Origin of the sequence: Chloroflexus sp. (genome assembly GCF_034431535.1) — a bacterium.
In the GTDB taxonomy this organism is placed as follows: Bacteria; Chloroflexota; Chloroflexia; order Chloroflexales; family Chloroflexaceae; genus Chloroflexus.
The window spans coordinates 1-57,671 of sequence record NZ_DAOUDC010000031.1; the positions used below are offsets into that span (position 1 = coordinate 1).

The 57,671-nt window shown below is 58.0% G+C and carries 46 protein-coding genes and 1 tRNA gene (1 of these 47 running past the window's edge); 29 read left to right on the top strand and 18 right to left on the bottom strand.

The window, feature by feature from the left end; translation table 11 throughout:
• Nucleotides 1–103 precede the first annotated feature (103 nt).
• The 7 genes from U9R61_RS08365 (at nt 104) to U9R61_RS08395 (ending at nt 13,892) form a co-directional block, all read left to right on the top strand.
• Nucleotides 104–3,838: a DUF6079 family protein gene (locus tag U9R61_RS08365; RefSeq protein ID WP_416208833.1), complete on the top strand. Its 3,735-nt coding sequence runs from the start codon at nt 104–106 to the stop codon at nt 3,836–3,838.
• A gap of 277 nt (nt 3,839–4,115) precedes the next feature.
• Nucleotides 4,116–4,934, top strand: coding sequence for a hypothetical protein (locus U9R61_RS08370; protein WP_322488362.1), 819 nt, complete (start codon nt 4,116–4,118; stop codon nt 4,932–4,934).
• Nucleotides 4,927–6,177: an SAM-dependent methyltransferase gene (locus U9R61_RS08375; RefSeq protein ID WP_322488363.1), complete on the top strand. Its 1,251-nt coding sequence runs from the start codon at nt 4,927–4,929 to the stop codon at nt 6,175–6,177. Before U9R61_RS08370 ends, U9R61_RS08375 begins: the two co-directional genes overlap by 8 nt.
• A 294-nt stretch (nt 6,178–6,471) precedes the next feature.
• Entirely contained in the window at nt 6,472–9,372 is a 2,901-nt protein-coding gene (locus U9R61_RS08380) for a DEAD/DEAH box helicase (RefSeq protein ID WP_322488364.1), read from the top strand.
• A 132-nt stretch (nt 9,373–9,504) separates the two neighbouring features.
• Complete coding sequence (gene pglZ, locus U9R61_RS08385) at nt 9,505–11,538, top strand: BREX-3 system phosphatase PglZ (protein ID WP_322488365.1); 2,034 nt, start codon at nt 9,505–9,507, stop codon at nt 11,536–11,538.
• A complete protein-coding gene (locus U9R61_RS08390; RefSeq protein WP_322488366.1) occupies nt 11,535–12,317 on the top strand; it encodes a hypothetical protein in 783 nt (260 codons plus the stop codon). The genes pglZ and U9R61_RS08390 overlap by 4 nt, the downstream gene beginning before the upstream one ends.
• Nucleotides 12,318–12,476: 159 nt before the next feature.
• Complete coding sequence (locus U9R61_RS08395; RefSeq protein WP_416208834.1) at nt 12,477–13,892, top strand: pyridoxal phosphate-dependent decarboxylase family protein; 1,416 nt, start codon at nt 12,477–12,479, stop codon at nt 13,890–13,892.
• Nucleotides 13,893–13,922: 30 nt separating this feature from the next.
• Here the strand turns inward: U9R61_RS08395 and U9R61_RS08400 are convergent, their stop codons facing one another.
• From U9R61_RS08400 to lipB, 4 genes are all read right to left on the bottom strand, one after another.
• Nucleotides 13,923–14,414: a hypothetical protein gene (locus tag U9R61_RS08400; RefSeq protein WP_322488368.1), complete on the bottom strand. Its 492-nt coding sequence runs from the start codon at nt 14,412–14,414 to the stop codon at nt 13,923–13,925.
• A 444-nt stretch (nt 14,415–14,858) separates the two neighbouring features.
• On the bottom strand, nt 14,859–16,271 hold the full coding sequence (gene lpdA, locus U9R61_RS08405) for a dihydrolipoyl dehydrogenase (protein ID WP_322488369.1): 1,413 nt from the start codon (nt 16,269–16,271) through the stop codon (nt 14,859–14,861).
• Between the two features lie 239 nt (nt 16,272–16,510).
• A complete protein-coding gene (lipA, locus tag U9R61_RS08410) occupies nt 16,511–17,431 on the bottom strand; it encodes a lipoyl synthase (RefSeq protein WP_322488370.1) in 921 nt (306 codons plus the stop codon).
• Between the two features lie 87 nt (nt 17,432–17,518).
• Entirely contained in the window at nt 17,519–18,184 is a 666-nt protein-coding gene (lipB, locus tag U9R61_RS08415; protein WP_322488371.1) for a lipoyl(octanoyl) transferase LipB, read from the bottom strand.
• A gap of 319 nt (nt 18,185–18,503) precedes the next feature.
• Here lipB and U9R61_RS08420 point away from each other — a divergent pair, with 319 nt between their 5' ends.
• The 7 genes from U9R61_RS08420 (at nt 18,504) to U9R61_RS08450 (ending at nt 26,661) form a co-directional block, all read left to right on the top strand.
• Nucleotides 18,504–19,226 carry a class F sortase gene (locus U9R61_RS08420; protein ID WP_322488372.1) on the top strand — a complete coding sequence of 241 codons (723 nt, stop codon included), beginning with the start codon at nt 18,504–18,506 and terminating at the stop codon, nt 19,224–19,226.
• Between the two features lie 75 nt (nt 19,227–19,301).
• Nucleotides 19,302–20,300: a TIGR03557 family F420-dependent LLM class oxidoreductase gene (locus tag U9R61_RS08425; RefSeq protein ID WP_322488373.1), complete on the top strand. Its 999-nt coding sequence runs from the start codon at nt 19,302–19,304 to the stop codon at nt 20,298–20,300.
• Entirely contained in the window at nt 20,282–22,255 is a 1,974-nt protein-coding gene (locus U9R61_RS08430) for an acetyl-CoA carboxylase biotin carboxylase subunit (RefSeq protein ID WP_322488374.1), read from the top strand. Before U9R61_RS08425 ends, U9R61_RS08430 begins: the two co-directional genes overlap by 19 nt.
• 19 nt (nt 22,256–22,274) lie before the next feature.
• Complete coding sequence (locus U9R61_RS08435; protein ID WP_322488375.1) at nt 22,275–22,637, top strand: hypothetical protein; 363 nt, start codon at nt 22,275–22,277, stop codon at nt 22,635–22,637.
• 12 nt (nt 22,638–22,649) lie between these two features.
• Nucleotides 22,650–23,984: a vWA domain-containing protein gene (locus U9R61_RS08440; protein WP_322488376.1), complete on the top strand. Its 1,335-nt coding sequence runs from the start codon at nt 22,650–22,652 to the stop codon at nt 23,982–23,984.
• 262 nt (nt 23,985–24,246) lie between these two features.
• A complete protein-coding gene (locus U9R61_RS08445; protein WP_322488377.1) occupies nt 24,247–25,839 on the top strand; it encodes a sialidase family protein in 1,593 nt (530 codons plus the stop codon).
• A 339-nt stretch (nt 25,840–26,178) separates the two neighbouring features.
• The gene (locus tag U9R61_RS08450; protein ID WP_322488378.1) at nt 26,179–26,661 is read left to right on the top strand and encodes a peptidylprolyl isomerase; all 483 of its coding nucleotides are present in this window, start codon (nt 26,179–26,181) and stop codon (nt 26,659–26,661) included.
• A gap of 68 nt (nt 26,662–26,729) precedes the next feature.
• Here U9R61_RS08450 and U9R61_RS08455 read toward each other — a convergent pair whose 3' ends face one another.
• Nucleotides 26,730–27,809, bottom strand: coding sequence for an aminopeptidase P family protein (locus U9R61_RS08455; RefSeq protein WP_322488379.1), 1,080 nt, complete (start codon nt 27,807–27,809; stop codon nt 26,730–26,732).
• 152 nt (nt 27,810–27,961) lie between these two features.
• On the opposite strand from U9R61_RS08455, the gene U9R61_RS08460 reads away from it, so the two are divergent.
• A complete protein-coding gene (locus U9R61_RS08460; RefSeq protein WP_322488380.1) occupies nt 27,962–29,410 on the top strand; it encodes an ATPase domain-containing protein in 1,449 nt (482 codons plus the stop codon).
• 10 nt (nt 29,411–29,420) lie between these two features.
• Nucleotides 29,421–31,349 (top strand): ATP-binding protein, encoded by a 1,929-nt coding sequence (locus U9R61_RS08465; protein ID WP_322488381.1) that lies wholly within the window; start codon nt 29,421–29,423, stop codon nt 31,347–31,349.
• Between the two features lie 339 nt (nt 31,350–31,688).
• Here the strand turns inward: U9R61_RS08465 and U9R61_RS08470 are convergent, their stop codons facing one another.
• A complete protein-coding gene (locus U9R61_RS08470; protein ID WP_322488382.1) occupies nt 31,689–32,381 on the bottom strand; it encodes a hypothetical protein in 693 nt (230 codons plus the stop codon).
• Nucleotides 32,382–32,554: 173 nt separating this feature from the next.
• Here U9R61_RS08470 and U9R61_RS08475 point away from each other — a divergent pair, with 173 nt between their 5' ends.
• From U9R61_RS08475 to U9R61_RS08495, 5 genes are all read left to right on the top strand, one after another.
• Nucleotides 32,555–33,877 carry a hydroxymethylglutaryl-CoA reductase, degradative gene (locus U9R61_RS08475; protein ID WP_322488383.1) on the top strand — a complete coding sequence of 441 codons (1,323 nt, stop codon included), beginning with the start codon at nt 32,555–32,557 and terminating at the stop codon, nt 33,875–33,877.
• Nucleotides 33,878–34,088: 211 nt separating this feature from the next.
• On the top strand, nt 34,089–35,138 hold the full coding sequence (locus U9R61_RS08480) for a hydroxymethylglutaryl-CoA synthase (RefSeq protein ID WP_322488384.1): 1,050 nt from the start codon (nt 34,089–34,091) through the stop codon (nt 35,136–35,138).
• Between the two features lie 151 nt (nt 35,139–35,289).
• Nucleotides 35,290–36,456 carry a thiolase C-terminal domain-containing protein gene (locus U9R61_RS08485; RefSeq protein WP_322488385.1) on the top strand — a complete coding sequence of 389 codons (1,167 nt, stop codon included), beginning with the start codon at nt 35,290–35,292 and terminating at the stop codon, nt 36,454–36,456.
• A gap of 79 nt (nt 36,457–36,535) precedes the next feature.
• Nucleotides 36,536–37,165 (top strand): Yip1 family protein, encoded by a 630-nt coding sequence (locus U9R61_RS08490; RefSeq protein WP_322488386.1) that lies wholly within the window; start codon nt 36,536–36,538, stop codon nt 37,163–37,165.
• Nucleotides 37,162–37,563 (top strand): Zn-ribbon domain-containing OB-fold protein, encoded by a 402-nt coding sequence (locus tag U9R61_RS08495; protein WP_322488387.1) that lies wholly within the window; start codon nt 37,162–37,164, stop codon nt 37,561–37,563. Before U9R61_RS08490 ends, U9R61_RS08495 begins: the two co-directional genes overlap by 4 nt.
• A gap of 58 nt (nt 37,564–37,621) precedes the next feature.
• Here the strand turns inward: U9R61_RS08495 and U9R61_RS08500 are convergent, their stop codons facing one another.
• From U9R61_RS08500 to U9R61_RS08530, 7 genes are all read right to left on the bottom strand, one after another.
• A complete protein-coding gene (locus tag U9R61_RS08500) occupies nt 37,622–38,044 on the bottom strand; it encodes a rhodanese-like domain-containing protein (protein ID WP_322488388.1) in 423 nt (140 codons plus the stop codon).
• 168 nt (nt 38,045–38,212) lie between these two features.
• On the bottom strand, nt 38,213–39,979 hold the full coding sequence (locus tag U9R61_RS08505; protein WP_322488389.1) for a SulP family inorganic anion transporter: 1,767 nt from the start codon (nt 39,977–39,979) through the stop codon (nt 38,213–38,215).
• A gap of 10 nt (nt 39,980–39,989) precedes the next feature.
• Nucleotides 39,990–40,487, bottom strand: coding sequence for a protein tyrosine phosphatase family protein (locus U9R61_RS08510; protein ID WP_322488390.1), 498 nt, complete (start codon nt 40,485–40,487; stop codon nt 39,990–39,992).
• 55 nt (nt 40,488–40,542) lie between these two features.
• Nucleotides 40,543–40,911: a rhodanese-like domain-containing protein gene (locus U9R61_RS08515; RefSeq protein ID WP_322488391.1), complete on the bottom strand. Its 369-nt coding sequence runs from the start codon at nt 40,909–40,911 to the stop codon at nt 40,543–40,545.
• A 101-nt stretch (nt 40,912–41,012) separates the two neighbouring features.
• Complete coding sequence (locus tag U9R61_RS08520) at nt 41,013–41,588, bottom strand: DsrE/DsrF/DrsH-like family protein (RefSeq protein ID WP_322488392.1); 576 nt, start codon at nt 41,586–41,588, stop codon at nt 41,013–41,015.
• A gap of 52 nt (nt 41,589–41,640) precedes the next feature.
• Nucleotides 41,641–41,889 carry a sulfurtransferase TusA family protein gene (locus U9R61_RS08525; protein ID WP_322488393.1) on the bottom strand — a complete coding sequence of 83 codons (249 nt, stop codon included), beginning with the start codon at nt 41,887–41,889 and terminating at the stop codon, nt 41,641–41,643.
• 73 nt (nt 41,890–41,962) lie between these two features.
• On the bottom strand, nt 41,963–43,144 hold the full coding sequence (locus U9R61_RS08530) for an MBL fold metallo-hydrolase (protein ID WP_322488394.1): 1,182 nt from the start codon (nt 43,142–43,144) through the stop codon (nt 41,963–41,965).
• 258 nt (nt 43,145–43,402) lie between these two features.
• Here U9R61_RS08530 and U9R61_RS08535 point away from each other — a divergent pair, with 258 nt between their 5' ends.
• The 3 genes from U9R61_RS08535 (at nt 43,403) to U9R61_RS08545 (ending at nt 45,272) form a co-directional block, all read left to right on the top strand.
• Nucleotides 43,403–43,978 (top strand): peroxiredoxin family protein, encoded by a 576-nt coding sequence (locus tag U9R61_RS08535; protein WP_322488395.1) that lies wholly within the window; start codon nt 43,403–43,405, stop codon nt 43,976–43,978.
• A 481-nt stretch (nt 43,979–44,459) separates the two neighbouring features.
• Complete coding sequence (locus U9R61_RS08540) at nt 44,460–44,702, top strand: hypothetical protein (RefSeq protein WP_322488396.1); 243 nt, start codon at nt 44,460–44,462, stop codon at nt 44,700–44,702.
• A gap of 192 nt (nt 44,703–44,894) precedes the next feature.
• Nucleotides 44,895–45,272 carry a hypothetical protein gene (locus U9R61_RS08545; protein ID WP_322488397.1) on the top strand — a complete coding sequence of 126 codons (378 nt, stop codon included), beginning with the start codon at nt 44,895–44,897 and terminating at the stop codon, nt 45,270–45,272.
• A 561-nt stretch (nt 45,273–45,833) separates the two neighbouring features.
• Here U9R61_RS08545 and U9R61_RS08550 read toward each other — a convergent pair.
• On the bottom strand, nt 45,834–50,363 hold the full coding sequence (locus U9R61_RS08550; RefSeq protein WP_322488398.1) for a right-handed parallel beta-helix repeat-containing protein: 4,530 nt from the start codon (nt 50,361–50,363) through the stop codon (nt 45,834–45,836).
• 424 nt (nt 50,364–50,787) lie between these two features.
• Between U9R61_RS08550 and U9R61_RS08555 the strand changes: the two genes are divergently transcribed.
• Nucleotides 50,788–51,267, top strand: coding sequence for a hypothetical protein (locus U9R61_RS08555; protein WP_322488399.1), 480 nt, complete (start codon nt 50,788–50,790; stop codon nt 51,265–51,267).
• 40 nt (nt 51,268–51,307) lie between these two features.
• Here U9R61_RS08555 and U9R61_RS08560 read toward each other — a convergent pair whose 3' ends face one another.
• The 4 genes from U9R61_RS08560 to U9R61_RS08575 form a co-directional block, all read right to left on the bottom strand.
• Nucleotides 51,308–52,579 carry an Nramp family divalent metal transporter gene (locus tag U9R61_RS08560; RefSeq protein WP_322488400.1) on the bottom strand — a complete coding sequence of 424 codons (1,272 nt, stop codon included), beginning with the start codon at nt 52,577–52,579 and terminating at the stop codon, nt 51,308–51,310.
• A 680-nt stretch (nt 52,580–53,259) separates the two neighbouring features.
• Nucleotides 53,260–53,335 (bottom strand) — tRNA-Arg (locus U9R61_RS08565).
• A gap of 59 nt (nt 53,336–53,394) precedes the next feature.
• The gene (locus U9R61_RS08570; protein ID WP_322488401.1) at nt 53,395–54,609 is read right to left on the bottom strand and encodes an anion transporter; all 1,215 of its coding nucleotides are present in this window, start codon (nt 54,607–54,609) and stop codon (nt 53,395–53,397) included.
• Nucleotides 54,610–54,672: 63 nt separating this feature from the next.
• The gene (locus tag U9R61_RS08575; RefSeq protein WP_322488402.1) at nt 54,673–55,437 is read right to left on the bottom strand and encodes an IclR family transcriptional regulator; all 765 of its coding nucleotides are present in this window, start codon (nt 55,435–55,437) and stop codon (nt 54,673–54,675) included.
• A 197-nt stretch (nt 55,438–55,634) separates the two neighbouring features.
• On the opposite strand from U9R61_RS08575, the gene U9R61_RS08580 reads away from it, so the two are divergent.
• The 4 genes from U9R61_RS08580 to U9R61_RS08595 all read left to right on the top strand — a co-directional run.
• On the top strand, nt 55,635–56,168 hold the full coding sequence (locus tag U9R61_RS08580) for an acyltransferase (protein WP_322488403.1): 534 nt from the start codon (nt 55,635–55,637) through the stop codon (nt 56,166–56,168).
• Between the two features lie 288 nt (nt 56,169–56,456).
• On the top strand, nt 56,457–56,654 hold the full coding sequence (locus tag U9R61_RS08585) for a hypothetical protein (RefSeq protein ID WP_322488404.1): 198 nt from the start codon (nt 56,457–56,459) through the stop codon (nt 56,652–56,654).
• 69 nt (nt 56,655–56,723) lie between these two features.
• Nucleotides 56,724–57,200, top strand: coding sequence for a three-Cys-motif partner protein TcmP (gene tcmP, locus U9R61_RS08590; RefSeq protein ID WP_322488470.1), 477 nt, complete (start codon nt 56,724–56,726; stop codon nt 57,198–57,200).
• A gap of 69 nt (nt 57,201–57,269) precedes the next feature.
• Nucleotides 57,270–57,671 carry the 5' portion of a phage Gp37/Gp68 family protein gene (locus U9R61_RS08595; RefSeq protein ID WP_322488405.1) on the top strand. The gene runs 348 nt beyond the window's last position, so 402 of the gene's 750 nt are visible here — the first part of the coding sequence; the start codon lies at nt 57,270–57,272; the stop codon falls past the right edge of the window.

A 57,671-nucleotide genomic window follows, 5' to 3' on the forward strand; every position in this document is an offset into this window, starting at 1 on the left:
ATCGCCGTGGCGCGGAAAATCCCGGAGAGTGTGCTACAAGAAGATCCAAAGCTCTTGATGTGGTACGATCAAGCATGCACCCGTTCTGGAGCATAGTATGAGATTGAGATATGGTGATGTGATTCAGTTTGAACCAATTGAGAGTGTGGTTCAGCTCCGCGATGCCGATCACACCGATGCGGCGCGGCGATTGGTGCAAAGGTATGTCATCTCTGAGGAGATGGCCGAGCGACTGATAGGGGTGGTGTTGCCCAACCTTCAGTTCGACCAACCACTCGACAACAAAGGGCTGCTGGTCGTAGGGAACTACGGCACCGGCAAATCACACCTGATGTCGGTCATCTCGAGCATCGCCGAGCATGCAGACCTCTGTTCGGCGTTGACCAACGCGGAGGTACGGCAAGCGTCAGAACGGATCGCCGGACGGTTCAAGGTGGTTCGCACCGAGATCGGGGCCACCACCATGGCCCTGCGCGACATCCTCGTCGGCGAGCTAGAGGAGCATCTGGCTGCCATGGGCGTCGCGTACACCTTCCCGGCTGCCGATCAGGTCGCGAACAACAAGCGGGCCTTCGAGGCGATGATGGCCGCGTTCCACCAGACGTATCCGAACCATGGCCTGCTCGTGGTCGTTGATGAACTGCTCGACTACCTGCGCAGCCGCAAAGACCAAGAACTCATCCTCGACCTCAACTTCCTCCGCGAGATAGGTGAAGTCTGTAAAGACCTCCGCTTCCGCTTCATCGCGGGGGTTCAGGAGGCGATCTTCGACAGCCCCCGGTTCGCCTTTGTCGCCGACAGCCTTCGCCGGGTGAAGGATCGCTTTGAACAGGTGCTCATTGCCCGCAAGGATGTGAAGTTCGTGGTTGCCGAACGTCTGCTGAAAAAGACCGGCGAGCAGCAGGCCAAGATCCGTGCGTACCTGACCCGGTTTGCCAAGTTCTACGGCTCCATGAATGAACGGATGGACGAGTTCGTCCGCCTGTTTCCGGTGCATCCCGACTACATCGACACCTTCGAGCGAGTGACCGTGGTGGAGAAGCGCGAGGTCCTCAAGACGCTATCGCTGGCGATGAAGAAATTGCTCGATGAAGAGATACCTGCGGATTGGCCCGGTCTCATTGCCTACGACAGCTACTGGAACAACCTGCGCCAGAACCCTTCGTTCCGTGCCATCCCGGAAATCAAAGCGGTGATCGATTGCAGTCAGGTGTTGGAAGCGCGGATCGAGCAGGCCTTCACCCGCCCGGCGTACAAACCCATGGCACTGCGCATCATCCACGCGCTGTCGGTCCACCGCCTGACGACCGGGGACATCTACGCGCCGCTCGGTGCAACCGCCAAAGAGCTGCGCGATACCCTCTGTCTGTACCAGCCCGGCATCGAGGATTTGGGGGGAGACCCGACCGACGACCTTCTTTCCCAAGTAGAAACCGTGTTGCGCGAGATCCACAAAACGGTAAGCGGTCAGTTCATCTCCGCCAACCCGGACAACGGGCAGTTCTACCTTGATCTCAAGAAGACCGACGACTTCGATGCGCTCATCGAGCGGCGCGCCGAGAGCCTCGATGCCGCTCAGCTCGACCGTTACTACTACGAAGCCTTGAAACGGGTCATGGAGTGTACCGATCAGACGTATGTCACCGGGTATAAGATTTGGCAGCACGAGCTCGAATGGCCGAAACGCCGAGCGGCCAGACAGGGATACCTCTTCTTTGGCGCACCCAACGAGCGCTCGACCGCGGTACCGCCCCGTGATTTTTACCTCTACTTCATTCAGCCGTTCGAGCCACCGCCCTTTAAGGATGAGAAGAAGGCCGACGAGGTCTTCTTCCGGCTCAAGCATCGAGATACCGAATTCGATCAGAAACTGCGTTTCTATGCCGCAGCGCTGGATCTCGCGTCCACCGCGAGCGGTCATGCGAAGGCCACCTACACCTCCAAGGCCGACGGATTCCTGCGGGACCTCGTAGGCTGGCTCCAAAAGCGCATCACCGATGCCGTTGAGGTAACCTATCAGGGGCGCAGCCGGGTCCTGACCGAATGGCTCAAGGAGAAGACCGTCCGCGAGCAGGATGGGAGCATGTCCTCCGAGCAGAAAAACGTGCGCGATCTGGTGAACAAACTCGCCGGCAGCCTGCTGGCCGGTCACTTTGCCGAGCAAGCGCCCGAGTATCCTTCCTTCTCGATCCTCATCACGAGCCAAAACCGGGCGCAGGCAGCGCAAGACGCCCTCCGCGCCATTGCCGGGCAGAATCGCACCAAGCAGGCGACCGCGGTCCTCGACGCGCTCGAACTGCTTGATGGCGAGCGGATCGATCCAATCCGTTCACGGTATGCCAAGCACATCCTGAGTATCCTCAAAAAGAAGGGGCACGGCCAGGTCGTCAACCGGTCGGAGTTGATCGAAGAAACCTACGGTGTCGAGTACTTCGCGGCGAAGAAAGGCTACCGTCTCGAACCGGAATGGCTGGTCGTGGTCGTCGCCGGACTGGTCTATTCCGGTGACATCGTGCTCTCGATTCCCGGCAAGAAGTTCGACGCCACCGGCTTAGCGTACCTCGCCGCGACGAGCATCAACGAATTGGTCGACTTCAAGCACATCGAAGCGCCGAAGGACTGGAATCTTCCCGCGCTGAAAGCCCTCTTCGAGCTGCTCGGACTCACGCCGGGCTTGGCGCAGCTCGTTACCCAAGGGAAAGAAGAGCCGGTGCAAGAGCTTCAGACGGCCATCGCGCAAACGGTAGAGCAGTTGGTCATCGCCAAGAAAAGCCTACACAGCGGCCTGCCGTTTTGGGGGAAGGAGCTGCTCACCGAGAGTGAAGCAGCGCGACTGCGCGACCAGATGGACAAAACAAAAACCTTCCTCGAGAGTCTGCAAGTCTATACGTCGCCCGGTAAGCTCAAGAACGTTCGGTACACCGCCGAAGAGGTGAAACATCACGAAAACGGACTCCAGGCTCTTGCAGCGTTTCAGTCCTTGCAAGCGATCGTGAACGAACTCGGCCCGTTGGCATCCTATCTCACCACCGCCGCGGCAGTCCTGCCCACCGACCACCCGTGGGTGCAGCGCATGCGTCATACGCAATCCGAGGTGCGCGAGTGGCTGGAAACCAGACGCATGGCGCCCCGGGAACTGCGTACCCACACCCACATCCGCCAGAAACTAACGGAGTTGCAAACGGCATACATCAGCGACTATCTCGCGATGCACACCCGCGCTCGACTGGGCGTGAACGAAGACAAGCGCAAGCAGGCGCTGATCAACGACAAACGGCTCAAAACCCTTGCGCGTCTGACCACCATTGACCTGATGCCGCGCCAGCACCTGGCCGATATCCAGAACCGTTTGGCCAACCTCAAGAGCTGCTTTGCCCTGACCGAGCACGACCTCGTCGCTCAGGCAATCTGCCCACATTGCGACTTCCGACCGAACACCGAGATGATGGTTGCGCCGGCGGCGACGCTCCTCGACCAATTGGACACCGCACTCGACACCCTCCTCGAGGACTGGACGAGCACGCTACTCGCCAACTTGGAGGACCCAACCACCCGCAGCAACTTCGACCTACTCACACCTGAGGTGCGGCAACAAGTAGAGACCTTTCTCAGGGAACGAATGCTTCCCGACGAGCTCAGCCAAGATTTCATCCAGGCGTTGAAAGAGGTCCTCTCTGGGCTGACCAAAGTTGTGGTGAAGACCGACGACCTGCGCGCAGCGCTGCTCAAAGGTGGCTCACCGACAACCCCCGCAGAGCTGAAAAAACGCTTTGAGGAATACCTCGCCGAACGCATCAAAGGATACGAGCAAGGGAAGGTGCGGATTGTGTTGGAGTAAGTGCGGGCCATAGGGTCATACCAATGACCCGTGGCCATCCGGTCTGGTCACCCCGCGCGAAGCGAGGGATCTTACCCAACCCGTTCAGATTCCTCGCTGCGCTCGGAATGACAAAAAGGTGGTATTGCGCGCGGAATGACACGAAGGTGGTACTTCAATCGTAAATTGGTATAACACCGGATACAAAGCGCACACGCACGGGAACGGGTAACACAAAGATGCAGAGTTCGCCAAGGCGCGAAGGACGCATTCATTCAAGAATTTGGGAATAGTATCGATGAATGACAAGTATCTCGCAATCTTGCTTCAACCGATTCAAACCTGTTTGCAGTATCAACCCAAATTTGGACTGGGTGAGAAAAACGGATTAACGTTGCCCGAGTTTCGCCACCTGTATGGTTCTGATTCATTCTATGCTTGGTTTGGCCTCGACCATCCGCTCCTATACGCAGCCCATAGAGCTGCTGGCGGTATTACGAGCATCTATCGGCAAATTGGCATCGGAGTCGAACGACTCTTTCGCGAGATTCTTAAAGACACATTATCACTCTCTGATACTGACGTACAATGGTCTTATGCGATAGATGTTCTGGGTGGAAAACAACGAATTCTTTCGCTCGATGCCCGCATTCCACTAGCGAGCATCAAAGATGATACTGTTAAGTCTCGTATTACCAAATGGATGTCCGACGTTACAGATGACCTTAGTATAGCACCATCGATACGTTCTATGTTACAAGGCATAGTCTTCGAGGTTCGACAGGGATACAAAAGCAAAGATTCCAAGCGCCAAAACGCCGATATCACCAACGCTGCTATCGCATACACCAAGGGCTATCTTCCTTGCCTCGTTGTACTATCCTCACAAATCGACGAAGATGTTCGATTACGATATCGAAACGAAAAGTGGAGCTTGCTAACAGGTCATTTTGGAGCGAATGACAATCCTCTGCGATCTATCTATGCATTTATGAAAGATGTCATCGGTTACGATTTAGCCGAATTTTTTGAACAACATAGTGAGACCATTCGTCTAGAAGTAGTAAAAGTATTAGAACACCTCCTAACCCCTGACAATGGAGACACCCGTGCGTGACAACACCATTCAGCAGCGGCCAGAGTTCACATTTCGAGAAAACCTCAAAAACGGTCGACATGGATGGATTCGTTTAACACCTGCCTACTCTGTGACACTCGTGACCGATATCCTTAACCGAGAAAGAGGAACATTCCGCATTCTCGATCCATTCGCAGGGACCGGAACCACAACACTTTGTGCAGCAGAACAGGGAAAGTACGGTGTTGGTATCGACATCAACCCCTTTCTCGTTTGGCTTGGAAATGCCAAGATCCGTCGATACACTCCTTCCGATATTGCCACATTCGAACAAACGGTTCACCGTATCATACCGGCAGTACGAGCAGAGGGGCCAAAGGTAACACCGCCACCAATCCACAACGTTGAGCGATGGTGGCATCCTCCAGCACTCGACTTTCTCTGTCGACTGAAGTATGAACTTGACACCAAGATCCATGAAGCGCAAGAACTACGCGATCTCTTGTACATCACATTCTGTCGGGTTCTTATCATGATCTCTCGTGTCGCATTTAATCATCAATCTCTGTCGTTCAACGACGAGTCGTTCAGTCAAGGTCACCTTTTTGCAAGAGAAGATCAGTACATCACTATCTTGTCAGAAGTAGCGCATCTTGTAAGCCGATCCGCGATGAGCAATCCAAGAGGAACGGGAAAGGTCATTGTAGGTGATTCACGCATGTTGGCATGTCTCGCCGACGAAGAACGTTTCGATCTCGTCATTACTTCTCCACCATACGTTAATCGGATGTCGTATATCCGTGAACTACGCCCATATATGTATTGGCTTGGCTACATCACCGAAGCAAGAGAAGCGGGGGAACTCGATTGGCAGACGATTGGCGGAACGTGGGGTGTCGCTACGAGTCGGCTTGCCGAATGGCGATTAGCGAGCGATACCTTTCTCACGAGAGACCTTCATGAAATCATCAAACGGATTCGTTCCGCAGAAAACAAGCACAGCTTCTTAATGGCCCAGTACGTTGCAAAATACTTCGAGGATATGTGGATGCACGTAAAGGCGGTGAAGCGTTGGGTTCAACCCGGCGGGCATCTGTACTACATCATCGGTAATGCGAAGTTCTACGACGTAGTTGTTCCGGTCGAACGAGTATTGGCCGATATGATGCGTGAGTCAGGGTACGAACAGGTCTCCATCGAAACCGTGCGAAAGCGTAACTCGAAGAAGGAGCTTTTTGAATACATTGTATCAGCCCGTAAACCAAAAAAAGATGATCAGTAACAAAACCATGCCCCGGCCCTCACGGAGCAGGGTAGGGTTCCGTACCGGCAATGGCAATAGGAACACCACGTACCCGTGACCATCCGGTCGTGTCACCCCGAGCGAAGCGAGGGGTCTTACCCAACCCGTTCAGATTCCTCGCTCCGCTCGGAATGACAAAAAGGTGGTATTGCGCGGAATGACACAATTGCGGTATCGCACGCAGAATGATAAGATTGCAGCATCTTCAATCGTAAATTGGTATAACATCAACCGATGGATCATGCAGGATTAGCCCACAGCCACAACGAGCCAATGTTCGCGGAAGGAGACTGGGTTATCGTTGTCCTGCACAACACGTTCGGCAAAGTCGTTGAGCGGGCGTGTTTGTGGGGGACAGTCCTCTACCGAGTTTGGCTCCCGCTCAGCAACCAGGTGGTGCAGGTTGAGCCAACTGCATTGTCATCAATTCAGACCTTGGCGCTCAATTCCCACCACCTTACCTATCGCGTCGCCGCAGCACGGATCGCCGATGCGCTGGCTCAAGATGTCTTACTTGCGCCTGTTGAATCGTCTGTCATCCCGTTGCCGCACCAACTGCGCGCACTTTCGCGAGCCATTTCCACCGACCGCGTGCGCTATCTGCTGGCCGACGAAGTGGGTCTCGGCAAGACTATCGAGGCCGGTCTCATTATGAAAGAACTCAAGCTCCGCGGCTTGGTGAGGCGAACGCTGATCATCGCCCCAAAGGGTCTCGTGAGCCAATGGGTTGCCGAGATGGCAATGCACTTCAATGAACAGTTCCATGCGATCCTGTCTGAGGATTATAAGAGCTTAAAACGAATTGCGGCAGTCGCCAAGACAGAGGATTGCGGAATGAGGACGACATCCTTGGAACCATCTTCCCTCATCGCGCCTCCCTCGCCCATGCTCACCGCCCATGCAAACCCCTTTACAGTATTTGATCAGGTCGTCGTATCCATGGACTCCGTTAAGCCTCCATCGAATGACGACGGCACAGCGTGGGAACGTTTCGAGGACCTCGTTTCTGCCGGTTGGGACTTGATTATCGTAGACGAGGCACATCGCTTAGGAGGAAGCACCGATCAGGTGGCCCGCTACAGGCTCGGTCAAGGGCTGGCCGATGCTGCACCCTACCTGCTTCTGCTCTCCGCCACGCCGCACCAAGGCAAGACTGACGCCTTCTACCGACTGATCGCCTTGCTCGATAGCCAAGCCTTCCCCGATGTGAACAGCGTGACGAAGGAGCGGGTACAGCCCTATGTCATCCGCACCGAGAAGCGCCATGCAATTGACGCCAAGGGTAGACCACTATTTAAACCTCGACGCACGGAATTAGCGCCGGTCGCTTGGGCGGATCGTCATCGAGATCAACGGCTACTCTACGAAGCGGTCACCGAATATGTGCGCAAAGGCTATAACCAAGCTATCCGCGAGAAACGCAGCTACATCGGCTTTCTGATGATCCTGATGCAACGCTTGGTGGTCTCAAGCACGCGCGCGATCAAGACAACGCTCGAGCGCCGTTTTGAAGTGCTGAGTACTGCCGGCTCAAGGCTGAGTCAAGGGGAGTTGCTCGATACACATCTTGACGCCGACGACTTTTACGATCTCGACGACGAAGAACAGCTCCAACTCCTGTTGCAGATACGCATACGGGGAATACGTGACGAACAGACCGAGGTGAAGCTGCTGTTGGAACTGGCAAGACGATGTGAAGCCCAAGGTCCAGACGCCAAAGCCGAAGCACTACTAGACTGGATTTACCGTCTTCAAGCCGAGGAAGGCGACCCAAATCTGAAGGTGCTGGTATTCACCGAGTTCGTGCCTACCCAAGAGATGCTCTATGAATTTCTAACCGAACGTGGCTTCAACGTGGTATGCCTCAACGGCGCTATGAACATAGCGGAGCGTAAGCGGATCCAAGATGCATTTGCCAACAATGCGCGAATTCTCATTTCGACAGACGCCGGCGGTGAGGGGCTGAACCTCCAGTTCTGCCATGTGGTCATCAACTACGACATCCCTTGGAACCCAATGCGCCTCGAGCAACGTATTGGCCGCGTCGACCGCATCGGTCAAACGCATCCGGTGCGCGCCATCAACTTTGTGTTCGAGGACTCGGTCGAACACCGTGTCCGCGAGGTCCTCGAGCAGAAGCTGGCGGTCATCTTGGCAGAGTTCGGTATCGACAAAACCGGTGACGTGCTCGACTCCGCCCAGGCGGGCCAAATCTTCGATGATGTGTATGTGGAAGCCATTCTCAATCCTGCCGTGGTGGAACAGAAAGTGGACGAAGTCCTGAAACATTTTCGAATGCAGGCTCAGGCGCTCCGACAGAGCACTGCCTTGCTGGGCGCGACCGAGGACCTAGACCCACGTGAGGCCGAACGACTGCTTGCGCATCCGATCCAATACTGGGTTGAAACGATGACAACCGCATACCTGCGGAGTGTACGTGACGAAGGGCGAAGTGCCAACGGCAAGAAACCGGGCGCGGAACCGATTGGCAAAGAGGGCTCCCATACGATCTGGCATCTCATTTGGCCGGATGGCCATGAGGAGACTGTTTGCTTTACACACACCGCCCTCCGCGTTCCGCACTTGGGGCTTGAAGATCCCCGCGTGTTCGGACTGGCAATGCGTCTCCCTCCCTTTGTGCCGGGGCAACCGATTCCGGTCATCACGCTTCCCAACCTTGCCGCCGAGATCATAGGATTCTGGTCACTCTGGCGTATCTCAATCTCGACCGCCGATTGGAACCGTAGCCGGATTATGCCCTTGTTTCTAGCCGACAACGGTCGGACGTTCACGCCAACTGCCCGACACATTTGGGATCAACTTGTGGTAACAAACCCCACCGTTCTGCGGCATCTCGACATCACGACCTCGCAGCACGCCTACGAGCGCCTCTGGGAGGCGGCAGAACGACAGGGGAAAACGATGTACCATGAGCTGGTGCAGGCTCAGCGGGAGTATCTTGCACGCGAGCGCGCGAAGGGCGAGGAAGCTTTTGCTGCGCGACGCCGAGTTATTGAACGGATCGGATTGCCCCAAGTTCGTCGCCACCGCCTGAGTCGCTTACAACAGGAGGAAGAACAATTTAGGGAACAGCTCGAACGGAGATCGCACAGCTTGCCGGACATGGCACCTGTACTGATAGTCCGGGTGGAACCAGAAAAGGGGAGGGAGTAACAGACGCAATGTGTGGTGCGATAAGCGATGAACAAGGTTTGCGATATACACCCGTATGGACGCACGGCTGCGCCTCTCTGCGGGTATTTTTATGCTCACGCATCCCTCCACTGTAACCGATGGAGTTAGTCTATGACGCACCATGCACCGTACCCTTCACACGCCGCATCATCCTGGCGCAGTCTGATCCTGCGCGAATTCATGCCAAAGGTCGCCCGACTGACTCTCGTCGCAGATCCAGACGGATTGCTGCTTGAAGAAGGTATCCTCGACGGCATCCGATCCCAGGGCTTTGAGCTGATCCCGTTTGAGGATCACATCGACTTTCGTTATCGCTACGAATCCACGTTCCGCTCACGCTGGGATCGGGGTGAAGAGACCGATCTCGTCGTCGTACTGAGATCGCCATCAAACGATCTCAACGCCTTGCCCTACGATCTGCTTCAGGCGGGCCGCAAGCTTTCGTTCAACCTCGGCGATCTCTTCCCGAAGCTCAGCTATCCTGTGGTTGCCGCACTCGATCGGAGTTCCTTCGACACCTTATTCGAGGCACAAGCGAAGTACGCACCGGAACAGCTCGGCGACAAGGCGACAAAGCAGTTCGTCCTTCGTCATGTGTTCGAGATCGTGCCAGAACTCATCAAGCAGCCATCAGACTTACTCCACGTCTTGCTCCGTCGCCATTACCGCCGACATCGCATTCCGGCCATCCTCGATGAGCACCTGCTTCAGGAGCTTCGTCAAAACAGCCTGTTTGCTGATTGGCCGCTCGAAACGATCATTCCAGACGCGCAAGCGTTCTTTGCCTTCTTGCAAGAGCGCTGGCCGGTGTTCCTCGACCATTTCGCAGCCGAGCAGTGTGGTGAGCAGGTTCACGTGCGCGAGCGAGCACCATCCTACGAACTCCCTGCGCTCCACCTCCCGTTCGATCATCCGGATGTACGGATTTATATCGACAACCTTTTTCTTGAAGGCATGCTTCAGCCGGTTGCGCACCGTCAAGCGCGCGTCCTCGCGAACACGTGGGTGATATACGGGATCAAAAACTCCCCGGCGGAAGACCGTCTCCGCCGGATCAAGGGCTTGCTGGATTCCTGCCAAACATCGCTTCCCGGCGAGCAATCAAGTTATCGAGAGTGGATCCATTTTGCTCAACAGTGGGCCCAACTGAACGTATTGATTGCTGAACATGGGCTACCAAACAACATTGATACTCAGATCCAACAATGTACCCATGAGGTAGATACCCGATTCCGCGCATGGGTGACACTGCATTACGCAAGTCTCTCCAGTCTACCGGCTACCGATCCGGTGATACTCCACCATTTGCCACGATACTTCGCCCACTCACTACAGCCAAAAACAAAACTTGCGTTTCTTCTCGTCGACGGTCTCGCCCTCGACCAATGGATCGTCTTGCGAGAGGTGCTCCGCGAACAAGAGCCAACATTCCTCTTCCGTGAGCGTGCGGTGTTCGCGTGGATTCCGACCATCACCTCGGTGTCACGGCAGGCAGCTTTTGCCGGCAAATTGCCGTTCTTCTTCTCGGAGAGCATCCATACCACTCGTAAGGAACCGGAGCTTTGGACAACATTTTGGGAAGATCAAAAGCTTTCTCAAGCGGAAGTGGCGTATCTCAAGGGGTTGGGCAACGGGCACGGTGATGTGCAGAAGATTGACGAAATCATCGCTCAGCCCAAGCTGCGCGTCGTTGGATTGGTCATCGACACGGTTGACAAAATCTTGCACGGTATGCAGCTCGGATCGGCGGGCATGCACAACCAGATCCGGGAATGGGCCAGACAGGGATTCATGCGCGATCTCATTGCCCGACTGCATGACGCAGGGTTCCACATCTACCTTGCCTCAGACCATGGTAACATTGAGGCAAGCGGTGTGGGGCGGCCTAGTGAAGGGGTATTGGCAGAAGTGCGTGGCGAGCGTGTCCGGGTCTATGCCAATGCACAGATCAGGCAACATATCGCAGCAACATTCCCTGGATCGTTAGCGTGGGACACGGCGGGCCTGCCAACCGACTACTTCGCACTGATTGCGCCGAATCGAGCTGCGTTTGTACCGAAAGACGACATCATCGTCTGTCATGGCGGCATAAGTATCGAGGAACTGATTGTTCCGTTTGTCCAGATTGAGAGGAGGAATGAATGAACCGTCGTCTGAACCAGATCGGTTTCAGTCAGCGGGTTCGTCTGGAATGGCTAGAGCGCACGGCAAACCTCGTGCTTGCCGGAAATGATGATGCCGCCATTTACCATGACCTCCAAGAGCTGCTCAAAGACAAACTATCTATCGGCGGGAACGCTAAACGCAGTAATCGCGAGAAGGTCATCACCATCCTGATGAAGATTTGGGTGCGACCACCTCACGAGCTGCTTCCCCTTCAGCGAGAAGGTCTCAACCTTCTCGCCCAGCTTCCGCGCGAGGAACATATCGCAATCCACTGGGGAATGGCAATGGCAGCGTACCCGTTCTGGGGCAACGTCGCAGCACAGGTCGGGCGACTACTCAGGCTCCAGGGATCGGTCACTGCCGGCCAAGTGCAGCGCCGTGTGCGCGAACACTACGGGGAACGCGATACCGTATCCAGAGCAGTCCAACGAGTCCTCCGCAGCTTTGTCGATTGGGAAGTTCTGAAGGAACTATCGGCGGCAAAAGGTATCTATACCGCCGGGCTGACGCGCACCATCGATCAGGTGGAGGTCATCGCATGGTTAGCGGAGGCCTTCTTGCACGCGCATCCTCATGGTTCGGTGGCGCTGAGAAGCCTCCTCGATGCCACGAGTCTGTTTCCGTTCCATCTGAGCTATGTTCCTGCAGCTCATCTGGTCGCGGTCTGTGACCGCATCGACGTGCTCCGCCACGGTCTCGATCAAGACTTGGTTATGCTCCGCCCAGAACGTCTGCTGGTGACGCAAAAAGGTGAATGATGCTTTGCGTCACTGCGCCTTTGCGTTCTACACCTGACACCTGTGATCACACCTGTGATCACGCATCGGGTACAAGGCAAAGCACTCCGGCAACCGGCCGGTCATTATTGGGAATGGAATCGTATTCGCTTTTGTGTACGTTCTTGTGAGCAGACGATGATGCATCCTGACGAATTTCGCCGTATTGGCTACCAGATTATCGACCTGATCGCCGATTACCGCGCTACCATCGCCAGCCGTCCGGTCTGGTCACAGGCCCGTCCCGGCGAGGTGCGCAGCCAGTTGCCGGCCACTCCTCCCGAACACCCTGAACCGCCGGAGGCGATTCTGGCCGATGTTGAGCAGATTATGATGCCGCGCCTCTCGAATTGGCAGCATCCGCGCTTTTTCGGCTACTTCCCGGCCAATGCAAGCTTGGCCTCACTGTTGGGAGATATGCTGAGCGGCGGGTTGGGCCAGTTGGGTTTGAATTGGCAGGCCAGCCCGCCTCTCACTGAGTTGGAAGAGCTGACGACCGATTGGATGCGGCAGTTGTTGGGGTTGAGCGAAGTGTGGCGCGGGGTGATCCAGGATACGGCGAGTACCAGTACGCTGGTGGCGTTGCTCTGTGCCCGCGAGCGTTCCTCTGACCATGCCCAAGTGCGTGGTGGATTGCAATCCCTCTCCTCTCCGCTCGTTGTCTATACCTCAACCCAAAGCCATAGCTCGGTTGAGAAAGCAGCGCTCTTGGCCGGTTTTGGCCGCGATAACCTCCGCCTGCTGCCGGTTGACGATACCTTCGCTCTGCGCGTGGACGCCCTCGCCGATGCTATCGCCGCCGACCGCGCCGCCGGTCGGGTGCCGTGCGCGGTCGTAGCCAGTATCGGGGCCACTGCTACCACCGCCTGCGATCCGCTCGAACCGATTGGCGAAGTGTGCCGGCGTGAGGGGATTTGGCTCCACGTTGATGCAGCAATGGCCGGCTCGGCGATGATCTTACCCGAATGTCGCTATCTCTGGCAGGGGATCGAGCAGGCCGATAGCCTCGTCCTCAATCCGCACAAATGGCTGGGAGCCGCTTTCGATTGCTCACTCTACTACGTGCGCGATCCGCAGCATCTTATCAGAGTGATGTCAACCAACCCCAGTTATCTGCAAACCAGCGCCGACGGCGCTGTCACCAACTATCGCGACTGGGGCATCCCGTTGGGCCGGCGCTTCCGCGCGCTCAAGCTCTACTTCCTGCTACGCTGCGAAGGGGCCGAGGGGTTGCGCGCTCGGCTTCGTCGCGACATTGCGAATGCTCACTGGCTAGCCGCGCAGGTTGATGCAGCGCCCGAATGGCGCCGATTAGCGCCGGTACCGTTACAGACGGTCTGCGTCCGCCATGAACCGCCGGGCCTGAGTGGCGAAGATCTCGACCGCCATACCCTGCGCTGGGTCGGTGCGATTAATGCCAGCGGCGCGGCATACCTGACCCCTGCGATCCTCGATGGACGCTGGATGGTGCGCATCAGCATTGGTGCCGAGCCAACCGAGCACACCGATGTGGCTGCACTATGGGAACTGATGCAAGCCGCAGCAGAGAAGGAGTAGGGAGTGGCACGTTTGCCACTCCCTGTCTTGCTACTTCCCGACCCGGCTCCACCATGCGTTCAGATCATAGACGGCCAGTGCATTGGTGAAGACCTCGACCGTCTTGTCGTCTATGGTTGTCACCGAGACGAAATAGGGCACCCCATCGGCCACCCACGCCATGGTCACCAGGCCGGGGTCGATCACCTTCACCCCACGCACACCGCGGAGCACATACGGTTTCACCCGATCGCTCCCTTCAACCGGTTGGTTCTGTTCCCACACCGAGCGGGCCGGCGCGCCACCGCCGATGGTGATAGTCGCTGTGCCGCCGCGCGGACGGATAGCGACCAGAAAACCACGGTCGTCGGCAAACGGTGTTGGTTCCGGCAACACTTCATAATCGTCGGCAAAGGTGGGTGGTAATAGGTACTGCACCTGTACCGGAGTGTCGGGAGGGGCCAGGTTAGGTTCGGGAATAAATGAACGGCCACAACCGGTAAGCAGGAGCAAGACGGCAAACAACATAATACGTTGGCGCATACGATGTCACTCTAGGTCGGTATAAACGAACGAAGCCGGTGACAGTGAGACTGCCACCGACTATGATACTGCAATCCGATGTTAGGCACCGACATCGTTAGCGGTGAGAGAGCTTAACGCTTGCTTGCAATCCATCGACGAAACTGCGCACCCTCGTGCTGCCATCATCAGCAGTGGCACAATTCGGATAGCGGGTGAGCACTCGGCCTCTTGCTCGGCTGCCATCACCATTGCGCATCGAACACGGCAGTGGCAGCGCACCGGCACCTTCGTTCCACGACTGCCGGTAACACCACTGCCTTGCTGTGAGCAATCTGCGTGCTGACGCAGAGCACGTGTGAGGATGCAGCACAGCCGCACAACACCTATCACCAATCAATTCCGATAAACGAGTTTGGTCTGTTGCGTTCTCCACAACTGCGGTAACCCCTGTGCTGCCACATTCTACAAATGGATCGGCGCGCCATGCACTAAGGCATGCGCTGCCTCACCGATCGCTTCGTAGAGCGTCGGGTGGGCGTGAATGGTTTGCATCATGCTCTCGCCAGTGGCTTCGTGGCTGAGAGCGATGCCGCCTTCGGCGATCATTTCGGTGACGCGCGGGCCGATCATGTGAACACCCAAAATTTCACCGTATTGGGCTTCCGCGACCAGCTTCACGAAGCCGAAACGGGTCTGGCCGAGCACGCGGGCCTTGCCGTTTGCCGAGAAGGGGAACTTGCCGACTTTGACCTGATAGCCGCGTTCGCGGGCTTTTGCTTCAGTCAGGCCGACGCTGGCGATTTCGGGATTGCAGTAGGTGCAAGCGGCAATCTTACCGTAATCGAGCGGAGTGACGTGATGGCCGGCCATGTGCTCAACGGCCAGAATGCCTTCGGCGCTGGCCTTGTGCGCCAGCCATGGCGTGTTGGCAGTGCAGTCGCCGATTGCGTAGACCCCTTCGGCGCCGGTGCGCAGAAAGCCGTCGGTCTCGATGAAGCCGCGGCTATTGACCTTAACGCCAACCTCTTCTAGCCCGATATTCTCGGTATTGGGAGCAATCCCAATCGAGACAAGGAGCTTCTCGACGGCGATCTGCTGCGGTTTCCCGGCACTATCGATCATCGTCACGACTACCTTTTCACCTCCAACATCGACTCCTTCCACCTTCGCCCCGGCTAACGTCTTAATCCCACGGCGCTGGAAGGCCTTGGCTAACTCGGCGCTGACCTCTTCGTCTTCGTTGGGCACGATACGCGGCAAGGCCTCGACAATCGTCACTTCACTGCCAAACGAGCGGAACATTGAGGCAAACTCAACTCCAATCGCACCGGCGCCAATTGCGAGGAAACTCGCCGGTACCGACTTCAGGTTGAGCATATCGGTCGAAGAGAGCACACGCTCGCCGTCAAACGGCACACCGGGGAAGGGCCGCGGGCGACCACCGGTAGCGACGATGATGTACTTGGCGGCAAGTACCCGCTCACCACCTTCATTCAACTGCACATGCACTTGACCACGACCGATCAAGCGGCCACGTCCGGCAACTACCTCGATCTTGTTCTTCTTCATCAAAAACGCGACACCGTCGGTGCTTTGCTTGACGACAGTATCTTTGTGTTTCATCGCACCGGCTAGCTCGAAGGCCACGTTTTCCACGGTAATCCCGAAGCGTTTTGCCTCTTTCACTTCTTCAAGCAGATCGGCGCTGTGGAGCAACGCTTTGGTTGGGATGCAGCCGATATTCAGACACACGCCACCGAGCGCATTGACCTCGACAATCGCCGTCTTCATGTCGAGTTGGGCAGCACGAATCGCGGCTACATAGCCACCCGGGCCCGAACCGAGCACGACCAAATCGTAGACTTGCTCACTCACGGAACAATCCTTTCGTTACTGATAGTGGCGACGCGAACCCGTCCCGCGCCGCTGACATCTTAACGCAAAGGCGCAAATTGTGACGATAGGTTTGAGCTATGACCGACCGGTACATATGGTTCATAGTGCACCATAGCGTACAACTATGGGCTATGTAGGGATGCAATAATGTCACATCCCTACAATCACTATGCGAGATGCAAGACCTCTCGTCAAGCACCCACCGGCCATTTCTCGCCTTAATGTTGGGCCGCGCCGACATGCAGATGGGCATTGTAGCTTGAGCGCACCAGCGGGCCGCTTTCGACGTGACGAAAACCGCGCGATAGGGCATAGGCGCGGAACTCGGCAAACTCGGCAGGGGTGACGTAGCGATGCACCGGCCAATAGCTCGCATCGGGCGCCAGATACTGACCAATCGTCAATACATTGACATCCACCTCACGCAGTCGGTCAATCACCTCGTACACCTCTTCGTTGGTCTCACCGGCCCCGACCATCATACCACTCTTCGTGACCAGATGCGGGCGAGCAGCACGGGCACGCGCCAACAGTTCAACACTCTGCTCGAACTTGGCTCGTGGGCGAAAACGACGGAACAGCCGCGGCACCGTCTCGATATTGTGATTGAGCACGTCCGGCTCAGCATCTAATACGATAGCCAGTGCATCCCAGTTGCCGTCGAAATCGGGAATGAGCACCTCAACCTTGCAGTCGGGCACCTTCTGCCGGATCAACTCAATCGTGCGGGCGAAGATATGCGCGCCACCATCAGGCACATCATCACGGTTGACCGACGTGAGCACGGCAAACTTCAGCTTCAGATGGGCCACCGATTCGGCAACCCGCTCTGGTTCTTCCTCATCAATCGGCTTGGGTTTACCTTTTCCAATCGCACAGTAACGGCAACCGCGCGTGCAGATGTCGCCAAGCAGCAAAAAGGTGGCAGTGCGATGGTTCCAGCATTCACCGATATTAGGACAACGCGCCTCTTCGCATACCGTATGCAAGTTCTTCTCACGCATGAGGCGCAGCACATCGTGGTAGTTTACGCCACCAGGCGCACGCGCCTTCAGCCATTCGGGCCGGCGGGGCCGGTTGGTGGCGGCAGGTGCGGTATTTGTCACCCCCACCTCGCTGAGCGGTATCAGTTCTGCCATTGACGCTCTCGCCTTCCAGTGATCGCTGTATGTAGGCAATCAATGTCACGCTATGTTCACTGCTCTATTGTACCGCATTATCGATTGCTAGGATAAAGCGTTCACCGGTCGCAGATCAAAAATCTCGCAGAGCGAGGCGATTAACCGCTCGGCCACCTCGGCCAATGACGGCGCTACACCGAGTTCTACCGCCAACGATGTTACACCACGATCTCTGATTCCACATGGTACAATCAGTTCAAACCCACTCAAGTCAGGATCAACATTTAAGGCTAAGCCGTGGGTTGTAACGCCACTCGCGCTGAGCTTAACGCCGATCGCGCAGATCTTGGCCACACCGCCACGCACCCATACGCCGGTCAAACCGGCGACCCGCTCGCCGGTGATGCCGTAGCTGGTCAATACGCGGATCACGCTCTCCTCCAACCCGCGCACGTAACGCCCGACATCGCTACCGTGCTGCGAGAGTTTGAAAATCGGATAGGCAACGAGTTGGCCTGGCGCGTGGTACGTCACTTCACCACCACGATCGCTCTGGACAACAGCGACTCCACGCGCAGCTAGCTCTGCCGGCGTCGCTAAGATGTGTTCGGGGTGGGCTTTGTTACCCAGTGTGATTGTCGGTGGATGTTCGAGCAGCAGGAGAGTATCGCCGATCTGGCCGTGTGACCGTTCCCGGGCTAGACGACGCTGAATTTCCCACGCGGTGGTGTAATCAATGTGACCGAGGTAATGGATGGTGAGGGTGCGCATAGGTGTCAAGCAACATACAAGAAAATTTTATAGAGGTATAGTACACCATGATCAACAGACACGACCAACAGTGACAGACGATGGACACAACGCCCGACCCGCCCGATGCCCTGTTGCCGACACCGCCTGCCGTTCCGTTCTTGAGGGGCATAGCAACGCGCTGCCCCGACACACCCGCCACGATGCCCTTTGCCGACACCGCCCGCCGTTCCGTTCTTGAGGGGCATAGCAACGGGCTGACCCGACAACCTACGTCGGCGGTGGCAAAAGTGTGGTAGCTTATCAAAGGGAGAAAGCAGATTTTAGATGAAGGTGACATGTGATACGAAGGTTATTGCAACTCTTCCTCACCTGTTGTGTACTCAGCGCATGCAGCACCGCTACCGATGCTGCGGCACTAGCTGTTTCATCGCCTACCGCAACCGCTACTGCCACCGGTATACCGACCACGACGCCAACCGCAACTCTAACTCCGTTACCAACCGCAACCGCAACCGTTGCGCCAACATCCACACCAACTGCCACCCCTACCACCACCTCCACACCAACCCTATCGCCAACCGCAACGTTTGCACCAACACCACCCCCTACCGGCGACCGCACGCCGGTACGGCTCGTTATTCCGGACATCAATCTCGACCGCCAGCTTTTCCCCGTCGGGCTTGATGCTAACAACGTACCGGTTGTGCTCGATCACGAAGTCGGTTGGTACATCTACAGCGCTAAACCGGGGCAAGGTGAAAACATCGTCCTCTGGGGACACGTCTTGCGCTTCCGCAAAGCGCCGCACATTCCAGCCCCCTTCGCCGACGTTGAACGGTTGGCAATTGGCAGCGAAATCTTCCTCTACAGCGCCGATGGCAGCATCTTCCGCTATGTGGTCGCACGCAAAGAGCGAGTTACTCCCGATCAAGTGACGTATATCCTACCCACCGGCGACGAACGGCTGACATTGGTATCGTGCATTGGCGACCGTGTCATCGTTGATGGTAATGTCGAACTGACCCATCGCCTCATTACCATCGCGACACCTGCTCCGTAAACCGACTGCCGAAGGGCAAACACGACCGTGGTATACTATGCGATAGACCTCACTTGAAATGCAAAGGTTGAACCTGTGGCAACAATTGGCATATCAGCAGCCTTAGAACAGTTTCACCCAAACGAACTGCTCGAACATTGCCGGCTCGCCGAACAATACGGTTTCCGCGGTGTGATGGCTGCCGACCATTTCCAACCGTGGGTACCGGCCCAGGGACATAATGCCTTCGTCTACAGTTGGATGGGAGCTTTGGGCGTTGTCACCAACCACCGCTTTGGTCCGGGTGTTACCTGCCCGTCATTCCGTACCCACCCTGCTGTCATTGCCCAAGCCGCCGCGACCCTTGGTGCAATGTTCCCCGGTCGGTTTTGGCTGGGGTTAGGGAGTGGGGAATTATTGAATGAGAATGTGGTCGGTGGTGTGTGGCCCGAACCGCTGGTACGGTTTGAAATGCTGCAAGAAGCGACCGAGATTATTCAGAAGCTGCTCAGCGGCAAAGAGACCCGCTACCGCGGACGCTATTTTCAGATGAATAAGGTCCGGTTGTGGACACTCCCCGAACAACCAGTACCAATTTATATTGCTGCAACCGGCCCACAAACCTTACGCTGGGCTGGTAAGACGTGTGACGGGCTGATCACACCGGGCGCCGCTCCTGAAAAGTTACGCCGCATTCTGACCGACTTCGCCGCCGGCGCACGTGAAGCCGGCAAAGACCCCGACAAAATGCCAAAATTGTTGCAGTTGCACATCTCGTGGGCACCGACTGACGAAGAGGCATTGCAGAATGCACTGACCCAATGGCCAAACGGTGGGATGAACTTCCCTAAGCAGGACATTCGCTCACCGGAAGACTTCGCCGCAATGGCCAAACTGGTGCGGCCTGAAGATTTTCGTGGACGAGTGTTGATTTCGTCCGATCTCGATCAGCACCGCGCGCATGTCCAGCAATTTATCGATCTCGGTTTTGACGAGATTTATATTCATAATGTTGGTCGTAATCAGGTTGAATGGATTAAAGCTTTCGGCGAAGCTGTCTTGCCCAAACTACGCCCATGTTCAACCGCATCTTGATCGCAAATCGTGGCGAGATTGCCGTGCGGATCATTCGCGCTTGCCGCGAATTAGGGATTAGCCCGGTTGTTGTGTATTCCGAAGCCGATGCACAGGCACTCCACGTGCGCATGGCCGATGCTGCGGTTTTGATCGGGCCACCACCCGCCGCCCAGAGCTATCTGCGCGCCGAAGCAATCGTTGAGGCCGCAGTGAAACTTAAGGCCGAAGCCATCCACCCCGGTTATGGCTTTTTGAGTGAAAGTGTGAAGTTGGCCGAACAGTGTGCAACAGCGGGGATCACCTTTATCGGGCCACCTCCGCAAGCGATTGCCGCGATGGGGGGAAAGGCCGAAGCACGCGCGTTGGCTCAAGCTGCCGGTGTGCCGGTTGTGCCTGGGTATGACGGTGAAGATCAGAGTGACGAACGTCTGATTGCCGAGGCACGGCGGATCGGGCCGCCGTTGTTGATCAAGGCTAGCGCCGGTGGCGGCGGCAAAGGGATGCGTTCGGTCGGCGATTTGGCCGAGGTGCCGGTAGCTATCGAAGGCGCCCGCCGTGAGGCACGGGCGGCTTTCGGCGATGACCGCCTGATCATCGAGCGGCTCGTCCTACGACCACGCCACGTTGAGATTCAAGTCTTGGCCGACCGCTACGGCAATGTCGTGCATCTCGGTGAACGTGATTGTTCAATTCAGCGCCGTCATCAGAAGGTCGTTGAAGAGGCACCCTCGCCTGCCCTGACCCCGGCGCTCCGGGCAGCGATGGGGAATGCTGCCGTCGCTATCGCTCGCGCTGCCGGTTATGTCAATGCCGGTACGGTTGAATTTATTCTGGCACCGAACGGTGAGTTTTACTTTTTGGAGATGAATACACGACTGCAAGTGGAGCATCCCGTGACCGAGCTGGTCTGCGGCTACGATCTGGTTCATTTGCAGATTGCGATTGCCGCCGGCGAGCACCTCCCCTTCCGCCAAGAAGATATTAGCGTGCGTGGTCACGCCATCGAAGTACGCTTGTACGCCGAAGACCCGCGCACCTTTTTGCCGGCAGTCGGTAAAGTGGCGCTGTTTGTCCCTCCTCAAGGGCCGGGCGTGCGCGTTGATGCCGGTCTGACCAGCGGTGATGAGGTGATGGTGCATTACGATCCGTTGCTGGCGAAGATTATTGTGGCCGGCGCCGACCGGCCCCAAGCTGTCGCACGCTTACGCCGTGCGTTACGCGAGATGGCAGTACTCGGTCCGACCACCAATCTACCACTCTTGCAAGCAATTGCCGAGCATCCCGCGTTCGCCGATGGCGCGACTCATACCGGATTCCTCACCGAACACGAGGGGATTGTTCCACCGGCAGGCCCTCCACCACGCGAAGTACTCATCGCCGCTGCTATCCTCAGTGTCACGACCGAGCCACCGGCGCGCGATCCGCCGGCAGCAGTCTGGCGACTTGGCGGTGACACCATTCCACTGACATTCACCGCGCACGGCGAACACCGGCTGCGGGTGACGCCGCAGACTGTTGGGTGGCATGTAGCCGGCGATCATTGGCATGTCCATGCGACGTTGGTGCGGCGTGGCGATTACGAATTGGCGCTTGATATGGATGGTCAGCGGAGCCAATTCTTCTTTGCACGAGCCAACGATGGTTGGCTGATCGGTTGGCGTGGTGAAGCGTATCACGTGCAACGACCAGCCCCGCTCACCGCCGATACGGTTATTCGCACCGCCGATCAGAATGCCGCGAGTTTCAATGCTCCGATGCCGGGTACCATCGTGCGGCTACACGTTGCCGTTGGCGAACAGGTGCGCGAGGGACAACCCCTCCTCGTTCTTGAAGCGATGAAAATGGAACATACCATTGTCGCACCCTATGCCGGTATTGTCCGCCGCTTGCCGTATCAGGCCGGCGCAAGTGTTGCCGCCGGTGCTCACCTCGTCGATCTCGAACCGATGCCGGCCAATGAGCAGCCGGATTGATCTGTCACAGGTAAGCCGTATGTCAGCCGCACCGAATAAACCACCAGCGCAATCAACTCAGCCCGAAAAACCACCGGCCAAACGTCGGGCGATCGGTTGCAATCTCTGGCTCTTTATTTTGGCAATGATCTCTATGAGCCTGCTTGGTCTTAGCTTCCTCCAACCGACCAAATTGACTATCGTACAAGAGTTTATCATCGGTATTCCACGCGGTGGTATTCGTGAAACCGTCGAAACCACGAGTGTCGACTCGTGTATTCGTGTTGCCGGTTCAAATGAATTGCTTTCTATTACTCGGACACGCCGAGTGACGACATATAACAACGGTTCAGTGCTCGAATTAATCTTCAGCGACCCACCACTGCCGGCACAATGTAACTAAGGATGACCCCTTATGCTGTTGCGTGTGCAGTGTGATCCGCAACCGTTGCAATTACCACCTCTGACCCAGCCCCAGGTGACGTATGTTCACCTGGTGATTACCGCTGAAGGTGACCACACGTTGCCACTACACCTTGTGTTGGTCGCCGATGCTAGTCGCTCGATGCGCATCCCCATTGTCGACGAGCACCGGTTTCGCGAGTTGGTGCGTAACGGCGGCGCTCACGAGGTCTTGGTCGATGGAGTACCGGTTTGGCAATTGGCAAATCCCCTAAGCAGTGAAGCACGCAGTCAATTTCCTAGTCCGATTGACTATACCGTGCGTGCATTACACAGTGTTGTTGAACGACTCACTCCTGACGACCAGATGGCAATCATCGCCTGCGCTAGCGATGCGCTCGTCCTCGCACCAAGTACATCCGGCTACCGACGCACCGAATTGATCGGAGCGATTGCTCGCCTGCCTATGCTGCGGCTTGGCGAGAGCACCAATCTGGCCCAAGGGTTGCAACTAGCACTAGCCCAGTTTGTGGTCACCGATCAACCGGCAGTACGACGGGTGGTGTTACTTACCGATGGCTTCACGGCGGATACCACTATGTGTACCACACTAGCCCGCGAAGCAGCAACTCGCGGTATTACGATCAGCACGATCGGGCTTGGCAGTACATTTGAAGAAACGCTCCTCACGCAGATTGCCGATCTTAGTGGTGGTCGTGCCAGTTTTGGCCAAGAGGCCGGTCATATTCCGATGATTATCTCCGCCGAGTTGGAGCACGCGCGCCAGACCACTATCCACGCGCTGAGTCTGCACATGACGTTCCCGCAGACAGTGACACTACGCCGGATCACCCGCCTCTCCCCAACCTTAAGTGTGCTTACGCCGGTAAGCACCGAACATGGACGGCGCCTGACCCTACCCCTCGGCGATCTGTGCCGTGGCGACTCGGTGCGTTTGCTCTGCGAATTCCTCGTCGCCCCCGGCCCGCCCGGCAGCCAGCGCCGGCTGGCCCGCCTCCACTTCAGCAGCGGCCAATACGAACAACATTACGACCTCATCGCCCACTACGAGCTACAGGCGACCAACCCGCCGCCCGCCTTACTGCCGATCATCACCCGCGCCACCATCGCCCACCTGCACCAGCGCGCCAACCTTGCTCGTCAGCAAGGCGACTACGCAACGGCAGCCAAACTGTTGCGCCAACTGGCGGCGCGCCTGCACGAAGCCGGTGAAACGGAACTGGCCGCACTGGCCAGCGCCGAAGCCGCCACCCTCGACCAAACTCACCGCCCCGGCGCGACTGCCAAAGAGCTCACCTATGCCACCCGCCGGTTGGGGGAAGGGTGAGGGGAAAACCGCCACCTGAAGAGCAACACGCTGCGCTGACCACTGCGGCGAAGCCATCGCCCCTCTTGTCATTGCGAGTCGTCTCCGGCGGCGAAGCAATCCCCCGCGCGAGCGGATGGAGACCACTCAGCCATGATTCTCACTGAAGCGGGAGATTGCTTCGGGCGCTACGCGCCCTTGCAATGACCACATAATGTACTGACTATATTTAAAATGGTCTGTATTCAGATTAAATTTCTTGTACGACAGTGAAAGCACCGCTATGCGCAACGTTTGCTTGCCAACCGCCCTTATTCTCCTCATCTTTGCGCTAATCAGCTCTGCACCGGCATCACTCCACGCTCGCCCGGCGCCAATGATGGGATCACCTAGCGATTACCTCTACCCGCATTTGCATAACCTTGTTTGGGATCCGCTGGATGCGAATCATGTCTACGCGACCTCGCCCATCGGCGGCTGGCATAGTGTTGATGCGGGCCGCACATGGCAGCCGCTGAGCGCCGAAACGCCGAATTTGCATTACGGACGCATCGTTGTTGACACCGAACGGCGCATCTTGTACCTCTATCGCTGGGGTGATCCGTACCTCTACCGCAGCGCTGATTTTGGCGACCATTGGCAGATTGTCAGCCGGGCAATGTATTATCAGCTCGCGCTTGTCTCCCAGCATAACGGCGCGCTCTTGGCGATTCACGGCGACTGGCGGCTGCGCCGTTCGGATGATGGCGGCTTCACGTGGCGCGATCTGGCCCAACCGTTGCCCGACCCGGCTGAAACGACGCTAGCCGTTGCACCTGATGGCACAGTGTATGCGATCGCTAACCGGCAACTTTTCCGTTCCACGGATAGCGGTCTGACGTGGCATCGCTGGGGCGAATGGCCGGCTGCCGCCCGCCCGCGCGAATTGCTGGTTGGCCCCGACGACGCCTTGATCGCGCTGATTGCCAGCCCCGATCAGCCATCGGTGTCGGGAAGCGCACTCTGGCGCAGTACTGACGGCGTCAACTGGGTGGCAGCGCCGCTGCCGGCAACACGGATCGCGGTGAGCATCGTCAGCGGCGGCACACTCTGGGCCGGCAGCGACGACGGGCATGTGTGGCGGAACCTTGACCCGCAACGCTGGGATGATCTGGCCGGCTGGCGCGAACTCCGCTTGCAACTGGCGCGTCCGATCGCGTTGCGCGACGATATTCCCTACACCCCCGACATTACCGACATCAATGTCAGCCCGACCGGCGTCGTCTTAGTAGGCACCATTCACGGCATTTACCGGGCGGCAACCCCGGATGGGCCGGCCTTGCTGCGCGCACGGGGTCTCTTGCCCACAGCCGCATTGCCTACGACACCCCAATCACCTGAGAGCGGTGAGCGTTATTTTCCGGCCACCGGCCAAACACTGAGCGAGCCGTTTCTCAGTCGCTGGCAGCAGGTGGGTGGGATGATCACGCTCGGCATGCCGCGCACGGTGCCGTTGATCGAGCGCAATGTTGATAGCGGGCGCGATGAGTTGGTGCAATATTTTGAACGGGGCCGGATTGAGGCGCCGCTGACAGACAACGCGACGCCAACGCTTGGCCGGGTGGCGGCAGCGCTCATCACAGAGCAGGGGCCGGCTCCCACTGAACACCTGCGCGCCGGTTGCCGTTACTTCCCGCAAACTGGCTATAACCTGTGCGGCAAGATGTTGCAGGCATGGGTGAAATATGGCGGTGTAGCAACCCTTGGTTATCCGCTGAGCCCATCCAATCCTGACCAGCAATGGTTTGAGCGCGGGCGGATTGAGCAGCGTGATGACCGGTTGTTCCTCTGTCTTGTCGGCAATGAAGAGTTGCAGGCAAGAGGTTGGTTGCCGTAGGGGAGATGGTTGTCATTGCGAGCCGCCTCCGGCGGCGCAGCAATCCCCCCGCTAGCGGACGGAACCCGCGCCGACGCGAGTGGTACAGCACATTTGCTGCACAATCCCCCCCCCCCGCAAGCGGACGGAACCCGCTCAGCGTTCGTTCTCGCCTCAGCAGGAGATTGCTTCGGGCGCTGCGCGCCCTCGCAATGGCATGCGTAACCTGCTGTCATTGCGAGCCGCGCTCCGCGCGGCGAAGCAATCCCCTCCACTAGCGGACGAAGACCTCTCAGATCACCCCATTCAATGGTACAATGACGAACAATCGCTGTACTTGGAAGAACGAGGAGCACACCCGTGGCAAAACAGTGGAGCAGCCCGCCGGCAATGCAGATTGATGTCACCAAGACCTATCGGGTGACGATGGAGACCACCCGCGGTACGATTGAGCTTGATCTCTATCCGCAACATGCCCCAATGACAGTCAACAATTTTGTCTTCCTCACCCGTGAAGGCTTTTACGATGGCCTCACCTTCCATCGGGTGATCAAGGATTTCGTCATTCAGGGCGGCGACCCGACCGGGCGCGGCAGCGGCGGCCCCGGCTACCGCTTCCCCGATGAGGTGATGGGCAACCCGCTCAAGCACGAAGCCGGCGTCATCTCGATGGCGAATGCCGGCCCCAACACGAACGGTAGCCAGTTTTTCATCACCCATACCCCCCAACCCCACCTCAATGGCCGCCATACCGTGTTTGGCAGGGTCGTGTCTGGCATGGACGTCGTCTACGCCATCCAGCAAGGCGATAAGATGAGCAAGGTCACGGTGCGCGAGGTATAGGAACCGGCGCTGCGCACCTGTCCTGATGAGGGCACAGCACTGCTGTGCCCTTGTTGCACCTCTCTGCCCTAACGCGGCGCCTGTGACAACACCTCACACCCGTCATCAGTAATGAGCGCCAAATCTTCAATCCGCACCCCGCCCCACTCCGGCAGATAAATCCCCGGTTCGACCGACGTCACCATACCGGCTTGTAACGGCGGGCTAGGCGGCGCGTCAGGGGCCATGATCCGCAGCCACGGCGCTTCGTGAATGACCAAACCCACGCCGTGGCCTAAGCTATGGGCAATGCCATGGGCATAGCCGGCCTCTTCGATCACCCGGCGCGCAATCGCATCGGCCTCGGCCCATGGCAAGCCGGGGCGCAACGCGCGGATCGCCGTCTGCTGCGCGGCGAGCGTTGCCGCATACACCGCGCGGAAGGTGTCATCTGGTTGGCCCAGCACGATCGTGCGGGTGAGATCGGCGTGATAACCATTGAGCCGCGCCCCCATATCAATGATAATCGGCTGGCCTTCCCCCAACACATCATGGCCCGGCTCGTGATGAGGACGGGAGCTGTTGCGGCCAGCGGCAACAATAATCGAGAAGGAAGGCCCATCGGCCCCTAGATCGTGCAGCGCCACTTCGAGACGCCACGCCGCTTCGCGCTCGGTCATGTCAGGCGCCAACACCGGCAACACTGCCGCCAGCGCCGCATCGGTGATCGCTGCCGCGCGCCGCAATACCTCGATCTCGCCGGCATCTTTCACCACGCGCAGCTCTTCCACGATGTTCTCGGTTGCCACCAGCTCAACCGTTTCAGCCAACGCCTTCGCAAACTGCTGATACTCGGCCACTGTCATCGCCGCCGCTTCAAAACCCAGCCGGCTCAGATCCAATTCCGCCGCCAGCTCAGCAACCAGTTTCGGCAGCGGTGAAACCGCTGCGCGCACTTCGCGCAAGGTAAACGCCGGCGCCTCAGCCGCCGCGCGCACCGTATACCGGCCATCGGTCAGCAAAAAGGCAGCCTCGGCGCTGATCAATAACGCGCCGGCGCTGCCGGTAAAGCCGCTGAGATAGCGCCGGCTGGTTGGCGCCGTCAGCAGAATCGCAGGCAATTCCTGCTCTGCCAACTTGGCGCATAACCGCTGCACTCGCTCGTTCATGAACCTTTCCTTTCCACCCACATAACGATCACAATGCCAGCATGCTACAACATTCTGAAGAGGATTGGCGCTCGTATCATAATTCTTGACGTGGATCGACCAAATCGTTAGGATAAGCGTAGCGACTACGCGCCTAGCCAAAGGGACAACTCATGAACGACGCAGTAGCGAACCGCCTAACTACCGGCATCCCCGGTCTCGATGAAATCATCGGCGGCGGGTTGGTTCCGCGCTATGCCTACCTCGTACGCGGCGGTCCCGGCGCCGGCAAGACGACGCTCGGCCTGCACTTTCTCGCTGCCGGCGCCGCCAATGGTGAAACGGCACTCTTTATCAGCCTCGAAGAGGCTGAAAGCAAAATTCGTCGCAACGCAGCGCGGATCGGCATCGACCTCAGCAACGTGCATATTCTTGACCTCAGCCCGTCATCGGATTTCTTCGCCAAAACCGAAATCTACGATATCTTCTCGCCGGCGGAAGTAGAACGCGAGCCGATCAACCGCCAAATTGTCGAGACGGTGCAAAGCTTGCGACCGAGCCGGGTCTTTTTTGATCCGATTACGCAGTTCCGCTATCTGACCCCTGATATCTTCCAGTTCCGCAAGCAAGTCATCTCATTTCTGCGCTTTCTGGCCGAACAACAGACAACCGTGATCTTTTCCGCCGAGAACAGTTCAGCCTTTCCCGATGATGATCTTCAGTACATCGCCGATGGTATCATTACCCTCGAATTAATCCAAAGCGGGCGCTACCTCAGCGTGAGCAAAATGCGCGGCTCATCGTTCATTAGCGGTCGTCACGCGATGCGGCTGACCGACAGCGGCCTGCACGTCTTCCCGCGCATTGTGCCCAGCCCGTTGATCACCGGCCATGCCTTTACACTCATGCCTTCCGGCGTGCCAGAGTTGGATGAGTTGATGAACGGCGGTATTGAACGCGGCACCATCACCCTCATCACGGGCCCGTCAGGCGTTGGTAAAACGACGCTCGGCTTCCAGTTTATGAAAGAGGCGGCCAGTCGCGGTGAACGCTCGATTGTCTTCTCGTTTGAGGAAGAGGTCGAGATTATGCTGCAACGCTGCGAAGCGGTGAACATTCCGGTGCGCGCGATGCAAACGCATCGTCTGCTGCGGGTTGAGAAGATCGAGCCGTTACAGTATAACTCGGATGAATTCACCCAGCACTTGCGTTATTATGTCGAGCAAGCACAGGTGAGGATGGTGATGATCGATAGCGTCACCGGCTACCGGCTCTGTATGCAAGGGGAAGATCTGATCAGCCAATTGCACGCGCTGAGCAAGTATCTGCAAAGCAGAGGTGTGACTGTCATTCTTATTATGGATACGAATAGTATCGTCGGCGATTTTCAAGTCACTGACATTGGCGCAAGTTACTTGGGCGATAATATCATTTTCTTGCGCTTTTTAGAGATTGATGGCGAACTGCGCAAGGCGATCGGCGTGCTAAAGAAGCGGTTGGGTGATTTTGAGAAGACACTGCGCGAGTTTACTATTTCACGGTACGGGATCAAGGTGGGCAAGCCGCTGACCAACCTGCGGGGCATCCTGAGTGGAATGCCAACGTGGGCCGATAAGCTATAAAGGATCGCCAATGCCCGGCGATACGATTTTGCTACTATTAGCCAATACCACCAATCGAAACCAACTGCGCGATTGGCTGCAAGCGCGCTATCAGATTATCGAAGGGCACAGCGCCACCGATCTGCAGCAGCCGTTCCAGCTCTGCATCGTCGATGGCCTCGCTCTTGACCGATACGAAACGGCCATTCAGCAACGCCGGGCCGCCGCCCACCCCATCGTTTTACCCTTTCTCCTCGTCACGACCCGGCGCGACCTCCAACTACACACCCGCCATCTTTGGCGCACGGTTGACGAACTGGTCATCAGCCCGATCCAGAAAGCCGAATTACAAGCCCGGATCGAGATTCTGCTCCGCGCGCGCCGACTGGCGCTCGAAGTCAACCGGCTGCAACAGTCGATGCTCACCAGCGCCCAAATGTGGCTGCAACTCGCGGTGCAGTCAGCTCACATCGGCTTATGGGAATGGGATCTGACCACCAATCGGGTCTTTTTTTCGCCCGAATGGAAAGCGCAGCTTGGGTATGCGGCTGATGAGCTGGTTGATTCCTTCGCCGTATGGGAAGAGCGGCTGCATCCCGATGATCGAGAGCGCTGCCTGAACACGATTAACCGCTATCTGCGCCAACCATGGCCCAATTTCGCGCTCGAGTTCCGCCTCCGCCATAAAGATGGTAGCTACCGCTGGATCCGCTCGCAAGCGGCGCTGATCTACGATCAGCACGGCCAACCGACCCACATGCTCGGCGCGCATCTCGATTTGACCGATCGTAAACAGATGGAAGAAGAACAGCAACGGCTCACCGAACAGCTCTTCCAGTCGCAGAAGCTAGAGGCGATTGGCGCATTGGCCAGCGGTATTGCCCACGACCTCAACAACTTGCTGGTACCGATTATCGGCTTTGCCGAGATGGGATTGCTTGAAGCGCCGCCCGACAGTGAACTCTACGCCGATTTTGACCAGATCCGGGCCGCCGGCATTCGCGCTACTGCGCTGACCCGCCAAATTCTGGCCTTCAGCCGCCGCCAGCGGCTCGAGATGAAGCCGGTCAATCTCAATCAGATTATCAGTGATTTTGCCGGGATTCTGCGGCGCTTGATCGGCGAACGGATCGCCATCCATCTGCAGCTCAATCCTTATCTGTGGCCAATCATTGCCGATACAGGTCAAATTGAACAAGTGTTGCTCAATTTAGTGATCAACGCCCGTGACTCAATCGAAGGCAGCGGTGCGATCACCATCTCAACCGCACCAGTGCGGTTCGATGGCAATGCTCCGTATCATCCGGTCAGTCTGGACACCGGTGACTACGTGACGATGCAGGTACAAGATACCGGTTGCGGGATTGAGCCTGATATTCTGCCCCGCATCTTTGAACCGTTCTTCACCACCAAACCCCAAGGGCAAGGCACCGGCCTTGGTCTTGCCACCGTGTTCGGTATCGTCAAGCAACACCGTGGTCACATTGACGTACAGAGCGCCCCCGGCCACGGCACAACCTTTACCATCTATTTGCCGGCGTTCGCTGATACAGCGCCCGTGCCAAGCAACGACATCGCCGCGAACGACCAGTTGACAGGACACGAGACGGTGCTGGTGGTTGAAGATGAACCGGCGGTATTACTCCTGATTGCCAGCGCGTTGCGCCTGCATGGGTATCACGTGCTTGAGGCGATGGATCCCGAACATGGCATGAGCCTCGCCACGAGCCACGAAGGGCCGATTGATCTGCTGATTAGCGATGTCATGCTGCCGACAATGAACGGCGATGAGCTGTACCGCCAACTTATCATCAAACGTCCGGCGTTGCGGGTGTTGTATGTGTCAGCGTATGCCGGTAGCGAGTCGGTGAGCATCCCAAGCGATTGCGTGCTGGCCAAGCCGTTTACGCTACAACAGTTGCTGCAACGGGTGCGCGCTGCGCTAGCCGGATTGGGGTAGGTTCGTCAGCTCGCCCGCCGTGAGGAAGGGCGCAAGCCGCACAGCGAGCCAAGGCATAGAGGTTGTAACGCAAAGGCGCGAAGAGCGCAAAGGGCGCAGAGGGATGTGTAGGGAAGAGCTGCTCCTCGCTTGTCATTGCGAGCCGAGCGAAGGGGCAGAGCAGCGCTCGGCCCACCGCGAGGCGCAGCAACGCGAGGGCGGGCGGAGATTGCTGCGGGCGCTGCGCGTCCTTGCAATAACAGCACGCTGCCCCCTCCCACTCCGCCTCCTCAGCGCCCTCTGCGGTAAAAAACGCATCCCCTCGCCTATGGGAAGGCAAGGGGATACGATTGCTCGGTGTTACGGCGCCAGCGTCAGCAAGAGCGGTTCAAACCGCCCCTGTTGCCACCGGCCAATGGCGTCAACGTAGCCAAAGCGGGCGGCACCGCTGGCCTGCAAGCGTTCGAGCAGCGCTTGATCACGCTCGCCGTAGAGGAGCTTGATTTGGTGCGCAGTCGCAGCCGGCACCCCGCCGGGGCCGATCTCTTCGACGAGCAGGCTCGCGCCGGTAGAAACGATCAGCGCTGCCTGCAGCCGCACCACTTGCCCTTCATAGCGAGTATTGCTCAGCAAGTCCGCCAGAGCAACCGTTTCCGGCGTAAACGGTTGCAGGCGCGGTGAAGCCAGCGCGTGCGGCCATACCCCACCCGGCCCATATTGGCCGGCAGGCTGCCAATCTCCCTGCACGATGACCATCCCGTATTGCACATTACCGGCTGCAATCAGCGCCACATCGGCAGGTACGTCAACCTCGCCGAGCCACACCTGCTGCTCAGGAGGTTCCAACGGGACAGGAGGATCGGTGCTGGCGCTGAGACTGCTGACTAATCGCGCCCCTTGTTGGTCACGGTATAAGAAGGCGACCATTTGTTGCGGGCCGCGAATCGCCTTGGTCTCAATATCAACGGGCAGCGGCAATGGTTGCGCCGCCCCGCATGCACTCAACCACAACAACCACCAGTAGATGAAGAATGCGAACAAATGTTTGCCCATCACGCCTCTCATTGTACCACAACTGGCGTTCACCGTGCTCAAATCCTCTCATGACAGCCCTCAGACAGGCTCATGATAGGTTTTGACAGTTGTTTTCAACCATCTTTGGCGGCGATCATGGTATCGTAGAAAGCGGAGATTAAAAATATTCTGACATAAGGAGGAGTCCTCGCATGGGGACCAAGAATTCTCGCCTACAAGGTTTCTATCAACTCAATCCGTTCGAGCGACTACAGATGGTCAAATCTTTCGACGGACTGGTTGATGAAGATTTGCGTGCGCTGCACGGCGGCAGCGGCGGCGCCTTGACGATTGAGCGCGCCGATAAAATGATTGAGAATGTGGTTGGCACGTACAACCTGCCGCTTGGCATTGCCACCAATTTCCGCATCAATGGGCGCGATTACTTGATCCCGATGGTGGTGGAAGAGCCATCAATCGTGGCTGGCGCGAGCTACGCCGCCCGCATGGTGCGTGATGGCGGCGGGTTTGAGACCAGCAGCACCGAACCATTGATGATTGGACAGGTGCAGTTGGTGCATGTCGCCGACCCGGATCAGGCGCGCCAGGCAATCCTTGCCCGCAAGGAAGAGATTTTGGCGCTCGCCAATGCCCAGAGCCGTTCGCTGGTGGCACTCGGCGGCGGCGCACGCGATGTTGAGGTGCGCTTCTTCCCCACTAGCCCGATGGGGCCGATGCTGGTGGTGCATCTGATCGTCGATTGCCGTGACGCGATGGGAGCCAATGCGGTCAACACCATGGCCGAAGCGGTGGCGCCGCTCTTGGCCGAGATGACTAGCGGCAAGGTCTATCTGCGCATCCTCTCGAATCTGACCGACCGCCGGCTGGCCCGCGCCCGCTGCGTGGTGCCGGCAGCCTCGCTGGCCCGCGATGGCCTCAGCGGCGAAGAGGTGGTGGAAGGCATTCTCTGGGCCTACGCCTTTGCCGCGGTTGACCCTTACCGGGCGGCGACACACAACAAAGGCATCATGAACGGTATCGACCCGGTGCTGGTCGCGACCGGCAATGACTGGCGCGCCGTCGAGGCAGGTGCGCATGCCTACGCCAGCCGCAACGGTCGCTACACCTCGCTCTCGCACTGGGAGCGCGATGAGCATGGCAATCTGGTTGGCACCCTTGAGATGCCGCTCTCGGTCGGGATTGTCGGCGGCGCAACCAAAGTGCATCCGACTGCACAGGCGGCGCTGAAGCTGCTCGGCGTACGCAGCGCCAACGAACTGGCCGAGGTCTGCGTGGTTGCCGGCTTGGCCAACAACCTCGCTGCGATGCGCGCACTGGCTTGTGAAGGCATCCAGCAGGGCCACATGGGTCTGCATGCCCGCCAGATTGCGATGGCTGCCGGCGCTTCCGGCACGCTGGTCGATGAAGTCGCCCGCCGGATGGTAGCCGAGCGCAATATCAAGCTGGCGCGCGCCGAAGAGATTATCGCCGAACTCGAAGGCCGGCCTGTCGCTGGCGATCCCGCCAACAACTAATGCCTAACCTTCCGGCGGCCTGTCTCAACGACGAACAGGCCGCCGCTAGCGCTGCCTAACCGCGAACGATACTTCGCGTTGGGGTGAGGTTTTTTGTCTTCCAAACAAGAAGTGGACCTGTTTGGCAGCCGTCTGCTGCCGATCTGTGGTTCGTCGCTGCGCGACGAGCATCGTTTGGTGCGCTTTGCGCCAAGAGAGCGGAGCATCATCTATGATGAAACCTCAGCAACCCGTTGGTATCATCGGCTATGGCGTGTACATCCCGCGCTACCGGATCGCGGCCCGCGAGATTGCCCGCATCTGGACCGATGGCCAAAACGGGGTGCCGGTGGAGGCCAAGAGCGTCCCCGGCCCCGATGAAGACACGATCACGATGTCGATTGAAGCGGCGCGCAATGCGCTGGCCCGCGCCGCCATCCCCGCCGCCGATCTCGGCGCGGTCTGGGTCGGCAGCGAAAGCCACCCCTACAGCGTCAAACCATCGGGCACGGTCGTGGCCGAAGTGCTCGGCGCTGGCCCGTGGGTCAGCGCCGCCGACTGGGAGTTCGCCTGCAAGGCTGGCTCGGAAGCGTTAACGGCAGCGATGGCGTTGGTCGGCAGCGGGATGCAGCGCTATGCGCTGGCGATCGGCGCCGATACGGCGCAAGGCCGGCCCGGCGACGCGCTGGAATACACCGCTTCCGCCGGCGCGGCAGCGTTGATCGTTGGCCACGCCGAGCAGGCGTTAGCTACGATTGACGCGACCCTCTCGTATGTCACTGATACGCCTGACTTTTACCGCCGCGCCGACCGGCCCTATCCGGTGCATGGCAACCGCTTCACCGGCGAGCCGGCCTATTTCCACCAGATTCAATCGGCGGCGAGCGAATTGTTGCGCCAATTGAATCGCACTGCCGCCGACTTTACCTACGCTGTCTTCCACCAACCCAATGCCAAATTCCCGCAAGCGGTCGCCAAGCGGCTCGGCTTTACCGACGCCCAAATCGCGCCGGGCCTGCTCAGCCCGCAGATCGGCAACACCTATTCGGGGGCGGCGCTGGTTGGGCTATGCGCCATTCTCGACGTGGCGAAGCCGGGTGACACCATCTTCGTGACCAGCTACGGCAGCGGGGCCGGTTCTGACGCCTACGCCCTCACCGTCACCGACGCGATCCTTGAGCGGCGCGAGCGCGCGCCCTTGACCGCGGCCTACCTTAAGCGCACCGTGATGATTGATTACGCGATCTATGCCAAGTGGCGCGGGAAGTTGGTGATGGGGTGAGGGGAGAGCATTCAGTTCTAACCCTATCCCCTCTCGCCAAACGTTCTCTTGTCACGTAGAGCAAGGACACGCACCAAGAGGATCGAACCCTTACAATTCCTCAAACTCACCCAAGAGGAATGAAGGTCATCGCTACGATGAAGGAGTCGTTATGACCAACGTCTATATTGCCGGCATTGGCGCGACCGCCGTCGGCGAGCATTACGGGCGTGATCTGGCCGATCTGGCCAGTGAAGCGGGGCGGCTGGCGCTGACCAGCGCGCCGGGGATTGCGCCGCATCAGATCGGCGCGCTCTATGTGGGCAGCGCCTACAGCGAAGAATTGTACGGGCAAGGCCAGCTCGGCGCGTATCTGGCCAGCGTGCTCGGTCTCTCGCCATCGATTCCGGCCCTCCGCATTGAAGCTGCCGGCGCCAGCAGCGCGTTGGCGCTCTATCAAGCGGTGCAAGCGGTGCAAAACGGTTTGCCGCTGGCCTTGGTAATTGGGGTCGAAAAGGTCACCGATCACCTCGAAGACGCGATCGAAGCAGCGCAGGCCATGGCCGCCGATAGCAACGAAGAAGCGTTGCACGGCGTCACCCTCACAGCGCAGTGGGCGATGCTGATGCGGCGCTATATGCACGAGTACGGCTACACTGCCGACGCTTTCGCGCCGTTCCCGATCAATGCCCATGCCAACGGGGCGAAAAATCCGCTGGCGCTCTACCGGTTTGCGATTGACGCCAGCAAGTATCGCAAAGCGGCGATGGTGGCCTCGCCGCTCAACCTGCTCGATTGCAGCACGCTGGCCGATGGCGCCGCCGCCCTCCTCATCGTCGGCGAGCAGTTGGCGCGCGAACTTGACGGCCCGCGCATCCGCATCGCTGGATCGGCGGTTGCCACCGATACCCCAGCCTTGCACCGCCGACGCAACCCGCTCGAACTCAACGCCGCCCGCGCCAGCGCCCACATCGCGCTAGGCCGCGCCCACCTCGGCGTCGGCGATGTTCACGTCTGGGAGCTGACCGACCCGCACGGCATTGCCGCAACTTTGGCGCTAGAAGCGATTGGCTGTTACGAACCCGGCACAGCCCCGCGCCACGCTGCTGAAGGCGCGATCACACCCACGGGCAAAACACCGATTGCCACCGCTGGCGGTTATAAAGCGCGCGGCGATGTGGGTGGGGCTAGCGGCGTCTACCAAGTGATTGAGATCGCCCGCCAGCTCAGCGGCACGGCAGGGGCCACCCAAGTCGCTCAGGCCCGCATCGGCTTGGCCCAATCACTTGGCGGGATCGGCGCCACCGCAGTGAGCCATGTCCTGATTCGCGAATCGTAAGCGTACCCCTTTACGGCGGTAGTTGCGTGCGGTACAATAAGGCTGCTCCCGCCTGTGTCCATATCTAAGGAGTACACTTATGTTTCAGGAAATGGTCAATGGCAGTATCGCCGTCCTTACCAAACCGTCGGCCCAAACGTTCGAACAGCATGAGCGCGATAATCTGGTCTGGGCGTTGATCTACGCGGTTATTGCCAGCGCAATCAACGGTATCCTGGCGGCAATCACATGGCCCCTCCGTGTAGGAGCCATTCGTGCGCAACTCGAGGCACAAGGACTACCAAGCGACGTTGTCGACGCAACGCTCGCCCAACAAGGTAATGTTATCAGTCTTGTTTTGGGTGGTATCTTTAGTACTATCATCGGCTCATTAGTGGTTTGGGGTCTCATCTACTTGCTCGGACGAGCCTTTGGTGGTACCGGTAGCTTCGGCGAGCTGGCGTGGGGCATTTCGCTCTTCTCATCACCACTAGCCGTAGGGCAGACGATCGCGAATGCGATCCCTTTCATTGGTTTCATCATTTCGTTCGGTCTTACGGTGTACGGCATCTATTTGACGTACATAGCTATTCAGTCGGGCATGAATCTGCCCGCGCGGAAAGCTCTCTACGTTGCCATAATTTTGTTCGTTATCGGCACCATCTTTATTTGTGTGACGACAGGACTGCTAGCCGCTGTTACGCTCTTGAGTGGAGGTTTTGCGCCATGAATATTGCCCGACACTGGCGGGAACGCACCACCCGCTATCGGCTGGAAGGACAACGCCATCGCCACACCGGCGAAGTGCGCTTCCCGGCTCAGCCGCCAACCCTCGATGAAGACCCGAACGATTGGGAACCGTACCAGCTCAGCGGGCGCGGCGAGATCTATAGCTTCAGCGTGATCCGCCAAGCACCTTCGGGATACGAAAGTCTCGGTCTCTACCCGGTGGCGCTGGTGCGCTTGGCAGAAGGGCCGCTTGTGACAGCGCAATTGACCGATTGCGACGAAGCTGATCTCGCGATCGGCATGCCGGTCGAGATGGTTACCCGCCGGTTGATGGATACTGGCGAAGATGGGGTGTTGGTGTACAGTTATAAATTCCGCCCCTGCTTACGCTCATCGTAACACCGCGTGATCGTATGGATCGTATGGCACCGCACAGTTGTGCGGCGCTTCGACGATTTTACGGCCCGACCACCGCCGGATAGCCGGCGGCTTTCCATGCTCGCATGCCACCGGCAACATTGACCACTTCAAATCCGCGCGAGCGAAGTAGATCACAGGCAGTTGCGCTGCGGTTCCCCGACCGGCAGATGCAGACAATCGGCGTATCGGTGGGCAACTCATTCAAACGCTGCTCAAGTTCTTGCAGCGGGATGAGGGTTGCCTGCGCGATACGCCCGTCTTGGACAAATTCCTGCGGCGTGCGCACATCCAGCAAGAAGAAATTCTCATTCTGATCGAGCATCATCTTCAGCCGGGCCACATTGATTTCTGCCGGCAGCTTGGTTGTTGTCGCCGGCGCGGTGGTCGTCGTGGTGGCCGGCCCGCAAGCAGCCAGCGTTACTAACACCAATAAGAATGCACTGATGAAGAAACGTCGCATGGGTTTGCCTTTCAAATCACAGAGCGGCGTAGCGCAATGATGCCACTATAGAGTGCGGCAGTAAAACTACCGCATAGCACTATCCACCTTACTCACACGCCTATTACAGTAAAAGCGCGTTCCCCTGCAGGGGCAGGGGACGCAGCCCAACCTATTTGCTATTCCATATCAATCCCGGCACCCCAATGCCAGCATTGCGGTGTGGGTCGTCATGTGAATGTGATCTTGGCCGATCTTATCGAGCAACTCCGACTGCTTGAGCCGATCCATGACCGGCCCCTTCATATCGGCCAGATGGAACTCGACCCCGGCGTCGCGCAGCTCGTCGATCAGGTGATCGAGGGTATGCAAGGCGCTCGAGTCGATGAAGTTGATGGCTGAACCGATCAGCACGAGATGCTTCACTTCGGGCCGTTCAGCCACAATCCGCAGCAGCGCCTGCTCGAGGTAGCGGGTATTCGCGAAGTAGAGGCTCTCGTCAACCCGCACCGCGACCACGTGCGGCCACGTCTTGACCTGATGACGATCGACGTTGCGGTAGACTTCGCGATCGCCCAACCGGCCCACAATCGCAATATGCGGACGGCTCGTGCGCCAGAGGTACAGCACCAGTGCCGAGGCCACGCCCGCGAAGATGCCGGTCTCGATGCCAAGCACTAGCACGGCGACGAAGGTGATGAGCCATGTGAAGGCATCGCCGCGATTGGTGCGCCAGATCCGCTGCGGCTCGCGCAGATCGACCAAGCCGATCACCGCAACGATCACGGTCGCGGCCAATACCGCCTGCGGCAAGTAGTAGAAGATCGGGGTGAAGAAGAGCAAGATCAGAGCAATACCGGCAGCGGTAATCAACGAAGCCAGACCAGTAATCGCGCCAGCCTGCGCATTGACCACCGAGCGGGCGAAACCGCCGGTCACCGGATAGCCGCTGAAGAAGCTGGCCGCGATATTGGCCCCTCCCAGCGCAACCAATTCCTGATCGGGATCGATCGCTTGCCGGCGCTTGCTAGCCAGCGCCTTCGCCACCGCAATCGATTCAACCACGCTTACCAGCACGATGGTCAGCGCCGTCGGCAAGAGCGCCTGCGCATCAGCCATTGTCATGGCGGGCGTGCTCAGCGGCGACAAGCCGGGCGGAATCGCGCCTACCACGGCCACCTTCGCCGTCTGATCAAGCTGGAAACCCTGCGCAATCGCAATCCCCAGAATCACCGCCAGCAGCGGCGCACCACTCACAATCAGGGTAATGGCGAGCGGCGGCAATTCGGCCCGCCGCAGCAGCGGACGCAAGCTATGCCGAAAGAAGAGCAGCAGGGCAATGCTACCCAGACCGATCGCCAGCGTCACAAGGTTGGTCTGGTTCAAACCGGCAATTGCCTGCGCAATCGTATCGTACAGGTGTTCGCCGCCGATCCGGTAGCCAAGAATATATTTCAACTGGCCTACGGCAATAATCAACGCCGAGGCGCTGGTAAAGGCCGCCAATACCGGGTGCGAGATGAAATTGAGAATCACACCCAGCCGCAGCACGCCAAGCAGCAGCTTGATCACGCCAACCATAAAGGCCAGCAAGAGCACCAATTGAATATAGCGTTCACTGCCCGGCGTCGCCAGCGAACTGACCCCGCTAAAGACCAGCAGCGAGGTAATGGCCACTGGCCCTACCGACAATTGCCCAGAGGTGCCAAGGAGCGCATAGACGATCAGCGGCGCTACCGAGGCGTAAAGGCCGATCTGCGGGGGCAGACCGGCCAACTGCGCATAGGCCATGCTCTGAGGAATGAGCATGATAGCGGTGACAATGCCTGCCACTACGTCACTGGGCAAATGCTCGCGCTGGTAGCGACGCAGCCAGTTCAGAAACGGCAGATAACGGTAGAGCGCCGCCAGCAAAGTGGATTGAATGCCGGGCTGGCGAGCAGAAACGGGCGCCATAGTATCCCCCCTACACCTGCATACCAACGCGCTCGAAGAAATCACCCGCGCAAAACTCGAAGGTCTCCATTGCATCGTCATCGTAGCCGGCGGCGCGGAGTTCGGCCTCGGCCTGCTCGCGAGTCCACCCTTGATGCACAATCCGATAGAGCATCCAGATCAAACCGACGCGCGTCGCGCTGCGGCAGTGGAACACGAGTTTGCCAGTTTCAGGGTCTTCGACAATGCGGGCAAACTCAGCCAGATGCTCCGGTTCAAGCTCGTAGGCCGGCCACAGCGCATGAATAGAGCGCAAACCGGCGGCGCGGGCATTGGCCGCCTGCACTGCGGCCCGCTCAGGATCGCTGCGGATATTCAAAACAGTTTTGTAGCCCGCTTCGGCGAAACGTTGCCAATCTTCCGGCTGCGGCTGAGCTGCGAGCAAAACCTGCTCGGTGACAGCATAGCTGCGCAGCGGTGCGACCTCAGTCTGGTGTTGTAAGGCGTTGCAAGAGGTCTGGTTCTGCATACGCGTATCCCTCATCAGAACACAGCGGCGCTATGCCCTGCTAATCGCTGTCCCGTTACCGTTGGCGATTCATAGGGTAGCCGGCCCGTTGCCATGCCACCATCCCGCCAACCACATTGGTCACATTGGTGAAGCCGTGACGTTGGAGCATCTCGCAGGCGACTTGGCTGCGGTTGCCCGACCGGCAGATGCAGACGATCGGCTGATCCTTGGGCAGTTCATTCATCCGCATCGCCAGCATCGGCAACGGCAGCAAACGTGCACCGGCCACATGCCCATCGTAGGCAAACTCTTCCGGCTGGCGCACATCAACCAGCACAATCGGTTCACGTGAGTCCAACTTCGCTTTCAACTCTTGCACCGTCATGGTGCCAATTTGGTTAGTTTGTGTCTCACGCGGATTGCGAAACAGTTGTCGAAACATAGTATCATTATCCTTTCACAAGAAATGACGGCGCGCTCTTCGTTGCTCCCTGATCGCGCCGTCGTCGATCAACCCTACTATTGGGTCTATGTCGGCTATTTTTAAATGAACAACGTCACTTTCGAGCGAGCAGCATCGCCAAGGAACGTTGCGACACCGCCGGTCTCCAAGCCTTCAACCAGCTCTTCATCTTTGATACCGAGCAATTCGCGCGACATGTCGCAGACAACCATGCGCACGCCCAACTCACGAGCCATCGCAAACAACTCTTCCGGCGAGGCGACATCGTGCTTCTTCATCAGGCCGCGGATGATCTGGGCGCCGGCGCCGAAGAAGTTCATCTGCGATAAGCCTAGCTCACCCAGCTTGCCCGGGAGCATTGCTGTGAAGCCCTGCTCAAGCAGGTTCTTGCGGCTGAAGACCTTCTGTTTCTTAACTGCACTGATGCCCCAGAAGGTGAAGAACATACTCACTTCAAGACCCATCGAGGCAGCACCGGTGGCGATGATGAACGCAGCAATTGCCTTGTCCAAATCGCCGGAGAAGACGACCATCGCCAGCCGATCTTCAATCCCCTGCGCCGGTGATTGCTCAAGTGCAGCGACGCGTTGCTCAAGTTCGGCGATCCGGGCGAGCAGGGCTTGCGTATCAACAATTTCCGTCATCGGTGTTGTCATTGCTTTTCCTTCCTTACGTTGTTGTTCCACCTGCCGGAGCAACCGTTTTGGATTAGGCCTTGCGGCGCAGATAGTGAACGTACAGCTCCTGTCCGTTCTCTTGCACCGTCTCTTGGGCGACCAGCTCGACATTCTTGGCCGTCTTGACCCACCCTTGAAAGTCGGCCACCGAACCGCGGTCGGTCGAAATGACTTGCAACACCTGCCCCACCGGCAGCTCAGTGATCGCCTTGCGGCTCTTCACCAGCGGCATAGGGCACTTCGCGCCCTTTACGTCCAATGTCTGATCAAAGTGCGGCACTGTAGTCTCCTCCTCTATTCACCGGCGGCAGGCGTGTCACCTGCCGCCCTACCTATCCCGTATTGTACGATACTTAACCGGCCAATGCACAGATATTCTTGCCCAACTCCAACTCGTTCGCCTTGCCGTCGCACGGCTCAACCAGCCCGATATTCACCCGCTTGATCTCAACGTACTCCGGCGGGAAGACCGGCAGGTGGCTGAGCACGTAGCTAGTGAACTCTTCCAGCGTGCGCGGCTTGAGGCTGTCATTCTGCGCCAACACCTGCTTGTAAGGCGCAGCGAAGATGCCATTGCCGGCGTCCTCATCGAGGGTGCTGAAGTGGGCCGGCAAGATCATCGTGTCATCGGTCAAATAGCGCGGCAGCCACTCGAACATGCTGCGGTAGAGGATCGGCGTCCACGTCTCACCCTTGCCGCCGAGATCGGGCCGGCCAAACGAGCGCAGGAAGATGCCGTCGCCGGTGAACAGATAGCGCCCGCCATCCGGCGTCTCGGCGAGGAAGTTGACTTGACCGAGGGTGTGGCCCGGATACCAAATGGTGGTCACGCGCACCTGCCCAATTTGGAAGACCTGCCCATCGCGCAGCGGCTCGTAGGCGATCACTGCCGGCAGCATGTCGATCGGGTGAATGGCATCGTAGGGATGGATGTAGTACGGCGCGCCGGTCTCCTTCGCCAACGCCGGGCCGCCACTGATGTGGTCAGCGTGAACGTGGGTATCAAGAATAGCGGTCAGCTTAGCGCCAGCGCCCTCGATCAGCTCGCGGTAAACGTTAATATGGCGGAGCGGATCAACCAACGCGGCCTGCCCATCACTGATAATCGCGAAGCTGAGATCGCCGCGGGCAGGGCGGGCAATCTGCACAATCCGGCCCCAAGCAGCGCTGGTCACATCGCGCACATCGTAATAGTTACCCCAACCGATCATCCCCTCACTCAGCGACACCGCGCGATAGCCGTGAGTGTTGAGCACCTCGGCCACATACTGCGAGGCGCCGCCCTTAGCACAAATCACGACCACCTCTTCGACATCCTTCGGCAAGCGCGCCAGCGCCGCTTCTTCGTCTTCGATGAAGTCGAAATAGGGCAGATTGAGCGTGCGCAGAGTGGCATGGCCCTCGACCGGCATGCGCTTGAACTCATCTTCGTTGCGCACGTCGAGGATAAAGAGCGGCTGCGCGCTCAGCAGGCGGGCATACAGTTCGCGGGGAGAAATCTCAGTGACAGTCGATTGATCTTGCGTGAAGGTCATTGCTCGTAAACCCTTTCATTCTTTGTGAACCGGTACGCTTTTTTGGTTCACTTGTAGCGTACTGCGCTAGCGTTAGAGTTATACGAGGGTTTTGTAATGGTTTGGTAAGGAAAAGCGATGATCGCTCAGGCATCCTCGTACCAGCGCACGGCGCACAATAGCAAACAGATCTTCATCGCCGGTAAACTATGATCCTGCCGCTGACGGCCAAATCGCAGTATACTGAAAGCAAGCCCCTGTACACGACAAGGAGATGCTATGGCCCGACCGATCATCCCGCTGACCGACAAATGGCGGCAAGAGTTCATTCGCCCGCGCGGCCCGGCCAACGTGCCACCGGTGGGCAGTGAAGCGCCTGACTTCACCTTGCCCTACGCCCAATTCCTCAGCGGCCCGCCCGAAGACCGGGTTGAGTACGGACGCACCATCACCCTCAGCGCCTTGCGCGGGAAACCGGTGGTGCTCAACTTGACCCGGATTGTCAGTGACCGCTTCTTCTGACCGAATTGCGCGCCGCAACTGGATGCGTTGCGGGAGCATTATGAGGTCTTTGTGCAGCGCGATGCCCACCTACTGGTAGTGAGCAGCACCGACCTCGACATGACTAGTTACGTGGCGGAAGTCTTACGCGCGCCGTACCCGATCCTGAGCGACCCGGAATGGGGTGTCTTCTACCGCTATGGCGTCGGTTCGGCGATGGGAGTGCCCTTGCCCGGCACGTTCGTAATCGATGCCCAAGGCATCATTCGCTGGAGCTGGGTGGCGCCGCTGTCGGTCATCTTTACGCCGCCGCGACCGGCGGAATTGGCAGCGGTGTTGGATAGTATTAGATAGTAAAATGAGAGGAGCAGGCTACCTGCTCCTCTCGTCAATTATGGTCAGCATGCGCATTCCAGTAGCTGATCGAGCAACGTTGCTCTCAAGCATCATATATTCAACATCCGGGCACATCTGCCGGTGCATCCGGCTCAAATATATCTTCGGTAATTTTCCAACTATCACCTTCTTTGACCAATGTAGAGGTCTGGGTGGTAGTAAATAGTGATTGATGATACTTACATTGATGCGTCTCACGATCAAACTTGGCTGTTCGCCAAATTTCCCGCGTAACAACGATAGCCGTTCCCTGATACCCTAACCGTTTTACGGATGGCTGCCCAATGCGGTATTCTGGACGTGGAAGAACCACCAACCACGCGACAGGAGACCGACAATGGGCAGTAGTTTCGCATGATACACCCGGATCTTCGCCCCGCTCGTGCGGCTCTGCCGCGACAAGGCCAGCAACATGAAGCAATTGGTGACCTTGGCGTGAATGGTCGTTGGCGTACTGCAAGCCCGCAGTATCGCGCCGAGCAAACGAGCACCCTACCGGCCGGGAGAGATTCTCACCGCCTCGCATGAAGCGCGTGTCCGTCGTTGGCTGAAAAACCCGCATATCGATGTCTGGCAGCTTTCCCAGCCGCTGCTAGGTGCGGTTCTTGCCGGCTGGGAACGTGCAAACAGCTACCACATCCTCGACGGTACCTCCGTCGGCGACGGGCGCTGGACGGTCTGACGGTTATCTATTACGCACGGCTGTCGCGCGTTCCCAGTAGCCTAGACGGTGACGGCGGGTACCGGTGCGGCGATGGGCAAAAGCACCTTCTTTCAAGGGGTACGGGTCACGGCGGATGGGCAGTGGTAGGCGCATCTGGCCATTACCTGGACCACGCCCACGGCCAAGCAGCCAGCCGAAATCGTCGCCGTGATGGCCAATCGGAAGACCAACCGACGCTGCTTGCGGGTGTACCTCAAGCGCATGCGGATCGAGCAGAGTTTTCGTGATGATACATCTGCTGGCTTTGCGATGGATCACACCAAACTGAACGATGCAGCCCGGATCGAGCGGGTCTTGCTGGCAGCCGCGATCGCCACGTTATGGTGTCACGAACTCGGGGATGAGGTGCTGGCGACCGAGCGACGCCGTCGGGTTGACCCTGGATGGAAGCGGGAGTTGCGCATCTTTCAGCTCGGCCTGCGCTGGCTCGCCCGCTGTCTTGCCACCTTCCCGCAGCGCCTGTCAGCTTTTTCCGCACCCCTACGCCCCATTCGCCTGCTCCCTTGCCTGCCAAAACGACGACGTTAAAAGTGTCAGGGTATTAGGGAGATGGCTCCGGGTCTATAACGATATTGCCATCATTGTATGATTCACCAACGAGACACACTAGAAAAGGTCAGTAACCTTCGCTTGGCAGAGCAGAATATAATCCATCTTAAGCATACGGAGCTGCTTGGCGCACCACTACGCATAGGCTTACATGATTGCTGGGCGAGGGTTAGTCGATGAACCTTGAATCACTCACCCTCATCTTCCTCGCCCGGCCCGCCCGCAATCTCAACAGACGCACACTCGCCTTGGCACGCACACGGTCGCCGCGTGCGCGTCCGGTGCTGGCCTCCGTTCCGCCTCCTGCACCGCTGCCTTGGCCGGAACGCCTCACGGCTCGCAAGGGCCTTGGTCATAGGACGCGAGCAAGCACACCTACCACGCCGGCGAGCCTGATCCATCCCTGCACCAGTACACCGGCATGACCACAACGCACCTAAACCGCACGCAACCATCGTGCGCCTTCGACGACCGTGCGGAGTGAACCATCGGCGCATAGCCCCCGCTCACCCCAGTTCACTCCACACGGCTACTGGCCCGCTACCGGCTCACCAACGGCACATAGACGTTGCGTTGGGTGCCGATCATGAAGCTAACGGTGTACGGCGCCGCCGGCGCGTTGCCGGCCTGATCTTTCACCCCCGTCGTCACACTCAACCGGTAGACCCCATTGCTCAGCAGGCTGCGCGGTGTCACCACAATGTGATACCCCCCGCTATCGAAGCCAACGCTCGCCGCCACCGGCGCCCCGTTCCGGTTCAGCGTGACGGTGGTCGTGGTCAACGTCGTCACATCGAGCTGTTCCGAAACGCTGACTACGATCACCGGCCCATACGCCGCCCCTTGCGTATCGGTGTAGATCAGGGTAGAGGTCAACCCCGTCGCGCCATCAGCGATGTTGCTGCCTAACACCTGTGGCGGCGTCGTATCGCCTTGCGGCAACACCGTGATCGTCACCTGCGCCGGCCGGCTGGTGGAGGTGCCGTTGCTCACCCGGAAGGTAAACCCATCAGGGCCGGTGAAATCCGCCGCCGGCGTGTAGGTCAGGTTCGGCGCGGTGCCGCTAAGCGTGCCGCCGCGCGGCTGCTCGACAATCTCGTAGGTCAGCGGCAAGCCGCTTACCTCGCGCCCGCTGAGGGTAATCGCTAGCGGGGTCATATACGGTGTCGTGAGGCTGTGCAGCGTCGCCACCAGCGGCGCAACCAGATTCACCCACGTGTTGGTCGGCGTCTCTTCCGGCACGCTGGGGAAGTAGACCACCGCTTGGTTCGCCACCACCGTCCCCGACGCCAAGCCCTCGCGCAGGCGCACGGTGTAGGTAATGATCCCTTGCGAATCGACCGCTCCCTTCGGGCCGAGCTCGCCGATCGTCCAGACCAGTTCGCGCGTGGTCGGCAGATACGTCCCGGTGCGATTGACGAACGTCACCGTGCTCGCATCGAGCGCATCGGGCAGTTGATTGACCACGTATACGCCATAGGCCCACCCGTCACCTTCGTTCTCGTAGCGGATGGTGTAGGTGATAGTCTGGCCGGGCAACAGATCGCCGGCTGGCCCGGTGATGTCGTTGGGGTCGCGGGCGGTGACCAAGCGACTATTCTTCTGGCAATTCACGCCTGCTGACGATGAAGCGCATCCTACGCCGGGCACACAACACTCATTCAGCGCGCATGGCAACACTTCCGGCTTCGTGTAGCAACCATTCACACAGCGCCACACAGTGCGGTTCGGCACCCCGACCCATTGATACAAATTCCACCATGCCTCTTCGCACGTCGTGAGATCGCCCGTGCAATCATGGCTGCCCGAATCCCCGGCACATTGGGCGAGACACTCGGTCAGGTCGGCTATCTCGCCAAACACCGGTATATCATCAATCTTGACCAGATCCGACTTGATATCCGCCGCGCAACTGGCCAAATCAGCCACTTCGCGACTGCGGAGCGCCATCACACAGTTTACGCCGGTGAGCGTGATGTCAATCGCATCCGACAACCGGCCGGCGACGGCTTTCAAGGCGGCCTTGCCGATGCAGTTGCGCAAACAGCACCCGCCATTGCTGCACAACTCCGGACTCATCAGGGTGCCGGGCCACGCCGCTTGCCCGATCGCATCCCATGTGCCCCAGAAGCGCTCTTGGTCAGTGGCAATATTCCATTCCATCCCGCCACTGCCATCGGTCACGCTAAAGGAGCGCGCGGCAAAGGTTGAGGCAAATGCTTTGGCGCCATCGCTTTGGATCAGCCGGATACTCCGTTGGTGCGGATTGATAAACACCGCTTGGCTCACCACGCCGGTGTTTAAGGTAACCCGTTCGGCGCTGGCCCAGAGGTAGCCAGCCGCCAGCGCTTGGGTATGCAACGCTTGCAACGACGCCATACTCGCCGCCAACGCATCCCATTGGCTCCGGCTCAGCGACTGGCGCGCCGTCATCGTGGTGGGCGTGTAAGAAAGGTACGGCGTCAGATCGAGCAAGCCGGCATTGTAGTTTTGCGCACTCAAGACCGTTGCCACCGTATCAGGCTGATCGGGCGGGATCCCCCACCGGTACTGCACCCGCACCCGCAACCGCCCTTGGGCGCCGGGCAGCATATCGCCTAACCGCCAAACCACCTGATGGCGCGCCGGCCAATAGACCCCGCCATCACTGCTCTCGATGTAATATGCCAATGATGGCAAGCGCATCATTACGACCGCACCTTGCACCGTCATCGTCATCGGATTGAGATACTGCACCACATAATCAACGATCTCACCGGGGCTGTAGCGGTGCGGGCCGCCGGTGCGCAAGAGAATATCGGTTGCCGGCGCCTCGCCATCCTGCGGCGCACCGAGCCACGGGTAGAAGAGGATGTTGTCGCCGACATCAGCCCCCTGCCCGCCGCGGTTCTGGGTGGCGTGGTACGGCCCGCTGGCGTGGCCCCAATAGTTGTTGCGCGCATCGATCACCGGCCCATTCCAGTTGGCGACCGCCGCTTCCGCCGTATCGTGCAGATGGTTGTACTGGAAGATGGGTGGCGTAGGCGCCGTCGCGCTATCGAAGTTAAACAGCACGCCGCGGCTGGCCGAATGGTGGATCTCGCAATTTTGGATATTCACCACCGGCAAACCCATGTCAGGGTAGCCCCAGCTCAGATAGACGCTCGCCCGCGTTCTCCCGCCGCCATACGCCACCTCACAGTGGCGCAGCGTGACGGTCGCCCGCTGCTGAGCTTCGATGCCCTGCCACCAGCCCGCTATTGGGTTGACGGCGGTGAAGATGATCGGTTTCTCGGCCGTGCCCAACGCAATCAGCGACGCCTGATCCTGCACCACCAGCCGGGTCGTGTTATCGGTGTTGTACCACAGTTTATCGAACCGCAAGACAGTGCCCGGCGCCAGCGAGAGCAACGCATTGGGAGAAACAGTAATATCACCGGCGATGCGAGCCGGAATACCGGCGCCATCGAGATCCCATTGCCGTCCGCCGCTCACCGTGCAACCGAGGATGGTCAGTTCATTCGCGCCGTTGCCGGTGGCAGTCAGGTTGCGCGCCGTGATCGAGCCGTTGCAGTACCAGTAGATGGCCGGCCCCACATTGGCGGTGAAGGTCAGATTCTCTAAGACTGGACTAACGTTCTGCATGTCCCACGCGATACCGGCCTGTGTCCACCGGTCAGTGCCAAGCGAACCATTGTTGGCAATCGTCAGATTGCGCAAGGTGGGATTGACCGAGCTACTCGATGTATACACATAAAAGCCGGCCCACCCATTGTTCGCCACGCGCCCGCCATCCCACGTCAGATTGAGCACGCTGCTGCTGCTCGCTGAAAGGTACACGCCGTGCTGACCATTGTCGGTCACCTCAACGTTGGTCAGCACCGGCGCAATCGTTGCGTCGATCGGACTGCTCAGATAGAGGCCGGTGCGCTTATGGTGGTGAATCCGGCAATTCCGCATTTGGGCGTCATTGGTATCGATCCAAAGCCCGCCATAATTCCCGTTCTCAGCAAAACTGATGTCGCACTGATCAAGGCGCAACGTGCTGCCATACTGCGCTTGCAAGCCAAGCCAATACACTGGCGATGAGGGCAAAGGCGAGGTGCTGGTAAAGATGATCGGCTGGCTAGCCGTGCCCTCGGCCCACAACGTACCGCCATTGGCCACGACCATGCTGATGTGGGATTCGAATTGCAACTTTGTCCCCGGCGCAATCGTCAACGTGCGCCCCTCCGGTACGATCAACTGGCAGAGGGTAAAGCCACAGTTCGCGCCAAACGTCGTGCCGGCCAACGTCACATCTCGGGGCAGATTGCCAGTAAATTCGCCAATCGTCACTTCGTTGCGAGTATTGTTGCTGAAGGTCAGATCGGCATAGGAAGGTTGCATATTGAGCGACGATTGGCGGATGGCGTAGTAATAAGAACTATGCGTTGTGGTATGATCAGCCACCGTCACCGACCGGATCGTGGGGGTTAACCCGTCGCCATTCAGATAAATCCCCATCCGTCCACCAGCGCGCACCTCACTGTTTGTCATCGTGAACTGCGCGCCGGCTTTGACTTCGATTTGCGCTTCACTCCAGCCATCAAGATTTCCGTGAGTCAAATATCCACCGGCATAACGCACCCGCACATGATCAAGGATGGTTTCACTGCCGCTCGCCAACACCAAGCCATACCAATCCCCCGGCACAGCGGCGGTTGCACTGCCGTCGCCGTTGGTATCACCACCTACGCTATCGTCAGCGTAGCTGGTGAAGGTGATCGGATCGTTTGCCGTGCCTTGGGCTATCAACCGGCCATTCACCCGCAACCCGCTCGCGTTAGGAGCACCAAACTTCACCACCACTCCCGGCTGGATGGTCAGGGTCGCACCAGCCTGCACAATCAGCGCGCAGTCATTTAACAATACATACACATTGCCGGTTTCCCACGTCGCGTTGCTCGTAATCGGGGTACAGGCCGGGATCACCACTTGCAGATCGCTGCGCCCCCCGGTCGCCGGGGCCACCGGCGCCGCCGGCAACGCTAGCGCAAGAATCAGCAGCAGTGAACTGAGGAATGAGGAACGGAGAACGGGGTGCATCATCTGATCCTTTCTAGCAGTGGAGGGAATATCAGAGGAGATGAGCGGGTGGAGATGGCTCCGGGTCTATAACGATGGCACAGTTATTGTATAATTCACTAACACGATACACTAGAAGCAGCAAGTTTCTCTGTAGTTAACAAATGTTATCTTATGAGGTTTTGATAACAATTTTGTCATCCACTTACAGATAATTTTGTGATTTTTTGAACTAAAAACGTTTTTTGTCAATTAAATACCAACAAAAGACCATCAAACAACTAAAAATATACCATCTAACCTCATAATTATTAACCTTTTTTACATACTAAAAAGCGAAGGTCAGTAACCTTCGCTTGGTGGAGAAAAATAAGATCCATCCTGCATACGGCGCTGCTTGGCGCTACCCTACTACAGGATCACGCTATCACCGTGAGAGGGTTAGCCTATGTACCTTGAACCAACTACCATCTTCTTCCCCACCCTGTCCGCCCGCAACCTCAACGGACGCACACTCACCTTGCCGGCAGAGTTCGGCGGCGCGTTCAATATCGCTATCATCGCGTTTCGACGCTGGCATCAAGCCTTGGTCGACTCGTGGTTTCCCTTTCTCAACCCACTGCTCGCCGCCCATCCCAACCTGCGGGCCTATGAACTGCCCATCATCGGGAGGCAATACACCCTTGCCCGCCTCTTCATTGACGGCGGTATGGCATTCGCTATTCCCGATCCGGCGGTGCGCAACCGGACACTGACTGTCTATACTGACGTGCGGCAAGTAGTGGCAGCGTTGCAAATTCCCAGCATCGAGACAATTACCCTGCTGTTAGTCGATCGCACCGGACGGATCTTTTGGCGTGACACTGGCCCTTACACCGCCGAACGAGCAGAGGGGCTTGAGCAAACGCTGGCTACCCTACTACAATAATGGCTGATCGGGGGCAAACGACGCTCAGCGGCGAGACTGTCTACATAAACTCTTGCACAATTAGCACCACATTGAGCAGCATGATCACCAGCGTGACTACACTGGCGAGCAGCGTCGTCACCCGCTGATTGCGCAGGCTGCCCATGATGCGGCGCTGGCTCGTGAACCAAATTAGCGGGATCAGGGCAAACGGCAGGGCAAAACTGAGCGCCACTTGGCTCAGCACGAGCGCATTGGTCGGATCGACGCCAAGTGCGATCACCAGCATCGCCGGCGCCATCGTGATCAGGCGTCGCAACCACAGCGGCGCCTCCCAGTGCAAAAATCCTTGCATAATCGCTTGGCCGGCCAATGTTCCCACTGCCGAAGAGGAAAGCCCCGACACCAGCAGGGCAATCCCAAAGATCTGGCTCGCCACCGAACCGAGTAACGGCGTTAGACTCTGGTAGGCCCCTTCAATGGTAGCTACATCGTAGAAGCCATGACGATGAAAGGCCGTCGCGGCCATGATTAACATCGCCGCATTGACGAGACCGGCAATACTGAGTGCGATAGCAATATCGATTACCTCATAGCGGTAAATGGTACGACGTTCGGCGTCGGTGTGCCCGACAATCCGCCGTTGGGTCAGCGCCGAATGGAGAAAGATCGCATGCGGCATCACCGTCGCGCCAAGAATGCCCGCCGCCAGCAGCAAACTCTCCGTTCCGGCCAGTTGCGGCACGACCATGTGAAACCCAACCTCGGCCCAATCAGGCCGGCCAAACACAAGTTCAGCCACATAACACAAGGCGACCACCGCCAGCAACACCGAAATCACCGCTTCGAGATGCCGGAAACCACGCCGTTCGAGGCTGATAATCAACCACGTCACCACCGCCGTCAGCACCCCGCCCCAGAGCAGCGGCAATCCAAACAGCAACTGAAACCCAATCGCGGCCCCGATAAACTCAGCCAGATCGGTCGCCATCGCCGCCAGCTCGCTCACCAACCACATCAACCACACCACCGGCAACGGAAAATGCTCGCGGGACAACTCGGCCAGACTATAACCAGTCGCAATGCCAATCTTTGCCGCCAACGCTTGGATCAGCATCGCCGCGAGATTACTAGCGACCACCACCCACAACAGCATCGTACCGAAACGAGCGCCAGCTTGCACCGCCGTCGCGATGTTCCCCGGATCAATGTACGCGATCGAGGCCACAAACGCCGGCCCCAGAAAGGGCAAGAGCCGCACCAACAACCAGCGGCGTGGCTGCGGTGCGGCCAGTGTATCGCTAGGTTGGCCCGCGTAGGTGAGCGATTCCATATCGCTAAGCTCCCGGCAATCGGTTTTGCACACAGTTAGGTAATTACAAGTTTAATTTTAGGATTTCCTAAATTCTATTTCGATTGTACCTCAACAAAGGTGATCAGTCAAGTATCATGTAATTAGAGGCCTAACTTTGTCATTGCGAGCCGCGCTGCGCGCGGCGAAGCAATCCCCCCGAGCACGGAACGCACCCTCTGGAGTGCGGCAGTTTCACTGCCGCATCTACGAATGCCCCCACGCAGCCATCGTATCCGCTGAAGCAGGAAATTGCTTCGGGCGCTCCACGCGAGCGGCGGCATACGCGCATACTAACCGCGGCGATGATCACCGCTGAAGCAGGAGATTGCTTCGGGCGCTCCGCGCCCTCGCAATGACGAGAGGGCACGCGCCTCCGCTCTCACCTTATGGCGGGGGTGCGTTTCTACCGCAGCGGGCGCTGAGGACGCGGAGAACGATCACCATCCCAACCCATCTTTGCGTGCTCTGCATCCTTCGCGCCTTTGCGTTGAGAATCTCCGCGCCTTTGCTCGCTTTGCGCCTCTGTCGCGCCCCTCTCCCGCGTTAGTGAAAGAGGGGCTGGGCTGAGGGTAAAACAGCGCATCCCAAAGCCATGAAGGTTTTGTCCGTCCTTGAATACCAAAAAGGCAAGAGTCGTCTGACCCTCGCCCTTTCGGATCTGGCGCCCCCGGCGCGACTCGAACGCGCGACACGCAGTTTAGGAAACTGCTGCTCTATCCCCTGAGCTACGAGGGCAGTGCCCGTCCGAGTCTACCATACTCTGCAGGGCTGTGCAAGACGGTTTCGCTCGTTCATTACACTAACATCAAACTCACCGCAACGGTAAGGATTGTAACCGGCAAGCCAACCTTTAAGTAGGCACCAAAGGTTACCCGTACCCCCCAGCGCGCCGCCAGCTCGGCCATAATCAGGTTCGCCACCGAACCGAGTAGGGTCAAATTGCCGGCCAGCGTGGCGGTCGCGGCCAACGTTAGCCAAGCTCGTTCCTGATCGGCAAAAGCCGGGATCACGTTCTGCAAGAGTAATACGGCCGGCACATTGCTGATTACGTTTGACAGCACAACCGACACTACGCCAAACGGCACCATGCCGGCTTGCGCCAAAGGGGTCAGCGCAGTAAAGAGCTGCGCAGTCCAGCCCTGCGTCTCCAGCGCGTGAGTGACGACGAATAGTCCCGCAAAAAAGGTTAGCAGGTTCCAGTCAATCGTTTTGAAGACCCGTTCGGGTCGAAGACGGCGGGTAGCGAGCAATGCACCGGCAGCAACAAACGCTGCTAACGGAACCGGTACGCCAACCAGAAACGCGATCAGCATAAGGACGATCACAATACCGGCTTTGCGCAACAATGGTCGGTAGACCGGCGTGCGTAAGACATTGGGTGCCACCAATGCCCCGCTCCGAAATTCGTCACGGTAGATCAGCACGACGATCACCCAGCAGATCACTAGCCCGATCAGTGCGGTCGGTGTGAGCGCAGCGGCGAAGTCGAGATAGGGAATCTTCGAGGCACTACCAATGATGATGTTCTGCGGATTACCGGTGATGGTCGCCGTCGAGCCGATATTTGCCGCAACTGCCAACCCGATCAAGTAGGGCATCGGGTTACGTCGCAGCGCGCGGGTAACATCAAGCACAATCGGCGTCATCATTAACACAATCGTGTCGTTGAGAAAGAGTGCCGAAAGTACTCCGCTCGCACCGATAACCAGTGCTAACAACGAGCGCGGGCCACGGGCGAATTGCACGACACGCTGGGTAATAACCCCAAAAAAACCGGCCAGAAAGAGACTGCCGTTGATCACCATCATGCTAAATAGTAACAGGATGGTGTCGAAATCAATCGCCGCATACGCTTCTTCCAACGACATCGCACCAATGCCAAGCAGTAGTGCAGCGCCGATCAGGGTAATCGTAGTACGGTCGGCGCGCAGTAATGGCCAACGCCCTACCGCAACACCGAAAATCGTCGCGGCGACGATCAAGAGTGAAAGAAGAGGTACGATTATCATTTACGTGTGTTTGAATATTGGCAGAATGAGGACTAATACTTGCGGCAATTACTGAGCGCAGTCTTACTTATCAGCGCGATAGCCCAACTGCCGGCTGCACGCCAGCGCCGCTTCGCGCACCCGCGGCCCCAACGCCTCGGCTCGCTCTTGATTGAGACGGATCGAGGGGCCGGATAAGCTAATCGCACCTACAACCTGCCCGCGCCGGTCGAAGATCGGCGCCGCGACGCAGCACACTCCGGCCTCACGTTCTTCGTCATCGAGGGCAAAGCCGCGTTCGCGCGCCACGGCCAGCTCGGCGCGCAGGCGGTCGCGGTCGGTGATGGTTTTGGTTGTCCACTGCTCAAATCGGCCACTCGCCAGATACTGTTCGAGTTCGGCAACTGGCAATGCCGCCAAGATCGCTTTACCGCCGCCGGTGCAGTACAACGGCGCGCGCTGACCGACTTCGGTAAACATCCGCACCATGTGCGGGCTTGGGATCTGTTCTTGGTAAACGGCCGCATCGCCTTGGCGAATAATCAAATTGCTGGTCTCGCCAGTCTCGGCGGTCAGTTTAGCCAGCTCAGCTCGCGCAATCCGGATCAGATCGAACCGCCGGCTTTGGGCGGCGCGGGCGGCAATTTCTAGCAGCCGCGGCCCCGGCCCGTACCGTCGCGTGCTCGCCTCTTGCGCGACATAGCCTCTGGCCGCTAAACTAGAGAGCAGGCGATGAACGGTTGCTAACGGCAGATCGAGCCGCTCGCTCAATTCCGAAACACTCAGATCATCATCGGCCAGCGCAAGCGCTTCTAACACATCAAAGGCGCGATCGATCGACTGTACCATACCCATTCCGGCATCTAAAAAGATTTTCCATGGTAGTGTAAGGGAAAGTGGCGTTTTTTGCCAGTTGGATCTGTGGTTGCAACCTACCGCAGAGGATGCAGAGCGGGAGCTAGCCTTGCCGCCCTGTAGAAGCCTAAGTCTATAATAAACCGCCTTGCGACCTCCACGTCCTCTGCGGTAAGCCTATCAACAAAACTATGACGACCAACCCCAACCTAACCAACGGCCTTGGCTCCACTGCTGAACGCAAAGCGCGGCTGCGCAGCGCGCCGCTGCCCGGCCCCTACAACGCACTCTGGTACTTTCCGCAGCTGGCCGGGGGCTACCCACGTATTATCCGCAATGCCGCGCTGATCCAACTGGCACGGTACACGCCGAGCATTCCGCTCAAGAACGCGATTTACCGCCTGCTCGGCGTCAAGGTAGCTCCTCACGCAAGTGTTGGCCTGATGGTGATGTTCGACATCTTCTTTCCCGAAGATATTACCCTCGGCGAAAACTGCGTAATCGGGTACAATACTACTATCTTATGCCACGAAGTCACCCGCCGTGAATGGAAACGTGGCCCGGTTGTGATAGGCCCTGATGTGACCATTGGCGCGAATTGTACCATTTTGCCGGGTGTGGTCATCGGTGCCGGCGCGACTATCTCGGCGATGAGTTTGGTCAATCGTGATGTACCGCCGGGTGCTTTCGTCGGCGGTGTCCCCATCCGACGGTTGGATCGCTGAACGAGCGAGACGTCATATTCCCTCCGCTCTTAACCGAGGTGCTGCACATAGTGCTACCTGGGTAGATCGGGATTGTGATCTCTGTCCTGTCATTCAGCGGTAACAACAGCGATATAGGCGATGCCCAATCTATTGGGAGGAAGGGCGAAGGAGTACCACAATGACGCTGCCCCACAACTTTGGTGATCCCTGGACGCAAAAGAAACTTGAAGCACTTCAAAAGTATTTACGGGCTTACATACAGATTTTTCAAAGAACGAAAAAGCAAAACACTTTACAACAGTTTATGTGGATGCATTTGCCGGAACCGGCTACCGAACAATTACCGATAAAGGCGAGCAATTCTTGTTCAAGGACCTTCAAGAAGAGGACATTCAACAGTTTTTGAAAGGAAGTGCCCTTATCGCGTTAGAACTTGATCCACCGTTTCAACAGTACGTCTTTATCGAGCAAGACCTCCATCATGCTGCTGAGTTACAACGATAATGTGCCCATTTCCCTGGCCGTACCTATCAGATTTTATCGGGTGATGCCGGCAAGATACTGCCTCAGTGGATTAAGCAGACTGATTGGCGCAAAACCCGAGCGGTGGTTTTTCTCGATCCGTATGGAATGCAAGTGGAATGGTCCCTGATCGAAGCTATTGCCGCTACACAGGCGATTGATCTATGGCTTCTCTTCCCCCTCGGAATGGCTGTAAACCGTTTACTCACCCGTGACCGTCCTCCACCACGAGAGTGGCAGCAGAAGTTAGATCGGTTCTTTGGCACCTCCGACTGGTTTGAACGCTTTTATAAGGTTCATCTTGACCTGTTCGGGAACGCACATGTGAGCAAACAAGTGTCTTGGCGCGAAATAAGCGAATTTTTTAACGAGCGCCTACAAGGGCTTTTTCCCGCGGTAGCTCAACCGCGCGTTCTCGCCAATTCGCTTGGCAACCCGCTCTACCTACTGTGTTTTGCTGCCGGTAATCAAAAAGGGGGACCAATAGCGTTAAAGATTGCCGATCACATCTTAGAACATCTGAACTAAACACATGTGCTATACTGTACCTCAGTACTGTAGCATGTCCTCTTCCGCCGTGCCAACCGGAGTTGACCTATGGCTCGCACCAGTATTGAATGGACCGAAGTGACGTGGAATCCGCTTACCGGCTGTACCAAGATCAGCCCCGGATGTAAGCATTGTTATGCCGAACGGATGGCAAGGCGGTTGCAGGCAATGGGCGTGCCGAAATATCGCAACGGGTTTCGGCTAACGCTGCACCCCACCGTCCTCACCGAACCATTACGCTGGCGAACACCACGGATGATTTTCGTCAATTCAATGAGCGATCTCTTTCACCACGATGTCCCACCGGATTTTATTTGCGCGGTGTTCGCTGTGATGCGGCAAGCCCATTGGCATACGTTTCAGGTTTTGACCAAACGCGCCGAGCGACTCCGTGCGCTCGATTCGCTGCTTGATTGGCCGCCCAACGTGTGGATGGGGGTCAATGTGGAA

Excerpts from the sequence above, each read along its gene's own strand:
- U9R61_RS08400 (WP_322488368.1), bottom strand. The coding sequence starts at position 14,414 with ATGCGCCAACGTATTATGTTGTTTGCCGTCTTGCTCCTGCTTACCGGT.
- U9R61_RS08490 (WP_322488386.1), top strand. The coding sequence starts at position 36,536 with ATGTTTCAGGAAATGGTCAATGGCAGTATCGCCGTCCTTACCAAACCG.
- U9R61_RS08470 (WP_322488382.1), bottom strand. The coding sequence starts at position 32,381 with ATGGGCAAACATTTGTTCGCATTCTTCATCTACTGGTGGTTGTTGTGG.
- U9R61_RS08580 (WP_322488403.1), top strand. The coding sequence starts at position 55,635 with ATGACGACCAACCCCAACCTAACCAACGGCCTTGGCTCCACTGCTGAA.
- U9R61_RS08480 (WP_322488384.1), top strand. The coding sequence starts at position 34,089 with ATGATGAAACCTCAGCAACCCGTTGGTATCATCGGCTATGGCGTGTAC.
- U9R61_RS08395 (WP_416208834.1), top strand. The coding sequence starts at position 12,477 with ATGCATCCTGACGAATTTCGCCGTATTGGCTACCAGATTATCGACCTG.
- pglZ (WP_322488365.1), top strand. The coding sequence starts at position 9,505 with ATGACGCACCATGCACCGTACCCTTCACACGCCGCATCATCCTGGCGC.
- U9R61_RS08505 (WP_322488389.1), bottom strand. The coding sequence starts at position 39,979 with ATGGCGCCCGTTTCTGCTCGCCAGCCCGGCATTCAATCCACTTTGCTG.
- U9R61_RS08445 (WP_322488377.1), top strand. The coding sequence starts at position 24,247 with ATGCGCAACGTTTGCTTGCCAACCGCCCTTATTCTCCTCATCTTTGCG.
- U9R61_RS08465 (WP_322488381.1), top strand. The coding sequence starts at position 29,421 with ATGCCCGGCGATACGATTTTGCTACTATTAGCCAATACCACCAATCGA.
- lipB (WP_322488371.1), bottom strand. The coding sequence starts at position 18,184 with ATGCGCACCCTCACCATCCATTACCTCGGTCACATTGATTACACCACC.
- U9R61_RS08575 (WP_322488402.1), bottom strand. The coding sequence starts at position 55,437 with ATGGTACAGTCGATCGATCGCGCCTTTGATGTGTTAGAAGCGCTTGCG.
- U9R61_RS08530 (WP_322488394.1), bottom strand. The coding sequence starts at position 43,144 with ATGACCTTCACGCAAGATCAATCGACTGTCACTGAGATTTCTCCCCGC.
- U9R61_RS08520 (WP_322488392.1), bottom strand. The coding sequence starts at position 41,588 with ATGACAACACCGATGACGGAAATTGTTGATACGCAAGCCCTGCTCGCC.
- U9R61_RS08460 (WP_322488380.1), top strand. The coding sequence starts at position 27,962 with ATGAACGACGCAGTAGCGAACCGCCTAACTACCGGCATCCCCGGTCTC.
- U9R61_RS08475 (WP_322488383.1), top strand. The coding sequence starts at position 32,555 with ATGGGGACCAAGAATTCTCGCCTACAAGGTTTCTATCAACTCAATCCG.
- U9R61_RS08430 (WP_322488374.1), top strand. The coding sequence starts at position 20,282 with ATGTTCAACCGCATCTTGATCGCAAATCGTGGCGAGATTGCCGTGCGG.
- U9R61_RS08570 (WP_322488401.1), bottom strand. The coding sequence starts at position 54,609 with ATGATAATCGTACCTCTTCTTTCACTCTTGATCGTCGCCGCGACGATT.
- U9R61_RS08390 (WP_322488366.1), top strand. The coding sequence starts at position 11,535 with ATGAACCGTCGTCTGAACCAGATCGGTTTCAGTCAGCGGGTTCGTCTG.
- U9R61_RS08495 (WP_322488387.1), top strand. The coding sequence starts at position 37,162 with ATGAATATTGCCCGACACTGGCGGGAACGCACCACCCGCTATCGGCTG.
- U9R61_RS08515 (WP_322488391.1), bottom strand. The coding sequence starts at position 40,911 with ATGTTTCGACAACTGTTTCGCAATCCGCGTGAGACACAAACTAACCAA.
- U9R61_RS08545 (WP_322488397.1), top strand. The coding sequence starts at position 44,895 with ATGGCCAATCGGAAGACCAACCGACGCTGCTTGCGGGTGTACCTCAAG.
- U9R61_RS08510 (WP_322488390.1), bottom strand. The coding sequence starts at position 40,487 with ATGCAGAACCAGACCTCTTGCAACGCCTTACAACACCAGACTGAGGTC.
- U9R61_RS08500 (WP_322488388.1), bottom strand. The coding sequence starts at position 38,044 with ATGCGACGTTTCTTCATCAGTGCATTCTTATTGGTGTTAGTAACGCTG.
- U9R61_RS08555 (WP_322488399.1), top strand. The coding sequence starts at position 50,788 with ATGTACCTTGAACCAACTACCATCTTCTTCCCCACCCTGTCCGCCCGC.
- U9R61_RS08440 (WP_322488376.1), top strand. The coding sequence starts at position 22,650 with ATGCTGTTGCGTGTGCAGTGTGATCCGCAACCGTTGCAATTACCACCT.
- U9R61_RS08435 (WP_322488375.1), top strand. The coding sequence starts at position 22,275 with ATGTCAGCCGCACCGAATAAACCACCAGCGCAATCAACTCAGCCCGAA.
- U9R61_RS08455 (WP_322488379.1), bottom strand. The coding sequence starts at position 27,809 with ATGAACGAGCGAGTGCAGCGGTTATGCGCCAAGTTGGCAGAGCAGGAA.
- U9R61_RS08485 (WP_322488385.1), top strand. The coding sequence starts at position 35,290 with ATGACCAACGTCTATATTGCCGGCATTGGCGCGACCGCCGTCGGCGAG.
- U9R61_RS08370 (WP_322488362.1), top strand. The coding sequence starts at position 4,116 with ATGAATGACAAGTATCTCGCAATCTTGCTTCAACCGATTCAAACCTGT.
- U9R61_RS08380 (WP_322488364.1), top strand. The coding sequence starts at position 6,472 with ATGTTCGCGGAAGGAGACTGGGTTATCGTTGTCCTGCACAACACGTTC.
- lipA (WP_322488370.1), bottom strand. The coding sequence starts at position 17,431 with ATGGCAGAACTGATACCGCTCAGCGAGGTGGGGGTGACAAATACCGCA.
- U9R61_RS08550 (WP_322488398.1), bottom strand. The coding sequence starts at position 50,363 with ATGATGCACCCCGTTCTCCGTTCCTCATTCCTCAGTTCACTGCTGCTG.
- U9R61_RS08560 (WP_322488400.1), bottom strand. The coding sequence starts at position 52,579 with ATGGAATCGCTCACCTACGCGGGCCAACCTAGCGATACACTGGCCGCA.
- U9R61_RS08540 (WP_322488396.1), top strand. The coding sequence starts at position 44,460 with ATGGTCGTTGGCGTACTGCAAGCCCGCAGTATCGCGCCGAGCAAACGA.